The sequence below is a fragment of the Streptomyces sp. NPDC052301 genome, from assembly GCF_044593395.1.
Lineage (GTDB): Bacteria > Actinomycetota > Actinomycetes > Streptomycetales > Streptomycetaceae > Streptomyces.
The window spans coordinates 230687-285968 of record NZ_JBIUBE010000003.1 but is presented as its reverse complement, the minus strand read 5'-3'; the positions used below and the strand labels follow the sequence as shown (position 1 = coordinate 285968).

52 protein-coding genes (2 of these 52 cut by a window edge) are annotated in these 55282 nt (G+C 73.8%); 25 read left to right on the top strand and 27 right to left on the bottom strand.

The window, feature by feature from the left end; translation table 11 throughout:
* Nucleotides 1-357: the 5' portion of an FHA domain-containing protein gene (locus tag ACIHEJ_RS08555; protein ID WP_400133268.1), read on the bottom strand. It extends 195 nt beyond the left edge of the window; only the first 357 of its 552 coding nucleotides appear in the window; the start codon lies at nucleotides 355-357; its stop codon lies off the left edge, out of view.
* A 176-nt stretch (nucleotides 358-533) separates the two neighbouring features.
* Between ACIHEJ_RS08555 and treZ the strand changes: the two genes are divergently transcribed.
* Nucleotides 534-2279, top strand: a complete 1746-nt coding sequence (gene treZ, locus ACIHEJ_RS08550; RefSeq protein ID WP_400133266.1) for a malto-oligosyltrehalose trehalohydrolase — start codon at nucleotides 534-536, stop codon at nucleotides 2277-2279.
* 94 nt (nucleotides 2280-2373) lie between these two features.
* Here the strand turns inward: treZ and ACIHEJ_RS08545 are convergent, their stop codons facing one another.
* The 4 genes from ACIHEJ_RS08545 to ACIHEJ_RS08530 all read right to left on the bottom strand — a co-directional run bounded on the left by ACIHEJ_RS08545 (nucleotide 2374) and on the right by ACIHEJ_RS08530 (nucleotide 6642).
* Entirely contained in the window at nucleotides 2374-3309 is a 936-nt protein-coding gene (locus tag ACIHEJ_RS08545) for an aminoglycoside phosphotransferase family protein (RefSeq protein WP_400133264.1), read from the bottom strand.
* A gap of 65 nt (nucleotides 3310-3374) precedes the next feature.
* Nucleotides 3375-4502: an aminopeptidase P family protein gene (locus tag ACIHEJ_RS08540; RefSeq protein WP_400133263.1), complete on the bottom strand. Its 1128-nt coding sequence runs from the start codon at nucleotides 4500-4502 to the stop codon at nucleotides 3375-3377.
* A gap of 547 nt (nucleotides 4503-5049) precedes the next feature.
* Nucleotides 5050-5613, bottom strand: a complete 564-nt coding sequence (locus tag ACIHEJ_RS08535) for a PDZ domain-containing protein (RefSeq protein ID WP_400133261.1) — start codon at nucleotides 5611-5613, stop codon at nucleotides 5050-5052.
* A gap of 156 nt (nucleotides 5614-5769) precedes the next feature.
* The gene (locus ACIHEJ_RS08530) at nucleotides 5770-6642 is read right to left on the bottom strand and encodes a LysR family transcriptional regulator (protein ID WP_400133259.1); all 873 of its coding nucleotides are present in this window, start codon (nucleotides 6640-6642) and stop codon (nucleotides 5770-5772) included.
* Nucleotides 6643-6736: 94 nt separating this feature from the next.
* On the opposite strand from ACIHEJ_RS08530, the gene ACIHEJ_RS08525 reads away from it, so the two are divergent.
* Nucleotides 6737-7459: a hypothetical protein gene (locus ACIHEJ_RS08525; RefSeq protein ID WP_400133257.1), complete on the top strand. Its 723-nt coding sequence runs from the start codon at nucleotides 6737-6739 to the stop codon at nucleotides 7457-7459.
* A gap of 37 nt (nucleotides 7460-7496) precedes the next feature.
* Here ACIHEJ_RS08525 and phsA read toward each other — a convergent pair whose 3' ends face one another.
* Together phsA and cyc2 are read right to left on the bottom strand one after the other, a co-directional pair.
* Nucleotides 7497-9371: an O-aminophenol oxidase PhsA gene (gene phsA, locus ACIHEJ_RS08520; protein WP_400133255.1), complete on the bottom strand. Its 1875-nt coding sequence runs from the start codon at nucleotides 9369-9371 to the stop codon at nucleotides 7497-7499.
* Between the two features lie 114 nt (nucleotides 9372-9485).
* Nucleotides 9486-11660, bottom strand: a complete 2175-nt coding sequence (gene cyc2 / locus ACIHEJ_RS08515) for a germacradienol/geosmin synthase Cyc2 (protein WP_400133253.1) — start codon at nucleotides 11658-11660, stop codon at nucleotides 9486-9488.
* Between the two features lie 163 nt (nucleotides 11661-11823).
* On the opposite strand from cyc2, the gene ACIHEJ_RS08510 reads away from it, so the two are divergent.
* Both ACIHEJ_RS08510 and ACIHEJ_RS08505 read left to right on the top strand, forming a co-directional pair.
* Nucleotides 11824-12663 carry an alpha/beta fold hydrolase gene (locus ACIHEJ_RS08510; protein ID WP_400133251.1) on the top strand — a complete coding sequence of 280 codons (840 nt, stop codon included), beginning with the start codon at nucleotides 11824-11826 and terminating at the stop codon, nucleotides 12661-12663.
* Nucleotides 12660-13922 (top strand): cytochrome P450, encoded by a 1263-nt coding sequence (locus ACIHEJ_RS08505; RefSeq protein ID WP_400133249.1) that lies wholly within the window; start codon nucleotides 12660-12662, stop codon nucleotides 13920-13922. The genes ACIHEJ_RS08510 and ACIHEJ_RS08505 overlap by 4 nt, the downstream gene beginning before the upstream one ends.
* Here the strand turns inward: ACIHEJ_RS08505 and ACIHEJ_RS08500 are convergent.
* Both ACIHEJ_RS08500 and ACIHEJ_RS08495 read right to left on the bottom strand, forming a co-directional pair.
* Nucleotides 13899-15098, bottom strand: coding sequence for a damage-control phosphatase ARMT1 family protein (locus tag ACIHEJ_RS08500; protein WP_400133247.1), 1200 nt, complete (start codon nucleotides 15096-15098; stop codon nucleotides 13899-13901). The two genes, ACIHEJ_RS08505 and ACIHEJ_RS08500, sit on opposite strands and share 24 nt — an antisense overlap.
* A gap of 22 nt (nucleotides 15099-15120) precedes the next feature.
* Complete coding sequence (locus ACIHEJ_RS08495; RefSeq protein WP_400133245.1) at nucleotides 15121-15768, bottom strand: ScbR family autoregulator-binding transcription factor; 648 nt, start codon at nucleotides 15766-15768, stop codon at nucleotides 15121-15123.
* 428 nt (nucleotides 15769-16196) lie between these two features.
* Between ACIHEJ_RS08495 and ACIHEJ_RS08490 the strand changes: the two genes are divergently transcribed.
* Complete coding sequence (locus tag ACIHEJ_RS08490) at nucleotides 16197-17030, top strand: lytic polysaccharide monooxygenase (RefSeq protein WP_400133243.1); 834 nt, start codon at nucleotides 16197-16199, stop codon at nucleotides 17028-17030.
* A gap of 18 nt (nucleotides 17031-17048) precedes the next feature.
* Here ACIHEJ_RS08490 and ACIHEJ_RS08485 read toward each other — a convergent pair whose 3' ends face one another.
* The gene (locus tag ACIHEJ_RS08485; protein WP_400133241.1) at nucleotides 17049-17702 is read right to left on the bottom strand and encodes a Tat pathway signal sequence domain protein; all 654 of its coding nucleotides are present in this window, start codon (nucleotides 17700-17702) and stop codon (nucleotides 17049-17051) included.
* Nucleotides 17703-18410: 708 nt separating this feature from the next.
* Here ACIHEJ_RS08485 and ACIHEJ_RS08480 point away from each other — a divergent pair.
* Nucleotides 18411-19109, top strand: coding sequence for a DUF6230 family protein (locus tag ACIHEJ_RS08480; protein WP_400133239.1), 699 nt, complete (start codon nucleotides 18411-18413; stop codon nucleotides 19107-19109).
* A gap of 5 nt (nucleotides 19110-19114) precedes the next feature.
* On the top strand, nucleotides 19115-19588 hold the full coding sequence (locus ACIHEJ_RS08475; RefSeq protein ID WP_400133237.1) for a DUF6114 domain-containing protein: 474 nt from the start codon (nucleotides 19115-19117) through the stop codon (nucleotides 19586-19588).
* A gap of 55 nt (nucleotides 19589-19643) precedes the next feature.
* On the opposite strand, the gene tatA is transcribed toward ACIHEJ_RS08475, so the two are convergent.
* The 3 genes from tatA to ACIHEJ_RS08460 form a co-directional block, all read right to left on the bottom strand.
* On the bottom strand, nucleotides 19644-19916 hold the full coding sequence (gene tatA, locus ACIHEJ_RS08470; RefSeq protein ID WP_400133235.1) for a Sec-independent protein translocase subunit TatA: 273 nt from the start codon (nucleotides 19914-19916) through the stop codon (nucleotides 19644-19646).
* Nucleotides 19917-20109: 193 nt separating this feature from the next.
* Nucleotides 20110-22617 carry a cation-translocating P-type ATPase gene (locus ACIHEJ_RS08465; RefSeq protein WP_400133233.1) on the bottom strand — a complete coding sequence of 836 codons (2508 nt, stop codon included), beginning with the start codon at nucleotides 22615-22617 and terminating at the stop codon, nucleotides 20110-20112.
* Nucleotides 22607-22975 carry an ArsR/SmtB family transcription factor gene (locus tag ACIHEJ_RS08460; RefSeq protein ID WP_400133232.1) on the bottom strand — a complete coding sequence of 123 codons (369 nt, stop codon included), beginning with the start codon at nucleotides 22973-22975 and terminating at the stop codon, nucleotides 22607-22609. Before ACIHEJ_RS08460 ends, ACIHEJ_RS08465 begins: the two co-directional genes overlap by 11 nt.
* Before the next feature lie 161 nt (nucleotides 22976-23136).
* On the opposite strand from ACIHEJ_RS08460, the gene ACIHEJ_RS08455 reads away from it, so the two are divergent.
* Both ACIHEJ_RS08455 and ACIHEJ_RS08450 read left to right on the top strand, forming a co-directional pair.
* Nucleotides 23137-23592 (top strand): tellurite resistance TerB family protein, encoded by a 456-nt coding sequence (locus ACIHEJ_RS08455; RefSeq protein WP_400133230.1) that lies wholly within the window; start codon nucleotides 23137-23139, stop codon nucleotides 23590-23592.
* Between the two features lie 28 nt (nucleotides 23593-23620).
* A complete protein-coding gene (locus tag ACIHEJ_RS08450) occupies nucleotides 23621-24610 on the top strand; it encodes an Lrp/AsnC family transcriptional regulator (RefSeq protein WP_400133228.1) in 990 nt (329 codons plus the stop codon).
* Between the two features lie 29 nt (nucleotides 24611-24639).
* Here ACIHEJ_RS08450 and ACIHEJ_RS08445 read toward each other — a convergent pair whose 3' ends face one another.
* The 10 genes from ACIHEJ_RS08445 to ACIHEJ_RS08400 form a co-directional block, all read right to left on the bottom strand.
* Nucleotides 24640-26043: an MFS transporter gene (locus tag ACIHEJ_RS08445; protein ID WP_400133226.1), complete on the bottom strand. Its 1404-nt coding sequence runs from the start codon at nucleotides 26041-26043 to the stop codon at nucleotides 24640-24642.
* A 223-nt stretch (nucleotides 26044-26266) separates the two neighbouring features.
* Nucleotides 26267-27223: an ABC transporter substrate-binding protein gene (locus tag ACIHEJ_RS08440; protein WP_400133224.1), complete on the bottom strand. Its 957-nt coding sequence runs from the start codon at nucleotides 27221-27223 to the stop codon at nucleotides 26267-26269.
* A gap of 99 nt (nucleotides 27224-27322) precedes the next feature.
* A complete protein-coding gene (locus ACIHEJ_RS08435; RefSeq protein ID WP_400133222.1) occupies nucleotides 27323-27991 on the bottom strand; it encodes an ABC transporter permease in 669 nt (222 codons plus the stop codon).
* Nucleotides 27988-28641, bottom strand: coding sequence for an ABC transporter permease (locus ACIHEJ_RS08430; RefSeq protein WP_400133220.1), 654 nt, complete (start codon nucleotides 28639-28641; stop codon nucleotides 27988-27990). The genes ACIHEJ_RS08435 and ACIHEJ_RS08430 overlap by 4 nt, the downstream gene beginning before the upstream one ends.
* Nucleotides 28638-29762, bottom strand: coding sequence for an ABC transporter ATP-binding protein (locus ACIHEJ_RS08425; RefSeq protein ID WP_400133218.1), 1125 nt, complete (start codon nucleotides 29760-29762; stop codon nucleotides 28638-28640). Before ACIHEJ_RS08425 ends, ACIHEJ_RS08430 begins: the two co-directional genes overlap by 4 nt.
* 157 nt (nucleotides 29763-29919) lie before the next feature.
* On the bottom strand, nucleotides 29920-31215 hold the full coding sequence (locus ACIHEJ_RS08420; RefSeq protein WP_400133216.1) for a PP2C family protein-serine/threonine phosphatase: 1296 nt from the start codon (nucleotides 31213-31215) through the stop codon (nucleotides 29920-29922).
* Between the two features lie 76 nt (nucleotides 31216-31291).
* Nucleotides 31292-31699, bottom strand: a complete 408-nt coding sequence (gene msrB, locus ACIHEJ_RS08415) for a peptide-methionine (R)-S-oxide reductase MsrB (RefSeq protein ID WP_400133214.1) — start codon at nucleotides 31697-31699, stop codon at nucleotides 31292-31294.
* Between the two features lie 14 nt (nucleotides 31700-31713).
* Entirely contained in the window at nucleotides 31714-33102 is a 1389-nt protein-coding gene (murC, locus tag ACIHEJ_RS08410) for a UDP-N-acetylmuramate--L-alanine ligase (protein ID WP_400133212.1), read from the bottom strand.
* Nucleotides 33103-33309: 207 nt separating this feature from the next.
* Nucleotides 33310-33783, bottom strand: a complete 474-nt coding sequence (locus tag ACIHEJ_RS08405; RefSeq protein WP_400133210.1) for an indole-3-glycerol phosphate synthase — start codon at nucleotides 33781-33783, stop codon at nucleotides 33310-33312.
* A 129-nt stretch (nucleotides 33784-33912) separates the two neighbouring features.
* Nucleotides 33913-34728: a pyrimidine reductase family protein gene (locus ACIHEJ_RS08400; protein WP_400133208.1), complete on the bottom strand. Its 816-nt coding sequence runs from the start codon at nucleotides 34726-34728 to the stop codon at nucleotides 33913-33915.
* Nucleotides 34729-34765: 37 nt separating this feature from the next.
* Between ACIHEJ_RS08400 and zapE the strand changes: the two genes are divergently transcribed.
* The 9 genes from zapE (at nucleotide 34766) to ACIHEJ_RS08355 (ending at nucleotide 43586) form a co-directional block, all read left to right on the top strand.
* On the top strand, nucleotides 34766-35869 hold the full coding sequence (gene zapE / locus ACIHEJ_RS08395; RefSeq protein WP_400133206.1) for a cell division protein ZapE: 1104 nt from the start codon (nucleotides 34766-34768) through the stop codon (nucleotides 35867-35869).
* Nucleotides 35870-36034: 165 nt separating this feature from the next.
* On the top strand, nucleotides 36035-36430 hold the full coding sequence (locus ACIHEJ_RS08390; RefSeq protein ID WP_400133204.1) for a hypothetical protein: 396 nt from the start codon (nucleotides 36035-36037) through the stop codon (nucleotides 36428-36430).
* 75 nt (nucleotides 36431-36505) lie between these two features.
* A complete protein-coding gene (locus tag ACIHEJ_RS08385; protein ID WP_400133202.1) occupies nucleotides 36506-37084 on the top strand; it encodes a carbonic anhydrase in 579 nt (192 codons plus the stop codon).
* An 8-nt stretch (nucleotides 37085-37092) separates the two neighbouring features.
* Nucleotides 37093-38604 (top strand): SulP family inorganic anion transporter, encoded by a 1512-nt coding sequence (locus ACIHEJ_RS08380; RefSeq protein ID WP_400133200.1) that lies wholly within the window; start codon nucleotides 37093-37095, stop codon nucleotides 38602-38604.
* Nucleotides 38605-38771: 167 nt separating this feature from the next.
* A complete protein-coding gene (locus ACIHEJ_RS08375) occupies nucleotides 38772-39575 on the top strand; it encodes a slipin family protein (RefSeq protein ID WP_400133198.1) in 804 nt (267 codons plus the stop codon).
* 10 nt (nucleotides 39576-39585) lie between these two features.
* Entirely contained in the window at nucleotides 39586-40161 is a 576-nt protein-coding gene (locus ACIHEJ_RS08370; RefSeq protein ID WP_400133196.1) for a YbhB/YbcL family Raf kinase inhibitor-like protein, read from the top strand.
* A gap of 40 nt (nucleotides 40162-40201) precedes the next feature.
* Nucleotides 40202-41059: a PPK2 family polyphosphate kinase gene (locus tag ACIHEJ_RS08365; RefSeq protein WP_400133194.1), complete on the top strand. Its 858-nt coding sequence runs from the start codon at nucleotides 40202-40204 to the stop codon at nucleotides 41057-41059.
* Between the two features lie 18 nt (nucleotides 41060-41077).
* Nucleotides 41078-42610: an FAD-dependent oxidoreductase gene (locus ACIHEJ_RS08360; RefSeq protein WP_400133192.1), complete on the top strand. Its 1533-nt coding sequence runs from the start codon at nucleotides 41078-41080 to the stop codon at nucleotides 42608-42610.
* A 118-nt stretch (nucleotides 42611-42728) separates the two neighbouring features.
* Nucleotides 42729-43586 (top strand): polysaccharide deacetylase family protein, encoded by an 858-nt coding sequence (locus ACIHEJ_RS08355; protein WP_400133190.1) that lies wholly within the window; start codon nucleotides 42729-42731, stop codon nucleotides 43584-43586.
* Between the two features lie 49 nt (nucleotides 43587-43635).
* Here ACIHEJ_RS08355 and ACIHEJ_RS08350 read toward each other — a convergent pair whose 3' ends face one another.
* The gene (locus ACIHEJ_RS08350) at nucleotides 43636-44307 is read right to left on the bottom strand and encodes an ABC transporter (RefSeq protein WP_400133189.1); all 672 of its coding nucleotides are present in this window, start codon (nucleotides 44305-44307) and stop codon (nucleotides 43636-43638) included.
* Nucleotides 44304-45167 (bottom strand): ATP-binding cassette domain-containing protein, encoded by an 864-nt coding sequence (locus ACIHEJ_RS08345; protein WP_400133187.1) that lies wholly within the window; start codon nucleotides 45165-45167, stop codon nucleotides 44304-44306. Before ACIHEJ_RS08345 ends, ACIHEJ_RS08350 begins: the two co-directional genes overlap by 4 nt.
* 34 nt (nucleotides 45168-45201) lie before the next feature.
* On the opposite strand from ACIHEJ_RS08345, the gene ACIHEJ_RS08340 reads away from it, so the two are divergent.
* The 5 genes from ACIHEJ_RS08340 to ACIHEJ_RS08320 all read left to right on the top strand — a co-directional run bounded on the left by ACIHEJ_RS08340 (nucleotide 45202) and on the right by ACIHEJ_RS08320 (nucleotide 51143).
* Nucleotides 45202-45870 carry a peptidyl-tRNA hydrolase gene (locus ACIHEJ_RS08340; RefSeq protein WP_400133185.1) on the top strand — a complete coding sequence of 223 codons (669 nt, stop codon included), beginning with the start codon at nucleotides 45202-45204 and terminating at the stop codon, nucleotides 45868-45870.
* A 167-nt stretch (nucleotides 45871-46037) separates the two neighbouring features.
* A complete protein-coding gene (locus ACIHEJ_RS08335) occupies nucleotides 46038-47384 on the top strand; it encodes a DUF692 domain-containing protein (RefSeq protein ID WP_400133184.1) in 1347 nt (448 codons plus the stop codon).
* Between the two features lie 299 nt (nucleotides 47385-47683).
* Nucleotides 47684-48454 carry a DUF4142 domain-containing protein gene (locus ACIHEJ_RS08330; protein WP_400133183.1) on the top strand — a complete coding sequence of 257 codons (771 nt, stop codon included), beginning with the start codon at nucleotides 47684-47686 and terminating at the stop codon, nucleotides 48452-48454.
* Between the two features lie 97 nt (nucleotides 48455-48551).
* Nucleotides 48552-49331, top strand: a complete 780-nt coding sequence (locus ACIHEJ_RS08325; protein ID WP_400133182.1) for a TIGR04222 domain-containing membrane protein — start codon at nucleotides 48552-48554, stop codon at nucleotides 49329-49331.
* A gap of 147 nt (nucleotides 49332-49478) precedes the next feature.
* Nucleotides 49479-51143 carry an alpha/beta hydrolase gene (locus tag ACIHEJ_RS08320; RefSeq protein ID WP_400133181.1) on the top strand — a complete coding sequence of 555 codons (1665 nt, stop codon included), beginning with the start codon at nucleotides 49479-49481 and terminating at the stop codon, nucleotides 51141-51143.
* Nucleotides 51144-51158: 15 nt separating this feature from the next.
* Here ACIHEJ_RS08320 and hemQ read toward each other — a convergent pair whose 3' ends face one another.
* Nucleotides 51159-51890 (bottom strand): hydrogen peroxide-dependent heme synthase, encoded by a 732-nt coding sequence (gene hemQ, locus ACIHEJ_RS08315; protein WP_400133180.1) that lies wholly within the window; start codon nucleotides 51888-51890, stop codon nucleotides 51159-51161.
* Between the two features lie 5 nt (nucleotides 51891-51895).
* Nucleotides 51896-53350, bottom strand: a complete 1455-nt coding sequence (gene hemG, locus ACIHEJ_RS08310) for a protoporphyrinogen oxidase (RefSeq protein WP_400133178.1) — start codon at nucleotides 53348-53350, stop codon at nucleotides 51896-51898.
* Between the two features lie 160 nt (nucleotides 53351-53510).
* Here hemG and ACIHEJ_RS08305 point away from each other — a divergent pair, with 160 nt between their 5' ends.
* Together ACIHEJ_RS08305 and ACIHEJ_RS08300 are read left to right on the top strand one after the other, a co-directional pair.
* The gene (locus ACIHEJ_RS08305; protein WP_400133177.1) at nucleotides 53511-54494 is read left to right on the top strand and encodes a DUF4349 domain-containing protein; all 984 of its coding nucleotides are present in this window, start codon (nucleotides 53511-53513) and stop codon (nucleotides 54492-54494) included.
* Between the two features lie 28 nt (nucleotides 54495-54522).
* Nucleotides 54523-55282 carry the 5' portion of an FAD-dependent oxidoreductase gene (locus ACIHEJ_RS08300; RefSeq protein ID WP_400133175.1) on the top strand. The gene runs 644 nt beyond the window's last position, so only the first 760 of its 1404 coding nucleotides appear in the window; its start codon is at nucleotides 54523-54525; its stop codon lies beyond the right edge, outside the window.

Genomic DNA, 55282 nt, shown 5'->3' with positions numbered 1-55282 from the left:
CCCGCTCGCCGGGTCGCGGCCTATGCGCAGCGGGTGGGTGCGATCGGGGTGCGGCAGCAGCAGCTTGGGCAGCCGCTCGGCCTGCCAGGCGCGGCGCAGCCGTACGGTGAACCCGGAGACGGCCTCGACGGTGCCGAGGACCGCGCGCGAGAGACGGTTCTCCCGGGGAAGGTCGGCGACGAGAACGGCGAGTTCGTCGGCGCGGCGGGCGGCGAGCGCCAGCTCCATACGGCGCAGGAACGTGTCGTGCGACAGCCGGCCCATGGCGACGCCGTCACGCAACACCTGCAGCGCCTTGTCGCGCTCCGCGTCCGACAGCCGCGCGGGGTACGTGGAGAACTCGAAAGACGACGTCACCCTGGTGATTGTCGGGCAGTTGACCCCGGGTGTCCAGAATCCGCGGAAGCGGTGCGATCCACGTGCTCGGTCGCGACACCCGCCGGGAAAGCGACGAATTCGAAAGCGGATTGATCGTCCGGGCGGCACGATGGGGACGCGGGACATCACGGTGAGCAGACGAAGGGGGACCGTCCGTGCAGTTCGAGGTGTGGGCACCGCAGGCAGACCGAGTGACGCTCCATTGCGAGAACACCACGCGCGCGTTGACGCGCGATCCCGAGCGCCCGGGCTGGTGGAAGGGCGAGGCGGAGGCGCGGGACGGCAGCCGGTACGGCTTCGCGCTGGACGGCGGCCCCGTCCTGCCCGATCCGCGCTCCCGCCGCCAGCCGGACGGCCCGGACGGGCTGAGCGCGGTGGTGGACCACGGGCGGTACGCCTGGCGTGCGCAGGGTGCGGGGCGCGGTCTGCCGGGCGCGGTGCTCTACGAGCTGCACGTCGGCACGTACACCTCCGAGGGCACCCTGGACGCGGCGGCCGGCCGGCTGGAGCACCTGGTGGAACTGGGCGTCACGCACGTGGAGTTGATGCCGGTGTGCCCGTTCCCGGGGCGGCACGGCTGGGGGTACGAGGGGGTGTCGCTGTGGGCGGTGCACGAGCCGTACGGCGGGCCCGAGGCACTGAAGCGGTTCGTGGACCGGGCGCACGAACTCGGCCTGGGCGTCGTCCTGGACGTCGTGCACAACCACTTGGGGCCGTCGGGCAACCACCTGCCTCGGTTCGGGCCGTACTTCACGGACACGCACACCACACCCTGGGGTTCGGCGGTGAACCTGGACGCGCCCGGGTCGGACGAGGTGCGGGCCTTCCTCACGGGCAGCGCGCTGGCCTGGCTGCGGGACTACCGGATCGACGGGCTGCGCCTGGACGCGGTGCACGCGCTGTACGACACCCGCGCGTGCCACTTCCTGGAGGAGTTGTCGGCGGCCGTGGACACACTCGCCGAGGAGCTCGGCCGGCCTCTGTTCCTGATCGCCGAGTCCGACCTGAACAATCCGCGGTTCATCACCGCGCGCGCGGAGAACGGCCTCGGGCTGCACGCACAGTGGAACGACGACTTCCACCACGCCCTGCACACCGCGCTGACCGGTGAGTCGCAGGGCTACTACGGGGACTTCGCGCGCGCCCCGTTCGCCGCGCTCGCCAAGACGCTCACCGGGGGCTACTTCCACGACGGCAGCTACTCCAGCTTCCGGGGCCGGCACCACGGCCGGCCGCTGGACCGCGCGCGGGTGGCCGGGCACCGGCTGCTCGGCTACAGCCAGACCCACGACCAGGTCGGCAACCGCGCCCAGGGCGACCGGCTCGCCGCCCGCCTCTCCCCCGGGCTGCTGGCCTGCGCGGCGACGCTCACGCTGACCGCGCCCTTCACCCCGATGCTGTTCATGGGCGAGGAGTGGGCGGCCGGCACACCCTGGCAGTTCTTCACCGACCACACCGATCCCGACCTGGCCGAGGCGGTACGGCGGGGCAGGCGGCGGGAGTTCGCGGCACACGGCTGGGCCGAGGAGGACGTACCGGATCCGCAGGACCCGGCGACCCGGAAGCGGTCCTGCCTGGACTGGTCGGAGCCGGAGCGTGAGCCCCACGCGCGCGTGCTGGCCTGGTACCGGCGGCTGATCGCGCTGCGCGGCGAACAGCCCGACCTCACCGATCCCGACCTGGCCGACATCAAGGTGGCGTACGACGAGGGCGCCCGCTGGCTCGCCTTCCGGCGCGGGGACGTACGGGTGGCGGTGAACCTCGGCAAGGAGCCGGCGGCGATCCCCCTGGGCACCGGCCGGGTGGAGATCCTCGCGGCGTGGGACCCGGCCGAAGCACCGGGCCCGGACGGGCTGCTGCAGGTACCCGGGGAGTCGTGCGTGGTGCTGGCACAGCCCTGAGGCTGTGTCGCCGGGGCCGCGGACCGGGCGGCCCGGGTCCGGGCGCCGGCGAGCCACGGCTCGGAGCAGCGGGCCACGGCTGAGGAACAGCGGGCTAGGGCTCGGTGTCGTCTTCCTTGAAGTCCGTCACCCGCTCCAGCAGGATCGGCTCCCAGGCGCGTCGCAGACGGGTCCGCAGCAGGGTCGGGGAGTCACCCCCGCGGCCCTCGACGTGGTCGGTGAGGCGCATGACGGTGTCGCAGCGGGCGAGCCACAGGCCGCGCAGGCAGGGGCGGGCGCCGTAGCCGGCCAGGGTGGCGGCGCGGACGGCCGCCGGGGAGCCGACGGCGACGGCGAGTCCGGCGATGTCCTCGGCGGGGTCGCCGAGGCTGGCCTCGGTCCAGTCCAGGATTCCGCGCACCCGCCCGTCGGCGCTGACCAGCACGTGCTCACCGATGAGGCCGTGATGGGTGAGCACGGCGGTGCCGGGCTGTGCGGCGAGCTGCGCCGCGCCCGGCGCGGTGAGCTGGTGCAGCCGGGCCGCGTCGAACTCGTCGGCGGCGGCGAGCCGTTCGGCCGCGTGGACGGCCATCCGGCGCAGCGCCTCCAGGGAGCGCGGGGCCGTGCGCGGGACGCCGATCGCCTCGGCCTGCCGCGCGGGCACCGCGCGCAGCCCGGTGAGCAGCCCGGCGAGGTCGGCCTCGCCGACGGCCGAGACGTCGTGCTCGTCGGCCGTGCCGCCCGGCACCTTGGTGTCCAGCGTGTAGGCGAGACCGGGCGCCCAGTCGCCGTGCGCCACGCTGGTCGGGACGGCGACGGGCACGTGCGGCCGGACCACGTCGCGCAGGCGCAGCTCCCGGCGGCGGCGCGCGGAGGACTCACGGTCGGGCGCGAGGCGCAGCACATGGCGGGTGCCGACCCACCAGGTGTGTTCGCGGCCCTCCGTCACGGGCCGCACCTCGGGTCCCGCACTGCCCTCGGTGCCCTCCTTGAGCAGCGAACGGACCAGTCTGCGGACCGTGTCCGCGGTGGGGGTCGGTGCCTGGGTCATGGGTCGCGCGTCGCCGTTCCGGGTCGTCGTCGAACGTGTCTCTCCTGGTCCGTCTCCTGGACCTCTCAGTCCACTATGACCATTTCACGGGTGGTGTCGTTGAAACGGCGGCCGCCGTCCTCCGTGACGGTGACGATGTCCTCGATGCGCACCCCGAAGCGGCCGGGCAGATAGATGCCGGGCTCCACGGAGAAGCACATGCCGGGCACGAGGGGCTGTTCCTCGCCCTCGATCATGTACGGCGGCTCGTGCGTGGTGACCCCGATGCCGTGCCCGGTGCGGTGGATGAAGTACTCGCCGTACCCGGCGTCACCGATCACCGCGCGGGCGGCACGGTCGACCTCCTGGCAGGCCACGCCCGGCCGCACGGCCCGGAAGCCGGCCTCCTGGGCGGCGCGCACGATGTCGTGGACCCGGCGCTCCTCCTCGGTCGGCTCACCGACGTGGACCGTGCGGGTGGTGTCGGAACCGTAGCCGTCCTTCAGGCCGCCGAAGTCCAGGACGACCATGTCGCCCCGCTGGATGACGCGGTCGCCGACCTCGTGGTGCGGGTTGGCGCCGTTGGGGCCGGAGCCGACGATGGTGAAGTCGACCTGGGAGTGGCCGAAGCGACGCAGCAGCTCGGCGAGGTCGTGGCCGACGTCGGACTCGCGGCGGCCGGCGAAGGGAACCTTCCGGATCTCCTCGAACGTTGCGTCGGCAGCCGCTCCGGCGGCTGCGAGGAGTTCCAGCTCGGCCGCGTCCTTCACGGCGCGCAGCATGGGCAGGGCGTCGGTGAGGGAGGCGTAGGAGGTGCCGGGGAGGGCCCGCTGGAGGCCCAGCAGGTGCATGGCCCAGGTGTTGTCACTGATGCCGAACCGGCCGTGGTCGTCGAGGAGGGCGGCGGTGACGGCGTAGGGGTCCTTGCCGTCGGTCCAGTCGCGCAGGGTGAGCGCGGTGGCGCCGGCCGCGTGCTCTGCGTCCGGGGCCTCCAGGGTCGGCACGACGAGCACGGGGTCGTGGCCGGGGGCGAGGACCAGGACGGTGAGCCGCTCGGTGACGGCGGTGGGCGTGTAGCCGGTCAGCCAGACCATGTCCGGGCCGGGCGCCACGAGCAGCCCCGCGAGCCCGGCGTCGGCGGCGGAGCGCGCTGCACGCTCCATCCGGGCCCTGTAGTCGGCGGCGGTGAAGGGCGGGGGCGTACTACCGGTCATCCGGGCCTCCGAGCACGGGTCGGGAACGGGGCGATGACGTCTCGGGCAGCATCCTGCCCGGTCGGACAGGGCCACGCGAGCCGGTCACGGAGACCGATGGCCCGGGATCCACGGAGATGAGGCGCGGCATGGGGCCATCATCGCGTGCGGGGCGGAGGGGGACCAGCGGGTTTCCCGGGGCCGCGGTTGCCGGGGTCGCCGGTCGGCGGGGCGGCGGGCTCGCCAGGCCGGGGCCGCGGGCCACCGAGGGCCTCAGGACACGCGGGCCACCGGGAGCCGCAGGTCACCGAGGGCCTCAGGACACGCGGGCCACCGGGAGCCGCAGGTCACCGAGGGCCTCAGGACACGCGGGCCACCGGGAGCCGCGGGTCACCGAGGGCCTCAGGTCACGCGGGCCACCGGGAGCCGCGGGCCACCGAGGGCCTCAGGTCACGCGGGCCACCGGGAGCCGCGGGCCACCGAGGGCCTCAGGACACGCGGGCCACCCGGGGCCGCGGGTCGTCGGGCCGGGGCTTGCCGGTCGCCGGGGTCGCGGGTCCGCACCCCGTCAGGTCACCACACCCGGAGTCACCGTCAACTGCTGGTACCCCCCGCTGCGGTGGCGCACCGTGAGGACGACCGCTTGTCCGGGACGCGCGCGGGCGACGGCTCGGGCCAGGTCGGCGGCGGTGTCGACGCGGGCGCTGCCGAGCTGCAGCAGGACGTCCCCGCGGACCAGCCCCGCCGCGTAACCGGGACCGGGCACATGCACACCGACGACCACCGCACCCACCTTCTCGGCGTCGACGGCCTCCACCCCGAGGGTCGCCCCCTGGACCGTGGCAGCGGGTCCGGGGGCGGTGGCGGGCGTGGGCGCGCCCGGGCGGGCGGGCGGCGGGGCCTGGTGCTGCAGCTCGGCGAGCCTGCTCAGGCCGATCACCGTGGCGCCGACCGTACCGAGGCCGATGCCGCAGAGCACCAGCAGGACGCCGGTGACCAGGCCGAACAGCACGGTCCGCAGCCGGCGCCCGCGCCGCGGTGCGGCGTGCGGGCGGTGGGCGGGGCCGGGGTCGTCCGGCTCCCGCCGGTCCTGACCGGGCATCGGCTTGGGACGCAACGCAGTCTGTTCCATGGTTCGCTCGCCTCCGGCTGGTGCTCTACCCGTGCCGCAGGGCCGCGACGAGACACGAAGGAGTGAGACTGGCCGGAGGGTGGCGGAGGGTAGTCATGGCGAGTCGGGCCGTTTCGTCGACCGCGATAAGCCCCGGTCAGCCCTCGACAGCCTCCGTCAGTCCCCGTCGGCCCCCGTCAGCCTCCGCACGACCTCCGTCGCCGCTCCTCCGGGGCTGCCGCCGTGGAGGAGTTCGGTGCGGTGGATGACCCGTGGGGCGGTGAGCGGGACGGCGACCGCGCCGGGTACGTCCCTGGCCGCCGAACCGGGCAGCAGGGTGAGGCCGTGTCCGGCCGCCGCGAGGGCGGTGAGGGTGCGCACGTCGGTGCCGTCGTAGCGCAGGGCGGCGCGGAAGGCACCGCCGCCGGTCGCGGCGCGCAGCTGCGCGAGCGGGAGGGCCGCGTCGGGCGCGTCGAGCCAGCGGGCGTCCCGGAGGTCGTCCAGCCGCAGGCCGGGGCGGCCCGCGAGCGGGTGCCCGGTGGGCAGCAGGACGCTCACGGGCTCCTCCGCGACGCCGTGCGTGGTCAGCGGTGCCACGTCGGGCAGCCGCAGCGGATCGCTGGGCGCGGCCAGCCCGTCGACGAGACCGAGGTCGGCGGTACCGGCGGCGACGGCGGCCGGAACCTCCTCGCGGGTGAGCACCCGCAGGGTGACGCCGGCCGGCGGGAGCGCGCCGAGGACGGCCGGGCCGAGCGCCGTCGGGGTGGTGGCGAGGGTGAGGCCCTGCCGGGGTGCGGCGGCCAGGCGGACGACGTCGGCACGGGCGGCGTCGAGGCGCAGCAGCAGTGGGCCCGCATGCTCCAGCAGCCGCTCGCCCGCCGCTGTGGGTGCGACGGGCCGCCTGGTCAGCAGGGGCGCGCCCAGGTCCTGTTCAAGGGCGGCGATGTGCTGGGAGACGGCGGACTGGGTGTAGCCCAGCTCGCGCGCGGCCTCCGAGAACGAGGCGAGGCGCGCCACGGTGACATAGGTGCGCAGCAGATGCGGGTCCATGCGGGCAAGGATGCCACCGACATCAGAGACACTGATGGAGAGTGCAGTGATCATCGTTGGACGTGAACGAGCATCCGCGTCGAGGATGAGGCACATGACGAACACCGCCACCATCGCCCTCGTCGGCGACCGCTCGCCCAACGTCGTCTCGCACACCCGCATCCCGCTGCTGCTGGAGGCCCTGGCCGCGCACGACCGGCTGGTCCTGGACGCGTACTGGATCCCGTCGAAGGACGCCGAGGCCGAGGGCGCCGTCCGCGGGTTCGACGCCGTGTGGGTGCTGCCGGGCAGCCCGTACCGCAGCGAGGCGGGCGTCCTCGCGGCCGTGCGCACCGCGCGCGAGGAGGGCGTCCCGTTCCTGGGCACGTGCGGCGGGTTCCAGCACGCGCTGCTGGAGTTCGCCCGCACCGTGTGCGGGCTGACCGGGGTCGCGCACGCGGAGAACGACCCCGACGCCGAGGACCCGCTGATCGAGCCGCTGGCCTGCTCGCTGCTGGGCCATGAGGCCGCCGTCACCATCGAGCCGGACTCGCTGGCATCTTCGGTGATCGGCTCCGCCCGCACGGTCGAGCGGTACTTCTGCGCCTACGGCCCCTCCCGCCACCTCGACACGCTCCGCGCCCACGGTCTGCGGTTCTCCGGGCACGACGAGGACGGACACGTCCGGGTCGTCGAACTGCCCGGGCACCCCTTCTTCCTGGCGTCGCTGTTCCAGCCGGAACTGGCCGGCGACGGCTCCCGCCCGCACCCGATGGTGCGGGCCCTGGCCCGGGCCGCGGTGGAGCACGCCGCGTCGCGGCCCACCGCGTCCGCCTGACTCCCGCCGGGCGCCGCGCGGTGCGGCACGGACCGTCTCAGCCCGTGTGGCCCTCGCCGTGCCCGCCGTGCGCCCCGCCGTGGTCGAACTTCATCGCCTCGGGCGGCATGACGACGAACGGCCGCATCATGCCCATGTCCTCGTGCTCCAGCAGATGGCAGTGGTACATGAACCGGCCGTACGCCCCGTCGAAGCGGCCCATGACCCGCAGCAGCTGGTTGCCCGGCACCCGGAAGACGTCCTTGTTGCCCCGCTCGTTGGGGGCGAGCGGGATCGCCCGGCCGGCGTCGTACCGCAGCGGCGTACGGGTGCCGCCGACGGCCGGGTCGAAGCCCGAGACGTCGTAGGCGTCCCGGCCGAGCAGCTGGAAGTCGGCCAGGTGGATGTGCATGGGGTGGACGATGGGCGCGAGGTTGAGGAAGCTCCACTGCTCGTAGCCGCCCTCGGCGACGGTGAATCCGAGGGCGTCGTTGAACGTCCGGGAGGTGCGCCGGTACGTCTTCGTCGTGCCGTCGGGACCGGTCACCTGCACGATGCCGTCGGACGGGAACGCGAGGCCGCCCGGGTCCGCGACCTCGGTCATCTCCCAGATCTCCGGGTGGCCGCCGGCACCCTTGGTGGCGGGCGGAGTGAGCAGGACCAGGCGGTGGCCGTGCGGAAGGTCGTGGGAGAGCCTGCGGAAGGAGCCGGAGAGCACCTCGGGCAGTTCGAAGGTGTCCTCCTCGCACGTCTCGCGGACCCTGAACTCCAGGACGTGCGGATGGCGCACGTCACCCGCCGGGTCGGGCACGCCCGCCGGCTGGTTGCGGCCCTTGTTCACCAGGCGCAGGGTGCGGCCCGCGAGCGCGCGGAAGTCGACCAGCAGGTCGAAGCGCTCGGCCGGCGCGGCGGTCAGCGTGGGCAGGTCCGCGTCGAAGTCGATGGGCACGGGGCGCGGCAGCAGCCCGCCGTCGCTGCCGATCTGGTGCACGACGCCCGGCACCGCAGTGCCGTCCTCGTCGGTCAGGACGAGCTCGAAGATGCGCGCGTTCGAGGCGTTGACCAGCCGGAAGCGGTACCAGGCGGCGTCCACCTCGGCGTACGGCCAGATGCGGCCGTTGACCGTGGTGTACGGGCCGGTGAACGGGATGGAGACCGGCTTGCCCGTCTCGGGGTTGCTCTGCTGGACGATCACCGTCTTGTGCAGCAGCCGGCCGTTGAGCCGGCCGTCCTCGTCGGTGTCGATGTTGCGGTCGGCGAGCAGCAGCGGGATCTCCCGCTTCCCGGAGGGCAGCCGCAGGGCGTCCTCCTCGTCGTCACGCAGCAGGTAGGTGCCGTACAGGCCCGTCATCACGTTCCACCGGGTGATGTTCATGGCGTGGTCGTGGTACCACCACTGCACCGCCTGGTGGTCGTTGGGGTACTCCGACAGCTGTGCGTCGCCGTACCCGACGGCGTTGTCCGCCCAGCCGTCGTTGCCGCCGCCGGTCTGGGCGCCGTGCAGATGGGTCACGGCCCAGGCGGGCAGGGCGGCGACGTCCTTGTCGGGCTCGACGCCCTCGCGGCCGGGCTCGGTGGTGGCGGGCGGGGTTCCGGGCGCGCGGACGGGTACCTCGACGGAGGTGACCGGGTACTCGCTGTCCTTCGGTATGCGGTTGGTCCAGGCTATGCGGACGCGCTGCCCGCGCCGCACCTCGATGGTCGGGCCCGGCACATGGCCGTCGTACCCCCACATCAGGGTCGGCGGCAGCTGCGGGTGGAGGCGCACCCAGGTCGGGCGCAGGGCGATCTCGGTCTCGCGCAGGACGTCCGCGGAGGCCGGGCGCAGGACGGGCGGGACGGTCAACGGCGCCAGGTACGGCGTCAGTTCGCCCGCCGCCGGGGCCCCGTCCCCCGCGGTCTCCTCGGTGATCCTGTCGATGGTCTCGGTCACGGTCGAACACCCCCGTGTGTTCGTGGTCTGTTGTTCCCCTTACTCCACAAGACTCCCGAGGACTCACCGAAGTTCCCAGAATGCCCGGTTCCGCACGCGAAGATTCCGCGCCCGTCAGCGGAACGACAGGACAGGCACGGAAGGCGCGCGGCGGGGGGCGGCGTCGGGCCGGAAACCGTGCGCACGGCGGCCCAGCCACTCTGCCCTGTAGCGGTCCACCTCCCGGTGCCAGTGGAGGATGCCGGCCAGCCAGTTCTGCAGGTCGAGGAGGTAGCCGTCCATGGCGGCGCGGGCTTGCGGGGACAGCGTCAGGTCGTCGTACAGCACGGGCAGTTCGTGTGCGACGACGTGCTCGAACTGCTGCATCCGCTGGGTCGTCAGGTCGTGGACGACCCCGAGGGCGGTCGGGTGGTCGATGCCGAAGAAGTTCTGGACGACCAGGACGGCGTTGTGGATCTCGCCCTCGTACTCGATCTCCTTCTGGTACGAGAAGATGTCGTTGACGAGGCAGGCGTAGTCGACGGCCGCGTTCTCCAGCGAGCGCACCGGGCCGCTGCGGTACACCTCCGGCGGGATCGCGGGGCCGTGCCCCATCCTGCACAGGCTCAGGGTGAGGTCGGAGCCGAAGGTGGCGCGCCGCATCTCCAGGTAGTCGACCGGGTCGGGGATGCGGTTCTGCAGCTGGTTGGACAGCTCCCACACCCAGCTCTCGGTCATCGTGTCCACGGCGTTCCTGAGGGTGCGGCGCTGCGCGGTGGTCATCCCCGCAGTCGTCCGCGCCCACAGGTCGGCCAGTCCCCGTTCCATGGCGTCGGCCGGAACGAGGGCGGGCTCGCCGTCGACGGGCATGCACCGGGAGAGCCGGTCCGTGGTCAGCCGGGCGGCGGCCAGGTCCCGGCGGTGGCCGAAGACGAGCGGGTAGTAGTCGTCGCCGTAGGTGCCCCAGGCGAGCCACTGGGCGCCGAGGTCGAGGGCCTCGGGGGTGGCGTCCGGGTCCAGGCCGGCGGCGCACAGCGCGAGGTCGTACGCGGCGAGCTTGTCCTCGTCCCAGACGCCCTCCCGGAGGATGCCCGTGCGGTGCGTCCACGCCACCAGGTTCCGGCGGGCGCCGTCCAGGTGCGGGCACAGCCGAAGCTCGTACGGCATGTGGAAGTCGGGCAGCGGCGACGGGCCGACCTTCTGGAACGGCACATGGGAGTAGGCCCGCAGGCGTTCGGCCGCGGCGGAGGCGAGCAGGGCGCCGACGTCGGCGGCGGAGGCGCCGGGGCCGCCCGGGGTCTGCCACGGCATGCGGGAGCGCGCGCCCTGGTTCATGTAGCGGCTGGAGCGCAGGTGCCACTCGTGGCCGCCGGACTGCCAGTCCTGGAGCCCCTTGGTGTAGGCGGCGACCGCGGCGGCCTGGTCCGGGGTGAGGCCCTTCTCCACGGCGACGGCGGGGACCTCGGTGAGGGCGGTGTGCTCGAACTGGTGCAGGCGGGAGGTGAGGATGTCGTTGACGGTGTCGGCGGCCTCCTGGGTGGTGCAGCCGAAGAACGTCTCCAGGACGAGCACCCCGTTGCTGTTCTCGCCCTCGTCCTCGACCTCGCGCTGGTAGGAGAACAGGTCGTTGCGCAGGTGTACGGCGTCGGAGAAGGTCTCCATGAGGACGCGCAGCGGCCGGGTGCCGGCGACGGCGGCGGGCACCTCGGCGGTCGCGTACTCCACGAGCCCGGCCGACCAGGGAGCGCCGCCCACCTTGCGGCGCATCTCGATGTACTCGACCGGGTTGGCGATCCGCCCCTCGTTGATGTTGGACAGCTCCCACATCGACTCGTTCAGCAGGTGCTCGGTGGCGACGGAGAAGCGGCGGCGCCAGTCCACGGACATCGACGGCACCGTACGCGCCCACAGGTCCTTCAGCCCCGCCTCGACCGGGTTCTCCGGTTCGGGCACGGGTGTGGCGAGGTCGAGCGGCATGAACAGGGGCAGGCGGTCCAGGTGGGCCTTGCCCGCGGCGCGGTCCTGGGTGCGCTTGAACATGTCCAGGAAGTGGTCGTCGAAGAAGAACACCCACACGTACCAGTCGGTGATCAGGCAGAGGGCGGGACCGTCGCAGTCGGGGTGGGTGTAGGCGCACAGGAGCCCGTAGTCGTGCGCCTCCAGGTCGGCCTGGTCCCAGATCCCGGAGCCTTCCAGCATGCCCGTCTCGCGCGCCCACCGCGCCGAGTGGGCGCGTGCCTCGTCGAGGTGCGGGTTGAGCCGCGCGGGATACGGCATGTAGAAGTGCGGGAGTTCGAACGGCTGCGTCATGGCCGGGCCCTACCCGTGGCCCCGGGCGCCCATCCGCCGGGCGGTACATGATCACACCATCGCGTGAACCGGCCGAGAAACCCTGAACTCCCGCCGCCCGTAGGGTCGATCGGGCGCCGTCCGCCCCCTTGCCGTGCCCCTGCCCGCGGGCCACGGTGGGCGCATGACCTCCTTCGTGCTGCCCCATGAGGTGCACGGCGACGGCGCCCACAAGGTGTTCGCCGTGCACGGCTGGTTCGCCGACCGGTCCGCCTACGCGGCCGTCCTGCCGGACCTGGACCGCACCGCTCTCACGTACGCGCTGGTCGACCTGCGCGGGTACGGCGAGGCCCGGGACGCGGCCGGCTCGTACACGACGGCCGAGGCGGCCGGGGACCTGCTGGAGCTGGCCGACCGGCTCGGCTGGGAACGGTTCTCGGTGGTCGGGCACTCCATGGGCGGCGCGGTGGCGCAGCGGTTGCTGAGCCTGGCCCCGCACCGGCTGCGCCGGATCGTCGGCGTCTCCCCGGTGCCCGCCTCGGGAATGCCGCTGCCGGGCGAGCAGGGCGCGCTGTTCACGGACGCGGCGCACAGGCCGGAGAACCGGCGCGCGATCATCGACTTCACCACCGGCAGCCGCCGCCCCGCCGCCTGGCTCGACCGGATGGTCGCCCGGTCGCTGGAACGCAGTGACGCCAAGGCGTTCCGGGCCTGGCTGGACTCGTGGGCGGGTGACGACTTCCACGCCGACGTCGAGGGCAGTCAGGTGCCCGCCCTGGCGGTGGCCGGCGAACTCGACCCGGCCCTGTCGCCCGCGGTGCTGCGGGAGACGTGGACGGCCTGGTATCCGCGCGCGGAGCTGGTCGCGCTGCCGGGCGCCGGTCACTACGCCATGGACGAGACCCCGCTGGACCTGGTCCGGGTGGTCGAGGACTTCCTGCGCGCCGACTCCGACGGCCCCCCGCCCCTCCCGCATCCGGCGCGGGCCGGGGAGCCGGCCCGGCGGGAGGGGGAGCCGGCGTGAGCGTCCGCGAGGCGCCGCCCGTGCCGGACGTCTTCGATCCGCGCCGGTACGCCGCCGGGGTGCCCCACGATGCCTACCGTCTGCTGCGCGACCACCATCCGGTCGCCTGGCAGGAGGAGCCGGAGGTGCTGGGCTGGCCCGCCGGGCCGGGGTTCTGGGCGGTGACCCGGCACGCGGACGTCGTCCGGGTGCTGAAGGACGCGACGACGTACTCCTCGTACATCGGCGCCACCCAGATCCGGGACCCCGCCCAGGAGGACCTGCCGTTCATCCGCCGCATGATGCTCAATCAGGACCCGCCGCAACACGGGCGGTTGCGGCGGCTGGTGAGCCGCGCCTTCACGCCGGGCCGTGTGGACCGGTTCGCGGCGGTCGCCCGGGAACGGGCGCGCACGCTGCTCGCCGGGGCGGTGCGGGAGGCCCGGGACGGGGACGGCACGGTCGACCTGGTCGCCTCCGTCACCGACGAGTACGCGCTGCTCAACCTGGCGGATCTGCTGGGTGTCCCGGTGAGCGACCGACGGCTGCTGCTGCACTGGACGCAGCGGGTCATCGGCTACCAGGACCCGGACGAGGCCGGTCCCCCCGTGCTGGACGACCGGGGCCGGCCGGTCGATCCGCGTTCCCCGGCGATGCTGCAGGACATGTTCGGCTACGCGCGGCAACTGGCATCCTTCAAGCGGCGTTTCCCGGACGACGACGTGATGACGACGCTCGCGCACGACGCCGAACTCGCCTCCGCCGAACTGGAGATGTTCTTCTTCCTGCTCACGGTCGCGGGCAACGACACGGTACGCAGCGCCGCCCCGGGCGGTCTGCTGGCGCTGGCCGGACACCCGGAGGCCTACGAGCTGCTGCGCACCGGCAGGGCGGAAGTGCCGTCGGCCGTCGAGGAGTTGCTGCGCTGGCATCCGCCGGTGCTGACCTTCCGTCGTACGGCCGCGCGCGACACCGAACTGGCGGGGCGGCGGATCCGGGCGGGCGACAAGGTCGTGGTGTTCCACGCGTCGGCCAACCGGGACGAGCGCGTCTTCACCGACCCCGGCCGGCTCGATCTCACCCGCTCCCCCAACCCGCACGTGTCCTTCGGGGACGGCCCGCACGTGTGCCTGGGGGCCCACTTCGCCCGGCTGCAGCTGCGGCTGCTCCACGAGGAGGTGCTGCGCGTCCTGCCCGCGCCACGCCTCGCGGCACCGGCCGGGCGGCTGGTGTCGAACTTCATCAACGGCATCAAGTCACTGCCGGTCCGCCTCATGTGACGGGTCGGCCTGGATCAGCGCGTGGGTGCCGCCGGTGCGCCAGCGCCCGCCCTCCGCCGCCACCAGGGACGCCTCGGTGGCGGCGGACACACCGGTGACGACATCGGACTTCAGGGTGCGCAGCGCGGCCACGGGCCCCGGGAAGTACGCGGTCGTCTCCGCGAAGGGGGTGGTCGGCGGCCACAGCCGGTCGCCCACCAGACGGCGGTAGTTGAGGTCGCCCTTGACGACGGTCAGGGTGGCGGCGGCGAACTCGCCGCGCAGGTCGTCCGGCATCTCGGCGTACCCCAGCGGGGCGCAGGAGAAGGGGTGGGCGCGCACGGTGAGGCGGCCGTCGGCCATGGCCGACCAGAGCACGCGCCCGTACTCGGCGGCGGCGCCCGGGGCCGCGCTCAGCCGCCGCAGGGCGTCGACCACGTCGGCGGTCGTGGCGTCGGAGACGTAGTACGGGTACGGCTTGACGTGCAGCACCGCGCGTGCCGTGCGGCCCTCGCACAGGAGATGGGCGATCAGGAGCAGATCGGGGACGAGTTCACGGCCCGCGTTGTCCGCGACCAGGACGAGGGTGCCGGTGCCGGTGGGCGGCAGCAGGGACCACAGGGTCTCGCTGTCGTCGGCGACCAGTGCGGGGGCCGGTTCGTGGGCCTCGGCGCCCTCGGCGGAGAGCCGGAAACCGAGGTCGGCGCGGTTGCCCCAGAGCGAGCCGTGCAGGAGGGCGCGGGCCCGCTCCTCCTCGGGACGCTTGGCCAGGTCGTCCAGCGCGGCGAGTTCGTCGTCGGTCTCGGGGGCGTCGAGTTCGGCGCGCTTGAACGGCCGGAACGGGTCGATGCCCTGCCAGGCGCCGGGGACGAAGTAGCCTACGGCGTCGAGGAGTCGGCGGTAGAAGTAGCTCTCGGACCACAGCCACGGCACGTCGTACCAGGACCTCCCGGCCCATCGGGCCAGGCCCCAGTCGTGCCACCGGCCGAGGTCGGGCGCGTCGGCGGGGAGCGGCTCGATCGTCCCGTCGCTGCAGCTCGCCAGCAGCTCGTCCAGCGCCCGGTGCTGCCCGGGACCGTACGGGAAGGCGTCCCGCACCTGCTCGATGATCGCGGGGTGCCGCTCGGCCAGCACGCTGTGGGGGAACGAGCCGGGTTCGTTGCCGAGGATCACGGGTGCGAAGGGGGTGTCGGGCATGTCCGTCACCGTACCGCGCGGCTCAGGCGGTTCTGATCTCCCGCTCCAGCTGCGTGGCGAGGGTGACGTAGCGGGGGCGGCGGTGCACCGGGACCAGGCCGCGGATCATGAGGTGCCACATCTCGGCGACTCTGCGCGGAAGCCGTCCTACCGGTTCGAGCGAGCGGCCGGCGACCCGGGTGCCGACGAAGAAACAGACGAGGGAGTGCGCCACGGCACCGATGTCGAGGTCACCGTGCACGTCGGCCTCCCTGACGGCGCCGGTGAACTTGCGGGTGGCGAACTCCAGCCACTCGGTGAAGGGATGCCGCAGCGGCGGCCGTACGGCGATGTCTGCCGTGGCGAGGCGGAGTCCGGCGCGCGGCACCGGGTCCTCCACCGCGAGCCGGGCGACTCCGAACGTGGTGCGCATCAGGGACTCGAGCGAGGAGAAGCCGCGGCCCTCCACCTCGGCGACGAGCTGCTGGGCGGCCCGCGCCTGGATCTGCAGGATGGCGTGCGCGAGGTCCTCCTTGGCGGCGAAGTGGAAGTACAGCGCGCCCTTGGTGACCTTCGCGTGTGCGACGATGTCGCTCAGACTGGTCGATTCGTAGCCGTGCCGGTCGAACAGATCGGCGGCGGCCGTGATGATCGTTGCCCGGGTCTGCTCGGCACGTAACTGCCTCGCCATCGTGTGACCCCTCCTCGCGACTCGAACGAACGGGACATGCGGTTTGTTTTTTACCCCTTGCATACGATAACTCACGGAATGACAACGGAAGTCCGCACGTCGGCCGACGGTTCGACACGTGTCACCCTCGCGTGCGGCGTCGGTCCGGCGCTCCGGGGTCCGTGAACGCGACCAGATCGGTCCCCCCTTCCCCAGCCCGGCTGTTCCCGCAGCCGCGGGGCGACGGGTGCCGCACCCATGATCGCCACGATACGAGGCCGACGGCCGGCTCCTCAACGGGGGAGCGCGGGAAGCGCGGAACAGCCGAACCGGTCGGTGCTTTCGCGCCCCCGGGCGACTGCCGCGCACGACCGGCTGAACGCGCCGGGCGCCCGCGCCGTACTGACACGGCAGAACCCGTTCCCGCGCCCGTCGAGGAGACGTCCCGGATGACCCGGATGACCGCCCGCCTGAGCGTCACGGCGGCCGCCCTGGCGGCCCCGGTCCTGCTCGTGCCCTGGGCGGCGGGGCCCGCCCAGGCGCACGGAGCCCCCACCGACCCGGTCAGCCGGGTCTACGCCTGCTCCCCCGCGGGCGGTACCGCGCGTACGGCGGCCTGCCGGGCCGCGATCGCCGCGAACGGCGGGCCGTTCACCGCGTGGGACAACCTGCGCGTGGCGGGGGTGGGCGGCCGGAACCGGCAGGTGATTCCCGACGGCAGGCTGTGCAGCGGCGGTCTGCCCGCATACCGGGGCCTGGACCTGGCCCGGCGGGACTGGCCGGCGACACGGCTGACGCCCGGCGGCCGGCTGACGGTGACGTACGCCTCGACGATCGCGCACGAGGGCACGTTCAAGCTGTACCTGACGAAGCCGGGGTACGACCCGGGCAGGCCGCTCGCGTGGTCCGATCTGCCCGAGCGGCCCTTCGCCGAGGTCACGGACCCGCCGCTGAAGAACGGGGCGTACCACATCGGCGCGACGCTGCCGAAGGACCGGACGGGGCGTCAGGTGCTGTACACGATCTGGCAGAACAGCAGCACGCCGGACACCTACTACTCGTGTTCCGACGTGGTCTTTCAGACGCGAGGGACCGGTGGTTCGGCCTCCGCCGCGCCGACGGGCGGTGCACGGACCGAGGATGCCGCCCGCGCCGGCACCCCGGTGGCGGAGGCGACGCGCGGCGGCTCGGGGCCCTCGGCCGCGCTGCTGGCCGGCGGTGCCGCCGCGGTGCTGGTGCTCACCGGAGGCGCCGCCCTGGCCGTGCGGCTACGTCGCCGGTGAACCGGGCTTCTGCGACGCTCAGTTGACGTAGACCCTGGCGCCCGCGTCGGTGACGGGCGCGTACTTGGCCGTGAACCAGCCGCTGGAGAAGCACAGCGACGAACCGGAGGTCTTGCTGAACTGCTGGTTGGTGAAGGCGATGCTGCTGTCGGCGTTGTCGGCCTTCCCGGTCAGGCTGGGCGCCTGGTAGACGCAGGTGACGGTGCCCAGCAGGGTGCGCAGCTTGACCGTGGTCTGGATGGTGGAGCCACTGGCGGGCAGCACGGTGAGGGTGCCGTCGGAGGCGACCGTCGCGCTGTAGGGCAGGTGCTCGACGGTGATGCCGCTGACCCCGAGGACACCGGTGACGTTGCTGGTGCAGCTGCTGCTGTCGAAGGTGTGCGCGGTGACGGACTCGGTGGCCGTGCCGGGGGCGGTCGGGTTGCCCGTGACCGTGGCGGTGAACTGGGAGGACGTGCAGGACACGCCGCTGGTGCCGGTCGCACTGGAGTAGAACGTGGCCGCGGTGCCGGAGGCCAGCGGCGCGGTGAGGGTGTCGCCGGCCGCGGCGGCGGTGCCGCCGGTGCCGCCCGTGGTGAGGACGGCGCTGCCGTCGGCGGAGGCGGGGCCTGCCACGGCGAGGGTGAGCGCGGTGGCGGTGCCGGCCAGGGCCAGGAGGGATCGCGTACGCATGGGGGTGCCTCTCTTCCGGGGTGGGGGACGGATGGAGTGAGGTGTGGTGGGGGCGTGGGGGTGCGTGCGCGCTGCGCGCGAAGGGCGGCGCGTGCGGACGCGTGCGGGTGACGCGGGGGGTGCCGCCGGCGCAGGGCCGTTGCGCCTTCTCCGTACGCGACGGACCGGCGACGGCGGCGGGCCGGAAGCCGGCCGGGGGCTTCGACGGAAGACTTCGGCCGGACCGGGCGGAGGGGCGGCCGGGCACGGGAAGGGACCGTACCGCAGCCGCGCCCGCACAAGTGGTGCGGCGGTTGCGTGAACCGGGTGTGAGCGATTGCGGTGCGTGCGAGGTGAGCGATTGCCGTGCAGCGACGTGAGCGGTTGCCGTCGGGGCCGGGAACGCGGCCGTGCCGCTCTGCGGATCCGACGCCACGGATCCGGGAAACAGGGGAATTTGTAGACCTGATGAACCATCAACGTCAAGCATTTACAAGGGAGTTGTTGGGCCCGGTTGCGGCCCGCGCACATCCGACACCCTTTTTTCACAACTCCCTTGACCCTTCAAAGTAACCGGCGGTAACTTCCTCGCAGGCTACTGCCGCGTAGCGAGAAAGCCCTTGCATCCGCCGGGAGTGCGAGGAGCCGGACGCGGCGGTCGCAGTCCGCGCCAGGACACCGCGCCACGGAAGCCCGACCGCATCGTGATCCATGCCCATGGGAGCAGACATGGCCTCGTCCCCGGACGTCCCGTCCGTCGGCAACACCCCCGAGAACCCGGGAAGCGGTTCAGCGTCCGAAGCACCGAGCGCCGCCGGGACCGCCAGCGGCGGCGTGAGACGGGGGCGGGTCCGGGCACGCCGGGCCGCGGTGATGGCGGTCCCCGCCACCCTCGTCGCCGCCGGTCTCGCGGTCCTCACCGCGCAGGGGGCGCTAGGTGTGCAGTTCGCGATCTCCGGCATGCCGTTCACGGTCACCGCGACGGAACTGAACGGAACCGGTTTCGAGCAGTTCGGCGGCCTCGACAACATGGCGGACGGCAGCCCGAACGCCGGCGACACCGGCGGGCAGGTGCTCATCGTCACTTCCGCCATCAAGAACGCCACGCTCGACCATCTCTGCCAGAGCGTGGACCTCGGCGGCACCAACCTGCTCATCACGGCGGGCAGCGGCGCGACGAAGGTGAAGGCGAGCGATCTCACGACCGACTCCACGGAGCTGTCCGGCGACGCGGCGTTCGACAACATCGAGATCGGCAACGACGCCAGCACCCTGGACAAGGCGGGCGTGAAGGGCCCGATCGGCGTCTTCAGCCAGCAGGCCGACACCGTGCACATCGGCAATCTGCGGCAGACCAACTACGCGACGACGGCAGGTGTGTTCAAGCTTCCGGGCCTCAAGCTCCGGTTCAGCGACTCGGGTTGCTGATCGCCGTGGCCGACCGTCCACGCCGGGGAGCGCGGGCCGCCTTCCGCGGATGGCGGGCCCGCCGGCCGTTCTGGGGCGGGCTGCTGCTCGCCCTGGGCGGGGGCGAGATCCTGCTCACCGAGAAGGCCTCGCTGAAGGTCGTGATGCACATCGGGATGCAGGGCCTGGCCGGCTACCTGCTGCCCGGCCTGATGGTGCTGCTGGGCCTGCTGATCCTCTTCAACCCCGCCCAGCGGCTCTTCTACTCCATCACCGGCGTCCTGCTCGCCCTGGGCACGTGGCTCACGTCCAATCTGGGCGGCTTCTTCCTCGGCCTCCTGCTCGGTGTCACCGGCAGCTGCCTCGCCTTCGGCTGGCTGCCGGACCAGGAGCCCCGCGTCAGCCGCCGCAAGCGGCGGAGGCAGGCGCGGGCGGCTACGGAACGGGCCACGCAGGAGGAGGAGTTGCCTGAGGAAGAGGTGACACAGGGCGCGGTCTGAAGGCGGCCGACCGGCTCCCGGCCTGCGAACTGCCCCCGGCGACCCGCCGGCTCGCTCAGCCCGCAGCGGTCGGCGACTGCGAGCCGACCCCCGCCTCGGTCGCCGTGCCCTCGCTCGCCGTCCGGACCGCCGTCGGCTCCACGACCGGTCCGGCCGCAGCGCCCGGCGCGGCGGACTCGTCCTTCATCGCCTTCGCCTCGCTCTTCAGGATGCGCATGGACTTGCCCAGCGCGCGAGCGGTGTCCGGGAGCTTCCTGGAACCGAACAGCACGATGAAGACGACCGCGACGATCAGCAGGTGCCAGGGCTCCAGTCCGTTGCGCAGCATGAGCGCCCCTCCCTTTCTCACGTTGTCCCGAAGACCGAGGGCTCCTGCGCCGACGGCCGCTCAGCAATGGTTGCTACATTGCGCAACTGTACAACCTGGGGCGGGACACCGGTGGGCGCCGACGCGAACGGCCGGCGGCCGGGGTGTGGCCCCTGCACCGCCACCGGCTTCCGCACCACCACCGGCCTCCGCGCTACCGCCGGTCCCGGTCGAGCCAGGCCTTCACCGTCGCGAGGGCGAGGGCGTACACGCCGAGCACGGCCGTGAGCAGCAGGTGGTAGCCGGTGGACAGCGGGGTCAGGCCCAGCGCCGCGCCCAGCGGACCGGCCGGGACGGCCAGGCCGATGGCGGTGAGGAGGGCGGCCGCCCAGCCGACCGGGCCGAGCCGCCCGCCCTCCGTCAGCCGCCGCCCGCTGCGCAGGAGCAGCATGACCAGCGCCTGGGTGAGCAGGTTCTCGGTGAACCAGGCGGAGTGGAAGACGGCCTCGTCGTCGAGGGCGTCGGGGCCGTGCAGGGCGAGGGCGAGCACCCCGAAGGTGGCGAGGTCGGCGACGGCGTTGAGGACGCCGAAACCGGTGATGAAGCGCAGGAAGGCGGGAGGCCGCAGCACGGTGGGCCGGCGCAGCGCACGCGCGCCGGGGCGGTCGTGGGCGAAGGCGAGCTGAGCGGCGTCGAAGCACAGGTTCTGCACGAGCACCTGGGCCGGGAGCATCGGCAGGAAGGGCAGCAGCAGTCCGGCGGCGAGCATGGCGAGGACGTTGCCGAGATTGGAGGAGAGCGTCACACGCAGGTAGGAGGCGATGTTGGCGCTGCTGTACCGGCCGGCGACGACGGCGTGCCCGATGGCGGTGAGGTCCTTCTCGCCGAGCACGAAGTCGGCACTCTCGCGGGCGACGGCCACGGCACCACGGGGCGCGACGCCGACGTCGGCGGCGAGCAGGGCGGGTACGTCGTTGACGCCGTCGCCCAGGAAGCCGACGGTGTGCCCGGCGGCGCGCAGCCCGGCGACGACACGGGCCTTGTCGCCGGGGGTGCAGCGGGCGACCACGGCGGTGGACCCGGCCGGGGCCGGGCCGCCGCCGTCGGCGGCGAGCCGCACCTCGGCCGGTTCCAGGCCCAGGTCGCGGCAGACGCGGGCGGCGGTGCCGGGGTGGTCGCCGGTGAGGACGTGCACGGTGACGCCGAGGCCCGCGAGGGTGCGCAGGGACTCGGCGGCGCCCGGGGCGAGTTCGTCGCGGAAGGTGACCAGCCCGAGGCAGGTGAGGCCGTGCTCGTCGGCCGGGGTGCGGGGGCGGGTGCGGGCGGCCCGGGTGGCGGTGGCAACGGCGAGCACGCGTCGGCCGGCCGCCGCCTCGCGCGCGGCGAGCGCGAGCAGCCGTTCGCGTTCGTCGGCCGGCAGCGCGCAGCGGTCCAGGACGTCCTCTGCGGCGCCCTTGGTGATCAGCCGGTGGCGGCCGAGGCCGTCGGCGACGACGGCGGTGGCGTGACGCCGGCCGGCCTCCACGGGCAGGGCGGCGAGACCGTCGTACTCCTCGCCGGCCGGGCCCGCGGCCTCGAGCAGGGCCTCGTCCAGGGCGTCGGGGGCGGGGAGTTCGGCGAGCTGGAGCGTCCACCAGGCGGCGACGGCGGCCCAATGCAGCACCTCCGGGTCGTCCCGGCCGTCCGGTCCCAGTGAGCGGGCGACGACGGGCCGGTCCTGGGTGAGGGTGCCGGTCTTGTCCACGCACAGCACGTCGATCGCGCCGAGGTCGTGCAGCGCGGGCAGCCGCCGGACGACGACCCGGTGGGTGCGGGCCAGCAGGGCGGCGCCCCGGGCCAGGCAGGTGGTGACGATCACCGGGAGCATCTCGGGTGTGAGCCCGACCGCCACCGCCACCGCGAACGGCAGCGTCTCCAGGCCCCAGCCCCGCAGTGCGGCACCCGCCATGAGGACCAGCGGCGGGGTGAGCAGCATGAAGCGGACCAGCACCCACGCGATGCCGTGCACGGACCGGTCGAAGGCGCTGGGCTCGCGGCGGTCCGGGGTCCGCTGGGCGGCGGCGAACCGGGTGCCGGGGCCCGTCGCCACGACCACGGCGGTGGCGCTGCCCGCAGCGACCGCGCTGCCCTGGAAGCACAGGTGGGCCTCCGCGTCCGGACCGGCCCTGTCGGCGGCGGTCTTGGGCACGGGCGCGGACTCGCCGGTGAACGCGGCCTGGTGCACGCTCAGTCCGCGGGCGCGCAGCACCCGTACGTCGGCGGGCACGAGGTCGCCGGGGCCGAGCCGTACGACGTCGCCGGGCACCAGGTCGGCGACCGGGACCTCGCGGGCGCGGGGCACGGCGGTGTCGTCGGCCCTGCGCAGCACGGTGGCCGTGCCGGCGATCAGGTCTCGCAGCGCGGCCAGGGAGCGGTCGGCGCGCCGTTCGCCGGACGCGCGCAGCACGCAGCTGACGGCGACGAGCGAGAGGATCACCCCGGCCGTGCCCCAGGAGGCGACGAAGGCCGAGACGAGACCGAGGGTGAGCAGGACGGCGGTGAAGGGCTCGCGCAGGCCGCGCAGACAGCGCAGGGGCCAGGACGGGGTGTGCGGGCGGGGCGGGGTGTTCTCGCCGACGGCCGCGAGCCGGGCACCGGCCTCGGCGTCGGTGAGCCCGCGCGGGCCGCTGTCCAGGCGGCGCAGCACCTGCAGGGCGGTGCCGGTCGACGGGTCAGACGCCATGGAGGCGGCGGGCCCGGGCCGGGTCGGGCGCGTCCCGTTCGGCGAGCCGGCCGACGAGGAGCCGTACGACGTCGACGACGGCGGCCTGTCCGGCGGCGTCGACGAAGTACACCTGGCGCCGGCCCTCGCGGCGGGAGCGGACGAGTCCGGCCAGCTTGAGCTTGGTCAGGTGCTGGCTGACGGCGGGCAGCGCGCCGCCGACCCGCTCGGCGAGCCCGGTGACGTCGCTCTCGCCCTGGGCCAGCGCCCACACGATGTGCAGCCGGGCGGGCGAGGCGAGGAGCCCGAACGCGGCGGCCGCCTCGGCGAGCACCTCGGCGGAGGGGTCCTGAGGGCCGGTGCCGGGCGCTGTCGCCACTGTCGTCTTCCTCCCGCTGCGTCGTCGCCGTGTTCCGTCGGTGCGGGGACTCAGTCTAGGTGCGCGGGAACTTCCCGGGCGCCCGGTCAGTTTCTACGGTGCTGTAGAAGTTGCCGGCGGTGTGCTGTGGCAGCACCCGGCCGCGGATTCGAGGAGTGCGCATGGCCCTGTGGGACCGCTTCAAGGAGTCGGCGTCGCAGATGCAGACCCAGTTGGTGGCGAAGAAGAACGACCTGAAGAGCGGCGCGTTCCGCGACGCGAGCATGGCGATGTGCGCGCTGGTGGCGGCGGCCGACGGGACCGTCGACCCCTCGGAGCGGCAGCGGGTGGCCCAGCTGATCGCCACGAACGAGGTGTTGCAGAACTTCCCGGCGGACGACCTGAGGCGCCGCTTCGAGGAGAACCTGAACAAGCTGACGACCGACTTCGCCTTCGGCAAGGTGAGCGTGCTGCAGGAGGTCGCCAAGGCGAAGAAGAAGCCGGCCGAGGCGCGGGCGGTCGTCCAGATCGGCATCGTCATCGGCGGCGCGGACGGCGACTTCGACAAGACCGAGCAGGCGGTCGTGCGCGAGGCGTGCTTCACGCTGGAGCTGCCGCCGCACGAGTTCGACCTCTGAGCCACCGGCGACCGGCGAGGATGAGGGCATGCTCGACGACCTCGACCGTGCCCTCATCCACGCGCTGCACGTGGACGGCCGGGCGCCGTTCAGCCGGATCGCCGAGGTGCTCGGGGTCTCGGCGCAGACCGTGGCCCGCCGCTACCGCCGGCTGCGCGCGGAGGCCGGGCTGCGGGTGGTGGGGCTGGCCGATCCGCACCGGGCCGGCCGTACGCAGTGGCTGGTCCGGCTGACGGCCACCGCACGCTCCGCGCAGGACGTCGCCGAAGCGCTGGTACGGCGGCCGGACACGTCGTGGGTGAAGCTGACGTCGGGGGGCACGGAGATCACGGCGGTGATCCACGCGCCGGCCGAGGACACCTCCCCCGGCCCCCTCCTGCTGCGCGACGTCCCGCGTACCGGAGGCATCACCGCCGTCTCCGCGCACTGCCTGCTCCACACCTATCTGGGCGGCCCCACCAACTGGCGGCGCAGCGCCCAGGCCCTCGACGAGCAGCAGCAGACGGCTCTGGCGTACCCGGAGCCGGTGGAGGGGGTACGTCAACCGGGCCCGCAGGACGCGGAGTTGCTGGCCGCGCTGGAGCGGGACGGACGGGCCGGGCAGGGGGAGCTGGCGCGGGCGACGGGCTGGTCGGCGACCACCGTGGCCCGGCGGCTGGCCGAACTGCGCGCGGCGGGTGCGCTGTTCTTCGACGTGGAGGTGGACGCCGGGCTGTTCGGCGTGCGCACCCGGGCGCTGCTGTGGCTGTCGGTGCGCCCTGCGGACCAGGAGAAGGTCGCGCAGGCGCTGGCCGGCCATGACGAACTGGCCTTCGTGGCGGCGACGACCGGCCGCACCAACCTGGTCGCCCAGGCCCTGTGCCGCGACCCGGCCGACCTGCACCGCTACCTCACCCGGCGGCTCGGCTCGCTCCGGGAGATCGACGCGCTGGAGACCAGCCCGGTGCTGCGCACGCTGAAGGCGGCCAGTCCCGCGATGGCTCCGCCGAGGGGGCGGGGCGGGCGTCGTGCCGGGTGAGGTCGTGTGCGGGTGCGGCCGGCTGCAGTTCAACGCTCCGCCGAAGCCCCCTCCCCCTTCCCGACCCGTCCGCTCGCCACCCATGCCACGGCCAGCAGTCCCACCGCCACCCAGCACGCGCCACGGGCCGCGGTGAGACCCCGCCCCGCCAGGTAGACGCTGCCGAGCACCGCCACCCCCAGCGTGGCGCCCAGTTGCTGCACGGCGTTGAGCAGTCCGGCCGCCGAGCCGACCTCGTGCGGGCGCAGGGGGTGCAGGGCGAGGGTGAAGAAGGCGGGCGTGAACAGGCCGGCGCCGAGACCGATGAGGGCGAGGGCGGGCAGCAGCGTGGCCGGGTAGTGCCCCGGTGCGGTCGTGCCGTAGGCGGCGACGGCGGCCAGCACGCCCGCGAGCAGCACGCCGAGCCCGTAGGGCATGACACGGCGCCCGTGGCGTCGTACCAGCCGGGAGCCGGCCGGCCAGGAGGCGACGGCGAGCCCGGCGGACCACGGCAGCAGACTCAGACCGGCCGCCAGCACCCCGGCTCCGGCGTCGAGTTGCAGCTGGAGGACGACCACCGTCGTCAGGCCGTTGGTCACCGCGAAGAAGGCCGTGGAGGCGACCAGGGCGGCCGGGAAGCCGCGGTGGGTGAACAGGCTCGGCTCCACCAGCGGGCGGGCCGACCGCCGCTGGTGCACGCCGAAGCCGGCCAGCACGAGCAGTCCGGCGGCCGGCAGCGCCCACGTGCGGAGGGGAAGCCGACCGAGGTCGCCGCCGATCAGCGGGTACACGACGAGGCCGGTGCCGAGCGCGGCCAGGGCGGTGCCCGGCCAGTCGAGGGCGGGGCGGTGCGGGGCGCGGTTCTCCGGCAGGTACGCCGAGAGGGCCAGTACCACGGCCGCCACCGGCACGTTCACCAGGAACACGGCCCGCCAGGACGAGCCGAACAGGTCGGCGTGGGTCAGCACACCGCCGACGACGGGCCCGCAGACGGCGGCGAGGCCCATCACGGGACCGATGCCGCCCAGCGCCTTCGCCGTCTCCGCACCCGAGAACATCGCCTTGATGAGCCCGATGGTCTGCGGGATGATCAGGGCCGCCGCGGCGCCCTGCACCACGCGGAAGGCGATCAGCAGGGCCGCGGAGGGCGCGAGCGCACAGGCCAGGGACGCCGCCGTGAACACCGCGACGCCGAGGACGAACACCCGGCGCCGGCCGGCGATGTCACCGAGCCGGCCGCCGGTGATCAGCAGCACGGCGAACGGCAGGGTGTAGGCGGTGCCGAACCACTGGACGTCGGAGACCGGCCCTTCGAGGTCGGCGTGGACGGCGGGCGCGGCCACCTGGACGACGGTCGCGTCCAGCAGGTTCATCGCCTCACCGAGCAGCAGGGCCACGAGGGCGGCCCACCGCCGCGGGTGCGGGGGCGCGGCGGCCGTCTGTTGGGTGATCATGGGGTTTCCTCTCACGCTCCGGGACCGGAACCGGTCTCGGGTCAGCGTGGGAGGAGGCGCGAGGCACACTCCACCTGGCGGGGGAAGGCTGCGGATATCTTCCATCGTCGGCGCGGCCTGTGCGGAAACCCAACGCCCGTGCGGGGGGGGCCGACACGCGGCGACGCGGGCGCCCCCGGTGTCCGGGGCCGCCCGCGTCCGTGCGTACCGTCGTGCCGGTGACTCAGCCGAGACCGGCGGACTTCAGCCAGGCCTTGGCGACGTCCAGCGGGTCCTTGTGCTGCGACTGCACCTGGGTGGCCAGCTCCAGCAGGGTCGCGGTGTCGAGCTTCGCCGAGACCGCGTCGAGCGCGGCGACGCCCTTCTTGGACAGCGCGTTCTTCTGGACGAGCGGCTGGACGTTCTCGAAGCCGAAGAGGTTCTTCGGGTCCTGCAGGACGACGAACTTCTCCTTGGAGATGGTCGGGTTCGTGCTGAACAGGTCGGCGACCTGCACGGCGTTCTTCTTCAGCGCCGCCTCGGTGAGCGGGCCGCCCGCGTCCAGCGCCCTGAAGGACTTGAACTGCAGCCCGTAGACGGACTTGAGGCCCACCAGACCCTGCTGACGGGCCTGGAACTCCGGCGAGGCGCCGATGACCAGGTCCTTGGCGACGTCCTTCAGGTCGGCGATGGAGGACTTCCCGGTGAGGTGGTACTTGTCCGCGGTGGCCGCGTTGACCGTCACCGAGTCCTTGTCCTGCGCGGGAGACGGCTGCAGCAGGGTCAGCTTGGAGTCCAGCTTGGCCTCGATGGCCGAGGTGGTCTCTTCCACGGTCTTCGGCGCCGCCTTGGAGTCCAGGTAGGCGAGCAGCGCGCCGTTGTACTCGGGCAGCACCGATATGGAGCCGTTCTTCAGCAGACCGTAGGTGGTCTCGCGGCTGCCGATGTTCGGCTTGTAGGTGACCTTGATTCCCTTGGCCTTGAGCGCCTCGCCGTAGATGTCGGCGAGCAGCGTGCTCTCGGCGAAGTTGTTGGAGCCGACGACGACGCTGTCGCCGCTCGCCTTGCCGCCCGACAGGGGGTCGTCGGACGTGCCGGTGGAGGAACAGCCCGCCAGCAGAGCCGTCGCCGCCGCGAGGGCGACCACCGCCGCGCCTCGGTTCCTCCGGATGGACCTGCTGATGTGGGTCGTGTAAGTCACTCGCTGATCCAATCCAGGGCCTTCTCGTTCAGTCAAGGCCATCGGATCACCGATCGGCCTCGATCTGCGGTCAGTTGGGTCGATGACCTCGTCGTCACGTCAGCCACTCCTGCGCACGCCGGGTGAGACCGCGACCCGCGACACCGACCAGAACACCGCGAGGGTGACCAGGGCGAGCCCCGCGACCAGGCCGGCCCCGCCGACGACCTTCGCGTAGTCGCGCTGGTAGAGGCCGTCGATGATGTACCGGCCGAGGCCGCCGAGGCTGACGTAGGCCGCGATGGTGGCGGTGGACACGATCTGGACGGCCGCCGTGCGCAGCCCGCTGAGCAGCAGCGGGAGCGCGACCGGCACCTCGACCCGGAACAGGACGCTCGCCTCGGACATGCCGAGGCCTCGTGCGGCGTCCACGGGTGAGGGGTCGACGGATCGGATCGCCTCGTAGGTGGTGACCAGGATCGGCGGTACGGCGAGCACGACGAGCGGGATCATCACCGGCACGAGACCGAATCCGATCCAGATGAACATCAGCACCAGCAGACCGAAACTGGGCAGCGCCCGGCCGGCGGTGGCGATCAGCGCCAGCGCGTTGCCGCCCCGGCCGTAGTGGCCGGTGACCAGGCCGACGGGCAGTCCGATCACGGCGGCGATCAGGAGGGCTTCCAGCGAGTACTTCACGTGTTCGGCGAGCCGGGTGGGGATGCCGTCGTAGCCGTGCCAGTGGGCGCTGTCACCGAAGAAGGCGTGGGCGAAGTTCAGGACGTTCACCGGGCGGCACCCTTCCTCGGCATCCAGGGGGTGAGCAGGACGCGGACGAGGACCAGCACGGCGTCGGCGAGCATGCCGAGCACCCCGATGGTCAGGACCGCGTTCACGGCCAGGGCGGGCCGGTGGTAGGTGTTGGCGTCGTAGAGCATGTTGCCGAGGGCACCCTGGTTGCCGATCAGCATGCCGACGCTGACCAGGGAGATGCTCGACACGGTCGCCACCCGCAGGCCGGCGATGATCGCGGGTACGGCGATGGGCAGTTGGACCTGGAGGTAACGGCGCACCGGTCCCAGGCCCATGGCCTGGGCGGCGGCCAGGGTCTCCTGCGGCACCGAGCGGACACCGTCCACGATCGACGGGACCAGCACCACCAGGCTGTAGACGGCGAGCGGGATCATCACCGTGGTCTCGCTCTGCCCGAAGTAGTCGATGAGGACGACGAAGAAGGCCAGCGACGGGATGGCGTACAGCACCGTGGTGATGCCGAGGACGGGCGGGTAGATCCAGCGGAACCGCACGCACAGCTGGGCCACCGGCAGGGAGACGAGCAGTCCGGCCAGCACCGGCAGCAACGCCTCGCGCAGATGCAGCCCGACGAGACCGAGGTAGGTGTGCTGCAGGTCGCTCGGGAGGTCGAAGAAGCCGTTCATCGCGCGGCCTTCGCGTCCTGCAGGACCTCGGTGTGGGCGGCGCGGATCGCCTCGCCGATGACCTGCTGGGAGACGACACCGACGGCGTGTCCCTCACCGTCCACGGCCACGGCCCAGCCGGTCGGCGAGAGCACGGCCCCGTCGAGCGCCGTGCGCAGGGAGTCCTTGCCGGGCACGAACGGCCGTCCGCACGGCAGCAGTTGACCGGGGTCGATCGCGCCCGCGGTGAGCCGGTCCGGCTCGGCCCAGCCGAGCGGTCGGCCGTCGGCGTCGGTGACGAGGAGATAGGGCGCGTCGGCCCGGGAGGCGAACTGCTCGGCGTCCGCGTCGATCCCGACGACCGGCGCGGTCTGCAACTCCAGCCCCTCGGACGGGAAGAAGGACAGCCGGCGGATGCCCCGGTCGGCGCCGAGGAAGTCCTCCACGAAGGCGTCGGCGGGCGCGCTGAGCAGTTCGGCGGGCGGGGCGAACTGGGCGAGCCGGCCGCCGGTGCGCAGCACGGCGACCATCGTGCCGAGCTTGATCGCCTCGTCGATGTCGTGCGTGACGAAGACGATGGTCTTGCCCAGCTCGTCCTGGATGCGCAGCAGTTCGTCCTGGAGTCCCTTGCGGACCACCGGGTCGACGGCGGAGAACGGCTCGTCCATCAGCAGCACCGGCGGGTCGGCGGCGAGCGCGCGGGCCACGCCGACGCGCTGCTGCTGACCGCCGGAGAGCTGGTACGGGTACCGCTTGGCGAGCGTGGTGTCGAGCCCGACGCGCTCCATCAGCTCCGCGGCCCGGGCGCGCGCCTTCTGCTTGCTCCAGCCGAGCAGGCGGGGCACGGTGGCGATGTTGTCGAGGATGGTGCGGTGCTGGAAGAGTCCGGCGTTCTGGATGACGTAACCCATGGACCGCCGCAGGGTGTTCACCGGCTGCTGCCGGACGTCCGTGCCGTCGAGGAGGATGCTGCCCTCGGTGGGCTCCACCATCCGGTTGATCATCCGCAGGGTCGTCGTCTTGCCGCAGCCGGAGGGCCCGACGAGGACGGTGATCGCGCGGTCCGGTATCTCCAGGGACAGCCGGTCGACCGCGACCGTGCCGTCCGGATACCGCTTCGTGACTGAATCTATCCGTATCAAAACGCCGAATGCCCTTCGGATTTGGCAGCTCGCTGCCCGCTTTCGGCCACGGTCTTCGATGCGCAGGCCGTTGCGGGCAGAGTCTAGACCGCGAGTGTTTCAGCACTTCGGCGGCCGGGCACCGCGGTTCCCGGCTCCGTCCGTCTCCCGGCCCGGGTCAGTGGGCCGCCGTGGTGTCGCCGACGGCCGGGGCGGCCTGCCGGGCGTACGGCCGGGCCGCGAGGACGGCGACGTCGTCCTCCGCGTGGCGTGCGTCGAGGCGGGTGAGGATGGTGTCCAGGACGTGGTCGACGCCGTCGCCGGTGGGGAAGCGGAGGTCGGACAGCCGGGCCAGGGAGCTGTCGATGTCCTCGCCGCGGCGTTCCACCAGGCCGTCGGTGAAGAGCACCAGGGTCTGCTCGGGGGCCAGCCGGTGGGTGGCGGACTCGTAGCCGCCGAAGCCGGTGCCGAGCGGCGGTCCGACGGGGACGGGCAGCGGGGTGGTCCAGCCTTCCTGGTCGATGAGCACGGGCGGCAGATGCCCGGCGCTGGACAGCGTGACCTGCCCCCGGCCGGGGTCGACCCGCGCGAGCAGACAGGTGGCCGGCCTGCGCTCGCCCTCCGTCGAGGCGATGTCGTCCATCTGCCGAAGGACGCGGTGCGGAGGCAGGTCGGAGGAGGCGATGTAGCGCAGCGAGGAGCGGTAGGCGCTCATGTCGACGGCGGCCTCCAGGCCGTGGCCCATCACGTCGCCGACGACCAGCAGGGTGCGGCCGAAGTGGAGGCGTACGGTCTCGCACCAGTCGCCGCCGACCAGCACGCGGCTGCTGCCGGCCGGGAGGTAGCGGATGGCGACGGTCAGGTTCGGGTGCGGCCGGCCGGGCTCCGCGAGCAGGGCTCGTTGCAGGTCACCGGCGGTGCGGCTGACCTGGTCGTAGGAGCGTGCGTGCCGGATGTGGGAGGCCGCGCGTTCGGCGAGGAGGGCGAGCTGCTCGGCCTCCGCCCGGGTGAACGCCGTTCCGTGCCGTGCCGCGACCAGGACGCCGTACTGGTCGGTGCCGCTGGTCAGGGGGACGCAGAGGGCGGGCCGGCCGCGGCGGCCGGGCGGGTGCTCGGTCCACGGCGCGGGGGGACGGTCGACCGCGGGGAAGCCCGCCTCGCGGGCCACGGCCGTGGCCCAGCGGTCGTCGGGCAGCACGGCCGCGGTGCCGGTGACCGCCTCGTACCCCGAGATGGCCTTGCCGGTCCGGCGCATGACGGCGGCCGCGCCGCCGGCCAGCCGGACGGCGGCCCGGGTCAGCTCGGCGTAGGTCGTGTCCTCGTCGAGCGTGGTGCCGACACCGCCCGCCAGGGTTCGGAGCACCCCCAGCCGCGTCGCGTCGCTCTCCGGCTCGCCGGCCCCCTCCTCCCGGCGTTCGCCGTCGGGCGGCAGCGACCTGCGACGGGCCTGGATCCAGCGCGCCACACCGCTCACCCTCACAGAATCTCAAACGGGAGTGAGCCCGGCACCGGTCACCACCGCTCCGGGCGCCCCGCCGGCCCCGGAGGTGTCAGGCCTCGTCGGGGGCCAGCCGCAGCGAGATGCTGTTGATGCAGTACCGCTGGTCGGTCGGGGTCGGATAGCCCTCGCCCGCGAAGACGTGCCCGAGGTGGGAGCCGCACCGGGCGCACTTCACCTCGGTGCGGACCATGCCGTGGGACCGGTCCTCGACCAGCTCGACGGCGTCGGTGTCCTTCGGGTCGTAGAAGGACGGCCAGCCGCAGTGCGACTCGAACTTGGTGGCGGACGTGAACAGTTCGGCGCCGCAGGCCCGGCAGGAGTAGACGCCCTTGGTCCTGGTGTCCGTGTACTCACCGGTGAAGGCCGGCTCGGTGGCGGCCTGGCGCAGCACGGCGTACTCGGCCGGGTTCAGCTCCGCCCTCCACTGCTCGTCCGGCTTCTCGACGTCGTACGACATGAGCCTCAGCCCTTTCACTGCGACAGGCGGTCCAGGATCAGCGGGCCCAGGTCGGTCACGTCGCCCGCGCCCATGGTGAGAACGAGATCACCGGGCTTCGCCATTCCCGCGACCACGGCCGGGATCTCCGCCTTGTCGGGGACGGCGGTCACGTCGGCGCCCGCCGCGCGCGCTGCCTCGATGATCAGCTCGCTGGTGACGCCCGGGAGCGGGTCCTCACGGGCCGGGTAGATGTCGAGGACGGCGGAGGCGTCGGCGAGGGCGAGGGCCTGGCCCATCTCCTTGCCCAGCTCCTGGGTGCGGGAGAACAGGTGCGGCTGGAAGACGACGAGGATGCGGGAGTCGCCGGCGGCGGCGCGCATGGCCTCCAGGTCGGCGGTCATCTCGGTCGGGTGGTGGGCGTAGGAGTCGATGACCTGGACCCCGGCGGCCTCGCCCTTGAGCTGCAGGCGCCGCTTGACACCGGTGTAGGCGGCGAGCGCGGGCGCCAGCTCGGCGGCCGGGACGCCGAGGGCGGCACCGGCGGTGAGCGCGGCGACGGCGTTGAGGGCGTAGTGCCGGCCGGGCACGGAGACCGTGAAGGTCAGCTCCTGCCCGTCGAACAGCACGGTGACCCGGCTCTTCAGCCCCTGCGGGACGACGGCGGTCACCCGTACGTCGGCGTCCTCGGCCTCGCCGTACGTCACGGTCTTCACCGAGCCCGCGAGCCGGCGGGTCAGCTCCCGCGCGCCCTCGTGGTCGGCGGAGATCACCAGGGTGCCGCCGGGGACGATCTTCCCGGCGAAGGTCTCGAAGGACTCGTAGATCTCGTCCATCGAGGCGTAGTTGGCGTGGTGGTCCAGCTCGACGTTGAGGACGATGGCGACCTCGGGCGCGTACGTGTGGAAGCTGCGGTCCGACTCGTCGGCCTCGGCGACGAAGATCTCGCCCTCGCCGTGCAGCGCGTTGGAGCCGGGCGCGTCGAGGTCGCCGCCGATGGCGTACGACGGCTTCAGGCCCAGCGCGCCGAGGGAGACCGCCAGCATGGAGGTGGTGGTGGTCTTGCCGTGGGTGCCGGCGACGGCGATGGGGCGCAGCCCCCGCATCAGCGCGGCCAGCGCGTCCGACCGGTGCACGACCGGGACGCCCCGCTCGGCGGCGCGGACCAGCTCGGGGTTGTCCTTGCGGATCGCCGACGAGACGACGACACAGCTCGCGTCGTCGGCAAGGTGCTCCGCGGCGTGCCCGAGGTGCACGGTGACACCGAGCGCCCGCAGCGCCTCGGCGGTCGCCGAGTCCTTGGCGTCGCTGCCGGCGACCTTCGCCCCGCGCTGGGCGAGGATCTTGGCGATGCCCGACATCCCGGCGCCGCCGATGCCGATGAAGTGCGGTCGGTCCATGGCGGCAGGAAGGCCGGGTGCCATGTGGTTCTCCCAAAGTCATGGTGCGAGCTGAAGCAGGCCTAGCCTAAGCGCTGAGCCACCGGGCGCCGTGCAGCGAGGGGAACCGGTCCCGCCCGAGGGGCACGGGGCGGTACCGACGTGCGGCTCCGCCGCGCGGGCCCGAGTGCCCGCGACGCGCCCGCCCCCTGGAACGCACCGCACCCCGGACCGCGCCGGGCGGCGGCGCGCCTACGCCTTGCTGTGCGAGAACAGCTTCAGCACCGGCACCCCGACCTTGTGCCGGGCCCGTGAGGCCCAGTCCCGGTGGAAGAACTCCTCCACGTAGTGCGGATCGGTCAGCACGATCACCTCGTCGGCGTCCACCTCGGCGACGAGCCCCTTCAGCGCGTCCAGCGGGTGATCCTCGACCAGCCGGCCCTCCGCCTGGCTCCCGGCCGCGTGCAGGGCCTGCACGGAGACGTCCAGCGCCTGCTGTCCGACGCTCCGCGCCTCCTCCCCCTCGGGGGTCTCGTGCTCGCGCACCGCCTCGTCGAGTTCGCCGAGCGCGATGTCGTCGATCGCCCGCAGCAGGCGGTCCGCCTGGTCGCCGCGGGGCTGGAGCAGCACGTGGAAGGTGATCGGCTCGTCCCCGTGCAAGGTGGTGACGAACTCCACGTCGGCGGAGGTCAGGGCCTTCTCGATCATCAGAACGCTTGTGAACACCAGGCGCCTCTTCTACTCGGTGGGCCCCGAGAAGGCCCCTGAGGAAACCATCCTTCCCCGCGATCGCACGGGTACTACCGATCTAAGTCTGCCCTCCGCAAGCCACCCGGAACGGGATATTCCGCCGATTCAGGACCGACGGTAACGACCGAACAGGAATCCGTCCTCCTCCAGCAGGGAGGCCAGGGCGAACCGGCGCGGGACGACGACCGACGGGCCGCCCGCGATGCGCTGGGCGTCGCCCGCGGTGAGCATCGGCGAGATCGTCAGGCACAGTTCGTCCAGCACCTCCGCGGCGACGAGCTGCCCGAGCAGCCGGGGGCCGCCCTCGGTGAGCAGCCGGGTGTGGCCGAGCTCGGCGAGGGCGCGGACCGCGCGCGCGGGGTCGACGCCCATGCCGTCACCGGCGACCACCACCCGGGCGCCGGCCTTCTCGGCGGCGGCCACCCGGTCGGGGGCGGCCGCGGCTCCGGTCAGCACCAGGGTGGGCACCACGGGCGAGGTGAACAGCGGAAGCGAGAAGTCCAGCTCCAGGCTCGCGGTGACGACGGCGATGGCCGGGGCCGGGCCCTGGCCGGCGGCCTTGCGGGCCCCGGCGAAGTCCGCGCGCACGCGGGCCGGCCGGTACCCCTCCTGACGTACCGTTTCGGCGCCCACCAGGACGACGTCCGAGAGCGCCCGCAGCGTGCCGAAGATCCGCATGTCGGCGGCGCTGGAGATGGGCTGGGAGCGCCCCTCGTGCTGGGCGGCGCCGTCGAGCGAGGAGACCATGTTGGCGCGCAGCCAGGGCCGGGGGGCGCCCGGCTCGGGGTGCGGGTAGGCGTAGACGGCGGCCAGCTCGGCGAGGCTCCACTCACGACCGCCTCCGTCCGGGGCACCGGCCTCCGGAACCCCCTCCTGGGCGGGGACTGCTGTTTCGTCGGTCACAGGGAACAGGCGTCGCATGTCGTGCAGTGTGACACGGCGCTTAGCATGGATAACCGTGTCGTCCTCCACCACCGCCCCCGGATCCGGCCCCCTGACCGGCGCGGGCCCCCTCTCGCTGTGCGGCCGTGAGCCGCACGTCCCCGCCGACCGGCTGGTCGCCGAGATGGTGCCGCCGCCGCGGTTCGACTCGGTCCGCTTCTCGACGTACATCCCGGACCCGAACCAGCCCAGCCAGACCGAGGCCGTGCGGGTGCTCGAGGGCTTCGCGGCCGGGCTCGGCGGGGCGCACGCCTCCGGCACCGGCCGGCGCGGCTTCTTCGGCTTCGGGAAGGCCAGGGCGCCCAAGGTCCCGGCGGGCCCGCGCGGCGTGTATCTGGACGGCGGCTACGGCGTCGGCAAGACCCACCTGCTCGCCTCCCTGTGGCACGCCACCCCGGCCGAGCCCGCGCTCAAGGCCTTCGGCACCTTCGTGGAGCTGACCAACCTGGTCGGCGCCCTCGGCTTCCAGCAGACGGTGCAGACGCTCAGCGGGCACCGGCTGCTGTGCATCGACGAGTTCGAACTGGACGACCCCGGCGACACGGTGCTGGTGTCGACGCTGCTCGGGAAGCTGGTCGAGGCGGGCGTGGCGCTCGCCGCCACCTCGAACACGCTGCCCGGCAAGCTGGGCGAGGGCCGGTTCGCCGCCGCCGACTTCCTGCGCGAGATACAGGGGCTGTCGGCCCACTTCCGTGCCCTGCGCATCGACGGCGAGGACTACCGTCACCGCGGTCTGCCCGAGGCGCCGGCGCCGTTCACCGACGAACAGGTGACGAAGGCGGCGTACGCCACCGAGGGCGCCTCGCTGGACGACTTCCCGCATCTGCTGGCGCACCTGGCCAAGGTGCACCCGAGTCGGTACGGCGCGCTGACCGACGGCCTGCGGGCCGTGTGCCTGACCGGCGTGGAACCGGTGCCGGACCAGTCGACGGCGCTGCGGCTGGTGGTGCTCGCGGACCGGCTCTACGACCGTGAGGTGCCGGTGCTGGCCTCGGGACTGCCCTTCGACCGGCTGTTCAGCGAGGAGATGCTGAACGGCGGCTACCGGAAGAAATACTTCCGGGCGATATCCCGGCTCACCGCGCTGGCCCGCGACGCCAAGGGGCTCGTCGGCTCGTAGTCAAGAGCCGGATCCCGCCGACCGACCGGCACTTTTCACGCTTCCTCGCGCTCGTGGCGCACAGTTAACCCTGCAAAGGACTTTGCAGGGTTAATGTGTTTCTTGACCGTCCGTTGACCCGGACTTGGTCCGCTCAAGAGGCACGCAGCGGTGGGAGGGGGGCGCATGTTCCGTGGCACGACGGCCCGGGCCCGCCTCGCCCTGCTCGCCGGGCTCCTGCTCGCGTTCCAGCTGTTCGCTTCCGCCGGATCCTTCGCATCCGCGCACACACCCAGTCAGGCTCAGGCCAAAGCCGAGCCCGGAATCACCTCCCCCGCCGAGCCGGTGCGCGACGGGGTGGGCTCACTGCGCGCCCCGGGGTGCACGGGTGACCCGACGGACGTCCCCCGCCTGCGCGACCGACAGCGCCGCTCGTCCGCCTGCTGCGCACGGGAACACCCCCTCATAGCCGGCCGGGTCGCCGGTGCCGGCGCACCGGACACCCCCGGCGCCGTGACCCAGCGCGCCGCCAGATCTTCCCGGGCCCCCGCCCCGGCAGCGCTCCAGGTCTTCCGCTGCTGACGGGCGCCCGCCCTCCCCCCACCACCGTCGTTCGAGCCCGACGCGCCGGTCAGGCGCGCCAGGAGGACCCCACCCATGCAGCCCCTCATCGACAACGCCCGTTCGTTCGGACAGCGCCCTGAGGAGTTCGCCGAACTCGCCGAAGGCCAGTCCCCTCAGGTGCTCTTCATCACCTGCTCCGATTCCCGGGTCGTCCCGGCCCTGATCACGGGCGCCCGCCCCGGCGAGCTGTTCGAGCTGCGCACCGCCGGCAACATCGTGCCGCCCCACGCCTGCGCGCACCCCACCAGCGAGGCGGCCACCATCGAGTACGCCGTGGAGGTGCTCGGCGTCCGTGACATCGTCGTCTGCGGCCATTCGCACTGCGGTGCCGTCGGCGCGCTGGTGCGCGGCGACGACCTGACCGCCGTACCCGCCGTGCGCGACTGGCTGGCGCACGCCACCCCGCGTCCGGCCGGCGCGGCCGAGGACCCGGAGGTCGCCGAGGGCGTGCAGAGCCATGTCCTGACCCAGCTGCTGCGGCTGCGCTCGTACCCGTGCGTCGCGCGGAGGCTGGCGGAGGGTCGGCTGGCCCTGCACGCCTGGTACTACGAGGTGCACACCGGCGCCGTACGGGCGCACCGCCCGCAGTCCGACACCTTCGAGTCCCTGTGAGCGCGCCGATGCCGAGGACCCCCGCCCTCATATCCCGTTTCCCGCACCTGAGGCGGGACTTCGCCGCCTCGCTCGTCGTCTTCCTGGTCGCGCTGCCGCTGTGCGTGGGCGTGGCCGTCGCCTCCGGAGTACCGGCCGAACTGGGCCTGGTCACCGGGATCGTCGGCGGCCTCGTCACCGGGCTGATGCGTGGCAGCAGCCTTCAGGTGTCGGGCCCGGCGGCCGGCATGACCGTGCTCGTCCTCGAGGCGGTCAAGGAGTTTGGGCTGCCGACGCTCGGCGCGATCGTGCTCGCCACCGGGCTGCTCCAGGTCGGCATGGGCCTGCTGCGGCTGGGTCGGTACTTCCGTGCCATCTCGGTCTCCGTCGTGGAGGGCATGCTGGCCGGAATCGGTCTGGTGCTCGTCGCCGGGCAGCTCTACCCGGCACTGGCGGCGAAGGCGCCCGGCTCCGGTCCGGGGAAGATCGCCGGGCTGCCCGGGGCGTTCCTGGACGTCTTCGGCGACGGTGCGGCACTGGCCTCGCTCGCCGTGTGCGCCGGCACGATCGCCGTGCTGTTCCTGTGGAAGCACGCCCCGGCCTGGCTGCGCACCGTGCCCGGCCCGCTGGCCGCGGTCGGGCTCGCCACCCTGGCCGCGTTCGCGCTGAGCCTGCCCGTGGCCACGGTCGAGGTGCACGGCCTGCTGGACTCCGTCCAGCCGCCGCCGGCGAGCGCCTTCGGCGAGCTGGCCGGCCTCGGGGTTCTCGGCACGGTCGTCGCGTTCACGCTGATCGCCTCCGCCGAGTCGCTGTTCAGCGCGGCGGCCGTGGACCGGTTGCACTCCGGGCCGCGCACCGCGTACGACCGTGAGCTGGTCGCCCAGGGCGCCGGCAACGCGGTGTGCGGGGTGCTGGGCGCACTGCCCATGACCGCGGTGATCGTGCGCAGCGCGGCCAATGTCCAGGCGGGCGCCCGCACGAAGGCCTCCCGGGTGCTGCACGGCGTGTGGCTGCTGCTGTTCGCCGCGCTGCTGCCGGGCGTGCTCGCCCACATCCCGATCCCGGCGCTCGCGGGCATCCTGATCCACTCGGGTGCCAAGCTGGTGCCGGTCCGGGCGCTGGCCGGGCTGTGGCGCGAGCAGCGGGGCGAGGCGCTGATCCTGTCCGTCACGGCTCTCTCGATCGTGGCGGTCAGCATGTTCGAGGGCGTGCTGATCGGCCTGGCGCTGGCGGTCGTGAAGACGGCCTGGGAGGCGTCGCACATCCGGCTGGAGATCGTCGACAGGGGCGCGGGCCCGGTCGACGCGTATCTGTCGGGCAACGCCACCTTCCTGCGGCTGCCGAGGATCCTGGACGGCCTGGAGGCGCTGCCCCAGGACCGCCCGGTCCGGCTGGACCTGTCCGGCCTGCACCACCTGGACCACGCCTGCCGCACGGCCCTGGAGAACTGGGCCGAGCGGCACAGCGCGGCGGGCACGGAGCCGGTGAGGGTCACCGCCCCGGCGACGCCGGCCCCGGCGGCGAGGGCGACGGCGGTGTAGCGGCCGCGCCGTCCCCGGGCCGGGGTGCCGACACCTCTCGGTGCCCCGGCCCGGACCGGGCAGGACCCGGCCGGGCAGACCCTCCCCCCGGCCCATGGATTCCACCCCCACCCCGGCATATCGTTACAGAAGCAGACGAAACCGGACCTCTGTACGAGGAGGTCATCATGGTCCAGGAGCTGCTGGGGGCTTTTGCCGCGGCGGGATGCGTCGGGCTGGTGTACCTGGCGATGGCGGCCCGTGTGGTCAAGCAGTACGAACGCGGCGTACTCTTCCGGCTCGGCCGCGTGGCGGGTGACGTGCGCCCGCCGGGCCTGACGCTGATCATCCCGGTCGTGGACCGGCTGCAGAAGATCAACATGCAGATCGTGACGCTGCCCATCCCCGCCCAGGAGGGCATCACCCGGGACAACGTCACCGTCCGGGTGGACGCCGTCGTCTACTTCCGGGTGGTCGACGCGGAGAGCGCCCTGGTGAAGGTCGAGGACTACAAGTTCGCCGTCTCCCAGATGGCGCAGACGTCGCTGCGGTCGATCATCGGCAAGAGCGAGCTGGACGATCTGCTCTCCAACCGGGAGAAGCTCAACGAGGGCCTGGAGCTGATGATCGACAGCCCGGCCGTCGGCTGGGGCATCCAGGTCGACCGGGTGGAGATCAAGGACGTGTCGCTGCCGGACACGATGAAGCGCTCCATGGCCCGTCAGGCGGAGGCCGACCGGGAGCGCCGGGCCCGGATCATCAACGCCGACGCCGAACTGCAGGCCTCCAAGAAGCTCGCCGAGGCCGCGCAGCAGATGTCCGACCAGCCGACGGCGCTCCAGCTGCGGCTGCTGCAGACGGTGATGGCGGTGGCAGCCGAGAAGAACTCGACGCTGGTCCTGCCCATCCCCGTGGAGCTGCTGCACTTCCTGGAGAAGGGTCACCAGCAACTGCCCGCGTCGAACAGTGACGGAGGGCAGCGGGCGGGCTAGCGTGCCAGGCATGCGCAAGAGCTGGATGGTCGCCGTGGCCGCGACGGCCGTCGTGTCGGGCTGCGGGAACGGCGACGGAGCGGCCTCCGCCCCCGCCCCGACGTCGTCCGCCCCCGCCTCGACGTCGTCCGTGGTGCACCGGCTGACCGTCGCGAGTCCCGCCTACCCGGACGGCGGCACGATCCCGCGCCGCTACACCTGCGACGGCGAGGACGTCTCACCGCCGCTCGGTGTCACCGCCGTACCCGCGGGCACGGTCTCCCTCGCCCTGCTGCTGCAGGACCCCGACGCCCCGCGGGGGACGTTCACGCACTGGCTGGCCTGGGACATCGCCCCGCACCTCACCCCCCTGGCCGCCGGCGAGCACCCGGCCGGGGCCGCCGAGGGCCGCAACGGCTTCGGCCGCACCGGCTACGGCGGCCCCTGCCCGCCCCGCGGCGACCACCCGCACCGCTACGTCCTCACCGTGTACGCCGCCGACCGCCGCCCGTCCCTCGCCCCGGACGCCACCCCCGCCGATCTGCTCCGCGCCCTGTCCGGCCACACCCTCGCGTCGGGGACGCTGACCGGGCGGTACGGCCGCTGACCGGCCCGCCGCCGAGGAATCCGAGGGGAAGGCGCACGAGGTGACCAGGAAGAGTACCGACAGCCTGCGGGACGCCCTGCGTCTCCCGCTCGGCGAGCCCGTCGGCCTCGCCGGGTACGACGCCAGGGCCACGCCCGGGGCCCCGGGCGGCAAACAGGCCTCTCTCGCGGACACCGCGCACATGGGCAAGCGCCTGGCCGGGCTGCAGGAGCGGCTGTGGGCGGCGGGCACCGCGGGTGACCGGCGCCGGCTGCTGCTGGTGCTGCAGGGCATGGACACCAGCGGCAAGGGCGGCACGGTCAAGCACGTCATCGGTCAGTTCAACCCGTCGGGCTGCCGGATCAAGGCGTTCAAGGCGCCCACCGAGGAGGAGCGGGAACACGACTTCCTGTGGCGGGTGCGGCGCGCGCTGCCCGAGCCGGGCGAGATCGGCATCTTCGACCGCTCGCACTACGAGGACGTGCTCATCGCCCGGGTCCGCCATCTCGCCCCGCCCGCCGCGATCGGCAGCCGCTACGGCCTGATCAACGACTTCGAGCGGTCCCTCGCCGAGGACGGCGTGACCGTCGTCAAGTGCTTCCTGCACCTGTCCTACGAGGAGCAGAAGCGCCGGCTGCTGCGCCGCCTGGACCGCCCCGACAAGCACTGGAAATTCACCCCCGACGACATCGAGGAGCGGGCGCTGTGGCCCGCCTACCAGGAGGCGTACGAGCTGGCGCTGGAGCACTGTGCCGGCCCGCACGCGCCCTGGTACCTGGTCCCGGCGGACCGCAAGTGGTACCGGAACTGGGCCGTCAGCCGACTGCTGCTGGAGCACCTGGAGGCGCTCGACCCCCGCTACCCGAAGGGCGACTTCGACGTGGCCGAGTGCCGCAGGCGACTGCTGAAACAGCCGTAGCCGGGGTACCCGGCGGCCATGCGCGAGCACCGGAACGTCACCGATGTCACCGATTCCTACTGGCTCGAGACCGCTCCCGGCCCCCGGCACCCCGCCCTGAGCGACGACCTGGACGTCGACGTGGCCGTCGTCGGCGGCGGCATCGCCGGGCTCAGCACCGCCCACGAACTGACCCGGGCCGGGCTGCGGGTGGCGGTGCTGGAGGCCGCGCGAGTGGCATCCGGGGTCACCGGCCGCACCACCGCCAAGCTGACCGCCCAGCACACCCTCGTCTACGACCGGCTGCGGCGCACCCGGGGGCCGGAGGGGGCGCGGCTGTACGCCCGCTCCCAGTCGGAGGCGATCGAGCACGCGGCGGCGCTCGTGGCCGAGCTGGGCATCGACTGCGAGTGGGAGGAACGGGACGCGTACACCTACGTGCGGGACGGCTCGCGCGTGGACGAGGTGCGGGCGGAGGCGGAGGCCGCGCGGGAGGCGGGGCTGTCCGCCTCCTTCACCACCGACACCGGGCTGCCGTTCCCGGTGGCGGGCGCGGTCCGGGTGGCCGGGCAGGCGCAGTTCCATCCGGTGAAGTACCTGCGGGCGCTCACCGAGGACCTGGTCGCGCGCGGCGGCCAGGTGTACGAGGAAACGCGGGTCGTCGGCCTGCAGGAGGGTGGCCGGCCCTGTCGCCTGACTACCGAGGGCGGCGCCACGGTGACCGCCGGGGACGTCGTGATCGCCACGCACTACCCGGTGTTCGACCGCGCCCTGCTGTTCGCCCGCCTGTCCCCGCGCCGCGAACTCGTGGTCGCCGGGCCGCTCGGCGACGGGCCGGACCCGGAAGGCATGTACATCACGCCCGAGGAGAACACCCGCTCGGTGCGCACCGCGCCGTACGGGCCGGACGGGCAGCGGCTGCTCGTCGTCACCGGAGAGCACTTCACCCCCGGCACCGGCGATGTGCAGGCCGGCTTCGACCGGCTCGCCGCCTGGGCCGAGGAGCACTTCCCCGGAGTGCACCTGGACCACGCCTGGGCCACCCAGGACAACGACTCCACCGACACCGTCCCGCTGGTCGGCCCCTTCCACCCGGCCGCCCGGCACACCTACGTCGCCACCGGCTTCGGCGGCTGGGGACTGAGCGGCGGCATCATGGCCGGGCTGCTGCTGACCGCGCTGATCACCGGCCGGGACTGCGCCTGGCGCGAGCTGTACGACCCGCGCCGGCTGAAATCGGTGGTGCGCGAGGCGCCGTCGCTGCTGAAGACGCAGGCGGAGGTGGCCCGGCACTTCGTCGGCGACCGGCTGAAGCCCGCCGCCGACGTGGCCGACCTGGCACCCGGTGACGGAGCGGTGGTCCGGGCGGGCGGCGACCGGCTCGCCGTGCACCGCGACACGGACGGCGCGCTGCACGCCGTCTCGGCCCGCTGCACCCACCTCGGCTGCCTGGTCGCCTTCAACCGGGCCGAGCGGGCCTGGGAGTGCCCCTGCCACGGCTCGCGCTTCGCCGTCGACGGCACGGTGCTCCAGGGCCCGGCGGTCCGGCCGCTGGAGCAGCGGGACATCTGAGAGCCGCCGACGCCCCTTCCCCCTGCCGACGTCTTCCTCCCCGCCGCGCGGGTGACCGTGCCGCCGCGCCGCAGGGCATATCACCATACAACCGGACATCCAGTCCTACGTTCATACGGTGATCCCACGAGTACGCCGTATCACCGCCGCCTGCGCCGCGCTCTGTGCCCTGAGCGCGGCCCTCTCCGCCTGCGGCAGCGCGGGCACCGGCCGCCCGGCCCCGGCCACGTCCCCCGCCCCCGCCTCCCCGTCCGCCTCCCGGCCACCCGTCCTCGCGCCGGGCCCGGGCGGACTCACCCCCGTCTTCGAGCACGGCCCGCGCACCCTCGGCAAGACCGTCGCGCTCACCTTCGACGCCGACATGACCGCCGACCAGGGCCCCCGCGCGGCCTCCGGCGAGCACTTCGACAACCCGGAGCTGATCGGCACCCTGCGCGCGCTGAAGGTCCCGGCGACGATCTTCATGACGGGCCGGTGGGCCGACCAGTACCCGACCGAGGCCCGCAGCCTCGGCCACGACCCGCAGTTCGAGGTCGCCAACCACTCCTACAGCCACTACTCCTTCACCGCCGACTGCTACGGCCTGCCGACGGTCGACGCCGACATGATGCAGTCGGAGGTGACACGGGCGTACGCCTCCCTGCGCAAGGCAGGCGTGCCCAGGCCCATGCCGTACTTCCGCTTCCCCGGCGGCTGTTACGACCAGCGGGCGCTGCGCGCGCTGAGCGGGCTCGGGGTGACCGCGGTGCAGTGGGACGTGGTCAGCGGCGACGCGTTCGCCACGGACGCCGACGCGGTGGTGCGCCAGGTGCTGGACGGGGTGAAGCCCGGCTCGGTGGTCGTCATGCACTGCACCCGCAGCGCCGCCCCGACGACCGAGCGGGTCGTCCGCGCGGTCGTACCGGAGCTGCGCAAGCGCGGCTACCGGTTCCTGAAGGTCTCCCAGCTGATCGGCGAGACGGCCGGCCACCGGTGACCGGCGGTGGACCGCCGGGCTCACGGTGACCGGCGGTGCGCCTCTGTGCTCACGGTGACCGGCGGGAGGTGAGCCAGCCGGCGGCGGCGAAGGCCACGGCCGTGAACAGGGCCGCCCCGGCCAGCGGCAGCGGCGCCACCGGCACCCGGCCGGTCTGCGAGCCGAGGACCAGGCCGCTCACCGCCGCCTGCGCCGGAGAACCCGTGAGCACCACCGCCAGCAGGGCACCCAGCAGCATCGCGGGCACCGCGCGACCGGTGGAGCGCAGCAGCGGCCGGTTGGTGAGCGCGCCGACGGCCGCGCCGAGCAGCGCGCAGACCAGGGCGGCCGGCAGCCCGGCGGCGCCCGCCTCGAGCCGGGGCACGGGGATCCGGTGGCCGTTGCTCGCCGGATCGCTGATCAGCGTCACCACGACGGTCGCCGCCACCCCGAGCAGCGCGGACGCGAGCAACGCCGTCAGCAGACAGGCGAGATGCGCCCGGCCGGGACCGCGGGCTGCGGCGACGCAGGCACGGGCCGCGTCCGGCTCACCGGTGACACAGATCCGCACCAGCCAGGCGGCCACCGGGAGCAGACCGGCCGCGGTGTAGCCGAGCGAGTCGAGGACGGGCTGGCCGCTCTGCACCCCGATCGCCAGGAACGCGGCGTACAGGATCACCGGCGGCAGCCAGCGCTGGGAGCGCAGGAGCAGGTCGGCCTGGTAGCGCAACAGGGCGGTCATGGGCGTTCCCCCGGGTCGTTCGGTGGTACGACGCTCACCACGTGCCACGGCGGGCGGGCCGTCAGCAGGGCGCGCAGCAGGACGTCGGAGCGGGAGGCGGGCACGGCGAGGCGGTGGACGCCGGGGCCGGTCTCCTCGGCCGAGGCGACGGCCCGTACCGCGTCGGGCGGCAGCGCCCCGCCGGCCGGTCCCCGCACGGTGACCTGGGTGAGCGGACCGGTGGGCGGACTCCCGCCGTCCCCACGGCGCTCCAGGCCCCCCTCGACGACGGCGTACGTCGCGTCCGGCACCCCGGCCAGCCGCCGCGGGTCGTGGTCGACGAACACCACGGCGCCGCCGGCGGCGGTCCGCTCGGCCACCGCCCGCTCCAGTTCGGCCCGCGCCGCCGCGTCCAGACCCGTCCACGCCTCGTCCAGCACCAGCAGTTCCGGCTCACCGAGCAGGGCCTGCGCCACGGCGACCTTCTGGCTGCTGCCCTTGGACAGCCGCGCCATCGGCGTACCGGCGTACGCGCCCGCGCCGAACCGCTCCAGCCAGACGCCCGCGGCGCGTGCGGCGCTCCCCCGGGAGAGGCCACCGATGGTGCCGAGGTGGGTCAGATAGCCGACGGGGGTGAAGGGCAGGGCCGACGGGAACCTCTCCGGCACGTACGCCGTGCGCGGCCGTCCCGAGACCCGGCCCTCGGTCGGCCTGTCCAGGCGGGCGAGGAGGCGCAGGAGGGTGGACTTCCCGGTGCCGTTCGCGCCTTCTATGCGGGTCAGGGTGCCGGGGGCGACGGTGAGGTCGACACCCCGTAACACCCAGGGGCCACGGAGGCCGTAGCGACGGCCCACGCCGTCCAGCCGGAGATCACACTGCATGAGGTCATTCTGGCGCCCTTTAGGGTGGGCCGTTGTGAGCCAGGTTTCAGAGGCACCTCAGTTCGTGCTCCCCCTCGTCGTCCGCATCGAGCGCAGCGCTCCCCCCGCCCGCACCGACGCGCTGCAGACGGCCGCCCGCGCCGTGCTGCTCCTGCTCGGCGACGAGCGGGCGACGGGCGACGGGGAGTGGGCCGAGGCCGTACGGAACTGGGAGGACGCGCGGATCCGCAAGGTGGTCCGGCGGGCCCGGGGCGCCGAGTGGCGGCGGGCCGAGGCGCTGCCCGGGATCACGGTGAACGGCAAGTCCGCGGAGGTACGGGTCTACCCACCGGTCCCGCTGGACGGCTGGCCCAAGGACCTGGCCAAGCTCCAGGTGTCCGGCACCGAGCTGGACGACCCGGAGCCGCCCGTCCCGGCCGACCCGGGCCTGCCCGTGCTGTGGCTGAACCCGGAGCTGGAGATGTCGGCCGGCAAGACGATGGCCCAGGCGGGCCACGGCGCCCAGCTGGCCTGGTGGGCCCTGTCCGGCGCGGAGCGCACCGCCTGGCGGGAGGAGGGCTTCCCGCTCGCCGTCCGCACCGCGGCTCCCGCCGACTGGGCCCGGCTCACCACCTCGGGGCTGCCGGTGGTGCGGGACGCGGGGTTCACGGAGATCGCCCCGGGCTCCTGCACGGTCGTCGCCGAGCATCCGGCGCTGCGCTAGCGGAGACGACCGGTCCGCCGCCGGGACGGAGACCGCCCCGGGCATGCCCGTGGCCCCGCTGCCCGGCCGCAACCTCAAATGTTGCTCTGAACGCGGCGCGCGGGAGGTTCGGGCCGGGCCGCCGGGGCCATACCCCCCTCACTCGGCGGTCGAGGAGGGGAGGAGCCGTGCGGCGACTGGGCACGGGGATCGGCTGGCGGCCGGAGATCGCGGACGCCGTGGAGCGCATGCCGGGCATCGACTGGGTGGAGGTCGTGGCGGAGAACGTCTGCCCCGGCCATCTCCCTCAGGCGCTGCTGCGGCTGCGCGAGCGCGGGGTCACCGTCGTCCCGCACGGTGTCTCCCTCGGCCTCGGCGGCGCGGACCGCCCCGACGAGGGCCGGCTGAGGGCGCTCGCGGAACGGGCGGAGGCGCTGGGCGCCCCCCTGGTCACCGAGCACATCGCGTTCGTCCGGGCGGGCGGCGCGCTCACCGCGTCCCCTCGGCTGGAGGCCGGTCATCTGCTGCCGGTGCCGCGCACCAGGGACGCGCTGGACGTGCTCTGCGAGAACGTCCGCATCGCGCAGCGGGCGCTGCCGGTGCCGCTGGCCCTGGAGAACATCGCCGCGCTGTTCTCCTGGCCGGGCGAGGAACTGACGGAGGGGCAGTTCCTGTCCGAGCTGGTCGAGCGGACCGGTGTCCACCTGCTGATCGACGTGGCCAACCTGCACACCAACCACGTCAACCGGGGGGAGGAGCCGGCCCAGGCGCTGGCCGCGCTGCCCGTGGAGGCGCTGGCCTACGTGCATGTCGCGGGCGGCTTCGAGCGCGACGGCGTCTGGCACGACAGCCATGCGCATCCCGTGCCGCGCCCGGTCCTGGACATCCTGACCGACCTCGCCGCCCGGGCCGTGCCGCCCGGGGTCCTCCTGGAGCGGGACGAGAACTTCCCGGAGCCGGGCGAGCTGGAGCGGGAGCTGGAGGCGATCGGGGAGGCGGTGCGGGCGGGCCGGCGGCGCGCGGGCGGGGACGCCTCGGGGGACGGCGCGGTGGCGGGGGGTGCCGTGGCCGGGGGCGGGGGCGTCGCCGTGCTCGCCCGGCCGGTGACCGGGGTCCGGGGCCGGGAGGACACCCGGCAGCGGCTCGGCGTCGCCCAGGCGGCCGTGCTGTCGTCGCTGGTCGCGGGAACACCGGTGCCGGAGGGGTTCGACCGGGTGCGGATGGCCGTACAGGCGCGGGCGCTGGCGGCGAAGCGGGCGGGGGTGGTGGCGAAGGTGGCGCCGGAGCTGCCGGAGATCCTCGGGGCCGGGTACCGGCCGGCGTTCCTCGGGTACGCCCGGGAGCGGCCGATGGGCGGGGGGTACCGGCGGGACGCGTTGGACTTCGCCGGGTATCTGCTGGCGGCGGGGCTGCCGCAGGAGGCGGGGGTGAGGAAGGCGCTGCGGGAGTGGTGGCTGGACCGGGCGGGTCCGGCACCGAGGGCGCGCGGGCGGGCGGGGCGGGTGAGGCGGAGGGTGCTGCTGCTGCGGGGCTGAGCGGGCTCCCGGTGCTGTGGCGGGGCGCGCCGGTTCGGTCGCCCAGCCGCGGCGGCCGGGCGCCGCTGCGCCCACCCGTGCCGCCCCGGCGGCACGACTGCCCGCAGCCACCGGGCGCCCTGTCGGGGCGCGGGGCGTGTTCTGCACGCGGCTGTGTGGCGTGGGCGCGACCCGTCCGCCACGCGCCTCGCCCGCCGGCGTCCCGCAGTCCCGGCGGCGCCCATGCGCACCCGGCCCGGGGCCCGCAGGGTTCCGCAGTAATATGCCAACCTCCGTCCCACCCCCGAGCACGAGGCACCATGCGACCGCGACCCCCCGTCAAGGGCCGAGGCATGTTCAGCGGTACCGGGCTGATCATCACCGCCCTCGCTGTGACAGCGGCCGCACTGCTGTACCCGTTGTGCTCCTACGCCGACCGGCAGGACCCGGCCGCCGCGCATGTCCTGAGCGCGCGGACCGTCACCACCCCCTACGGCCCCATGTCCGCGCAGGACCGGGACTTCATCACCAAGGTGCGCCTGGCGGGTCTGTGGGAGCTGCCCGCCGGTGAGCTGGCGGAGCAGAAGGGGACCACCGCGGCCGTACGCACCGCGGGCCGGCACCTCGTCGACGGCCACACCTCCCTCGACGCCCACGTGCGGACCGTGGCCACGCAGCTCGGCGTACCGCTGCCCGACGAACCCAACGCGCAGCAGAAGGAGTGGCTGGCCGCCCTGAGGTCCGCGCAGGGGCAGGACTTCGACCGCCGGTTCGCCGACGTCCTGCGGCTCGCGCACGGCCGGGTCTTCGCCCTGGTCGCCCAGGTCCGGGCCGGCACGCAGAACTCCCTCGTCCGCGACCTCGCCGACGACGCCAACACGACCGTCCTGGACCACATCAGGATCCTGGAGGCCACGGGGTACGTCGACTTCGGCGCGCTGGCCCGGGACCTCGCGGCCTCCCCCACCCCCGTACCGTCCCCGCCCGTGGTGGACCCGGCCGCCGCCGTGCCGGTCACCCCCGCGCCGGACGAGTCGTACGCGCTGCCGCCGGCGACGACCAGCCCGCCCCCGGCGACGAGCACGCCCTGACCTGCACAGGAAACGGAACGTCACAGACCGGCAACACTCGGTCCGGATGCTGAACAGGGCATGGCGTTCTCCCAGGCCTCTGACATAGAAACTTGTCATGTTCTGGGTCCTTCTCCTGCTCCTGGCCTGGGCTTTCGCCGGCACCGCGTGTACCCGGCTGTGCCTGGCGGGCGTCCACTCCGCAGCCGCGGACGCGGATGCCGCCACGGTGGACCGGGAGCACGATCTGACGCTGTACGAGGCGGCCTTCCTGTCCGGCGGACCGGCCCGGGTCGCCGACGTGACCATGGTGTCCATGGCCCGGCAGCGGCGGTTGCTGCTCGCGCACACCGGCTGGGCCACGGTGGTGGACCCGCGGGGCCGGGACGAGATCGAGCAGTCCGTCATAGGGGCCATAGGGCCGGAGGGGCAGTCGCGGATCGCGCCCGTGCGGGCGCGGGCGGCCGGTGCGGAGGCGGTGCGGCGGCTCGCCGACCGGCTGGTGGGTGCCGGGCTCGCCGTGCCCGACGGTGCCGGTGCGACCGTGGGGGCCGCCGTCCGCCAGGTGCGGGCCGCCGCCGCGGCCGTGGCGGTGCTGGGGGCGACCGCACTGCTGCTGCCCGTCCGGACCGGGACGCCACAGCTGCTGGTGGGCCTGTGGTTCGCCCTGCCCCTGACGCTGGCGCTGAGCTGTCTGGCCATCGCCCGGTTCGAGGTGCATCCCTGCTCTCGCTGGGCGTCCCCGGCCGGGCAGCGGCTGCTGGGGGCGCTCACCCGCGAGCCGGCCGGTGACGAGCGGTCGTTCCTCACCTCCGTCGCCGTGCGCGGCATCCGTGCGATCGGCGAGCCGGAGCTGCGGGCGGCCTTCACCCATCGCGACCAGCCCTGGCGGGAGTGAGGGCTCCTTCCGGGGGCGCACAGGGGGCATTGGCGCCGACACCGGCCGGTCGGTGCTTGCCTTCACGGGCGGCCGAACGAAATATCCCTTCTGTTGTCGCCGGTCGTGGCAGCCGAGCCATCGCCGCGGTGCACGAAGGGATTCGCGATGCGAGCTGCCGCCCTGTACTCGGCCGCCGGTTCCTTGCTCCTGAGCACGCTGGCCATCGGCCCGGCGGGCGGCGCTCCCGCCGGGGCCGGGGCGCCCGCCGCCCCCGGTACGGCGGAGCTGCGCGGCACCGCGGTGGCCGCCGCCCGCGCCCGGGCGGCCGGCATCGACTTCGGCACGTGCTCCACCGCCGACGTCCCGCAGGCCCCGGCGGGGGTTCAGTGCGGCACGGTGCGCGTCCCGCTGGACTACGCGCGCCCCGGCGGCCGGCAGATCAGGCTGACCGTCAGCCGGATCCGGGCCACCGGGAAGGACCCGCACAACAGCAAGCGGAAGGTCCCCCGGCAGGGCGTCCTCGTCTACAACCCGGGTGGCCCGGGCGCCTCCGGCATGTACTTCCCGTTGATCGGCATGGTCCCGCAGTGGAAGCGGATCGCCGCCGCCTACGACCTCGTCGGCTACGCCCCGCGCGGGGTGGGCCGCTCGGCGCCGCTGTCCTGCGAGGACCCGAAACGCTTCTTCGAGGGGCCCTCGCTGTCGCCGACGCACCCGACGGAGAGGTACAAGCGGCAGCGCATCACCCGGGCGAAGGCCTACGCGAAGGGCTGCGCCCAGCGGTCCGGGACCAAGCTGCGCTTCTACACCTCGCTGAACAACGCCCGCGACCTGGACGTCCTGCGGGCGGCGCTGCGCGAGGACCGGCTGACGTACATGGGGGCGTCGTACGGCACCTACTTCGGCGCGCTCTACGCGTCGATGTTCCCCTCGCATCTGCGGCGCATGGTGCTGGACTCGGCGGTGAACCCCGACCCGGCGAAGATCTGGTACCGCAGCAACCTGGACCAGTCGGCCGCGTTCGAGGAGCGCTGGGCGGACTTCCGTGACTGGGTCGCCCGGCACGACGACGTGTACGGGCTGGGCGGCACCCCCGAGAAGGTGCAGCGCAGCTACGACACGGCGCGGGAGTGGCTGGCCGGGAAGGCGGCGGGCGGCACGGTCGGTCCGGGTCAGCTGCAGAACGCGTTCCTGACCGCCGGGTACTACGACGACTTCTGGCCGAGCCGGGCCGCCGCCCTCTCCGCGTACCTCAAGGGCGACCCGAAGCCGCTGGTCCGGCTGGCCGCGCCGAGCCGGGACACGGCGGCCGAGGCGGAGAACGCCGGCGCGGTCTACACGGCCGTCGAGTGCAACGACGCGCCCTGGCCGACCGACTGGGCGCGGTGGGACCGGGACAACACGCGGCTCGCCCGGCTGGCGCCGTTCGAGACCTGGGACAACGCGTGGACGAATCTGCCGTGCGCCTACTGGCCGGCGCCCCGGCAGCGGCCGCTGGACGTGCGGACCGGGCCGGGTGAGCTGCCGCCGGTGCTGATCCTGGCGGCCGAGCGCGACGCGGCGGCGCCCTACACGGGGGCGCTGGAGATGAACCGGCGGCTGGCCGGCTCGGTGCTGGTGACCGAGCGGGACGCGGGCACGCACGGGGTCGCGGGCGGCGCCAACGCGTGCGTCAACACGTACTTCGAGGCGTATCTGCTGCAGGGCAGCCTCCCGGTGCGGCGCGCGTCCTGCGCACCGCACCCGGAGCCGAAGCCGGACGCCCCGGCCGGCCGCGCCACGGGCCCGTCCCCCCGGGACTCGCTGAAGGGCAAGGCCGTCCGGCGCTGAGTGCTCCGCCTCCCGTCAGGCCAGGCCGGCGACGAGGTCGGCGATGTCCTTGCGGCGGCCCGTGAAGAACGGGACCTCCTCGCGGACGTGCCTGCGGGCCTCGGAGGCACGCAGGTGGCGCATGAGGTCGACGATGCGGTACAGCTCGTCGGCCTCGAAGGCCAGGACCCACTCGTAGTCGCCGAGGGAGAACGAGGCGACCGTGTTGGCGCGCACGTCCGGGTAGCCGCGGGCCATCTTGCCGTGGTCGGCGAGCATGCGGCGGCGGTCCTCGTCGGGCAGCAGGTACCAGTCGTAGGAGCGCACGAACGGGTAGACGCTCACGTAGTTGCGGGGCGTCTCGTCGGCGAGGAACGCCGGGATGTGCGAGCGGTTGAACTCGGCCGGGCGGTGCAGCGCCATGTTCGACCACACGGGTTCGAGGGCACGGCCCAGCCTGGTGCGGCGGAAGAGGTTGTACGCCTCCTGGAGCTGGTCGCTGGTCTCGGCGTGCCACCAGATCATGAGGTCGGCGTCGGCGCGCAGGCCGGAGACGTCGTAGGTGCCGCGGATCGCCACGTCCTTGGCGGCGAGCTGGTCGAACAGCTCCTGGACCTCGTCTGCGTAACCGGCGCGGTCCTCCGGCAGCACGTCCTTCAGCTTGAAGACCGACCACATGGTGTAGCGGATGACCTCGTTGAGGTCCTTGGCCAGCTTGCCCTTGTTCGGGATCCTGCCGGACTCGGTGGTGGGGGCGTCGTCACTCATGGTCCCTATTCTCCCGCTCCGCCGTGCAGGCTCTGCACCGGGTGGGCCGTGAGTTCCCTGACTCCGTGCAGGTCGCCGTCCAGCTGGTCCACCGCGGCGTAGGCGCTCGCGATGCACGCCGGGACGCCCACGCCGTCGTACGGGGCCCCGCACACCGCGAGGCCCGGCAACTCGGCCACGTGCGCGCGGATGCGGGCCACGCGCGCGTGATGTCCGACCGGGTACTGCGGCAGGCCGTCCGTCCAGCGGGTGACCCGTGTGGCGAGGGGGGTGGCGTCCAGGCCGGTGGCCTCCCGCAGGTCGTGCCGGGACACCTCGACCAGGCCGGCGTCGTCCCGCTGGAGGATCTCCGTCTCGCCGTGACGTCCCACGGAGGTGCGCAGCACGAGCACGTCCGGGTCCTCCTCGGCGATCCAGCCCCACTTGCGGGAGGCGAAGGTGGAGGCCTTGATGGTGCGGCCGTCGACGGGCGGCACCAGGAAGCCGCTGCCTTCGGGCAGGTTCAGGTCGGCGCTGCGGTAGGCGAGCGTGACGAGCGCCATCGACGCGTACTCGACGGCGGCCAGCTCGGCGGCGGCCTGCGGGGACTCGGCGCGCAGCAGCCCGGCGGCGGCCGGGGCGGGTACGGCCACGATCACCGCGTCGGCGTGCAGCGCGCGCTCCCCGGCCGTGACCCGCCAGCCGCCGGCGGCCTCTCTGCGCAGCTCGGTGACGGGCGTCCTGGTCAGGATCTCGCCGCCGCGCGCGCGGACGGATTCGGCGACCGCGAGCGGCAGCGTGCCCACACCGCCCTCGATGCCCATGAAGACCGGGCCGGTCCGCGCCTTCGCCGCCGCTTCGGCCTGGATGTGGCGGACGGCCTCGGTCAGGGAGGTGTGGGTGCGGGCGGCCTGGAAGAGCTGGGGGACGGCCGAGCGCATCGAGATGCGGTACGCGTCGCCCGCGTACACCCCGCCGAGCAGGGGCTCGACCAGGCGGTCGACGACCTCGCGGCCGAGCCGGGCCGCCACGAACTCCCCCACGGCCACGTCGTCGCCGACTTCGGTGCGGGGCAGGCCGGCCTCGCGCTCGATGCGGGCCAGTCCCTCGTCGGACAGCACCCCGGAGAGGGCGGCGGCGGTGCCGGGCACCCCCATCACATGGCCCTTGGGCATGGGCCGCAGGGCACCCCGGGTCCAGATCGAGGCGGTCGCGGTGGCCGGCGGCTGGAGCCGGTCGGCGAGGCCCACCTCGCGCGCGAGGGCCACCGCCTCGGGGCGGCGGGCGAGCATCGACTCGGCGCCCAGGTCGACGCGGACGCCCGCGATCTCGCCGGGCAGCAGCTTGCCGCCGACCCGGTCCGCGGCCTCCAGGACGGTCACCCGCGCGCCGCGGCCCAGCAGCCGGTGGGCGGCGGCCAGCCCGGCGACACCGGCCCCGATGACGACGACATGCCCCGTACGCGTACCCCTTGCGCTCATACCTCCCACTCTCTCAGACCCCACTGACACCCCCGCCCGCGCCCGGTGGCCGGGCCGAGTCCGGACCGTGACCTCATCGGGACCGGGCCCGCCCAACCTTCCCGGCCGCCCCGCCGTCGAAGAACCGTCACAGGCCGACAGCCCTCGGGGGGTACCGCCCATGCGCACGCCACGCTCCGCACACCCTGCACGTTCCGCACGCCCCGCACGCTGCGGACGGGTCCTGGCCGGGGCCCTGCTCGCCGCCTCCGTCGCACTCGCCGGCTGCAGCGCCGCGGACGACTCGGGCGGCGGCTCCTCGGCGAAGGCCGCGGCGGACGACGGCAAGGCCGCCGGACCGCGCGCGGCCGAAGGCGCCGGGCCGGCGCCGAAGACGCCCCGGCTCACCCAGAACGCGATCATCCGGACCGCGTCCCTCACCGTCCGCGTCGAGGACGTGCCCAAGGCCCTGGAGCAGGCCCGGACGACCGCCGAGGAGGCGGGCGGCTACGTCGGCAGGGAGAGCACGGGGCGCGACGCTGACGGCCATGAGCACACCCAGGTCGTGCTGCGGGTGCCCACCGAGAAGTACGACTCGGTCCTCACCCGCCTCCAGGGGACGGGCAAGCTGATCGACCGCACGGCCAAGGCGGTCGACGTCACCGACCAGGTGGTGGACGTCGGCAGCCGGATCAGGTCGCAGCGGGCCAGCGTGGACCGGATCCGCACGCTGATGGACCGCGCGACCAAGCTGAGCGACGTCGTCTCCCTGGAGGGCGAGTTGAGCAGCCGTCAGGCGGATCTGGAGGCGCTGCTGGCCCGGCAGGCGTCCCTGAAGGACCGTACGAACCTGGCCACCATCACCCTGTCCCTGTCCGAGAAGCCCGCGCGGAAGACGGCCCACACGGACGCGCCCGGCTTCCTGGACGCGCTGACGGGCGGCTGGCACGTGTTCGTCACGCTGCTGCGCTGGATCGCCCTCGCCCTCGGTGCCGCCCTGCCGTTCGCGGCCTTCGCGGCCCTGCTCGCGCTGCTGTGGCTGCGGGTCGTACGCCCCCGGCTGCCGCGCCGCGCGCAGCCTGCGCCCGCGCCGGCCGCGCTCGGCCCGCTGCCGTCGGCCCGCCCGGCACCGCAGCCCTCCGCCGAGCGCCCCGACGAGGACTGAACGGCCCGTGCCCCGTAGCGTGTTTCCCATGACCATGAACGGTGGGCGGGACGGCAGCGGCGGCACGGAACGGCTGGTCGTGATCGGCGGTGACGCCGCGGGTATGTCCGCGGCGTCCCAGGCACGCCGGCTGAAGGGGCCCGGGGAGCTGGAGATCGTGGCCTTCGAACGCGGCCACTTCACCTCCTTCTCGGCGTGCGGCATCCCGTACTGGGTGGGCGGCGACGTCGCCGAGCGGGACCGGCTCATCGCCCGCACCCCCGAGGAGCACCGCGCGCGGGGGATCGACCTGCGGCTGCGCACCGAGGTCACCGGGATCGACGTGGCCGGGCAGCGGGTACGCGCGCGGAACGTCGATTCCGGCGCCGAGTCCTGGACGTCGTACGACAAGCTCGTCATCGCCACCGGCGCCCGTCCGCTCCGCCCGGACCTGCCCGGAGCGGACGCGCCCGGGGTGCACGGCGTGCAGACCCTGGACGACGGCCAGGCCCTGCTGGACACCCTCACGCGCACGCGTGGCCGCCGTGCGGTCGTGGTGGGGGCGGGCTACATCGGCGTCGAGATGGCCGAGGCCCTCATCAACCGCGGCTTCGAGGTGACGGTCGTCAACCGCGGCAAGGAACCGATGTCCACCCTGGACCCGGACATGGGCCGGCTGGTGCACCGGGCGATGGAGGGCCTCGGCATCACCATGGTGAACGACGCCGAGGTCACCAAGATCCTCACCGGCGACGACGGCCGGGCCCGCGCGGTGGCCACCGAGGACACCGAGTACCCGGCGGACCTGG

Excerpts from the sequence above, each read along its gene's own strand:
- ACIHEJ_RS08545 (WP_400133264.1), bottom strand. The coding sequence starts at position 3,309 with ATGACCCAGGCACCGACCCCCACCGCGGACACGGTCCGCAGACTGGTC.
- ACIHEJ_RS08540 (WP_400133263.1), bottom strand. The coding sequence starts at position 4,502 with ATGACCGGTAGTACGCCCCCGCCCTTCACCGCCGCCGACTACAGGGCC.
- ACIHEJ_RS08535 (WP_400133261.1), bottom strand. The coding sequence starts at position 5,613 with ATGGAACAGACTGCGTTGCGTCCCAAGCCGATGCCCGGTCAGGACCGG.
- ACIHEJ_RS08530 (WP_400133259.1), bottom strand. The coding sequence starts at position 6,642 with ATGGACCCGCATCTGCTGCGCACCTATGTCACCGTGGCGCGCCTCGCC.
- ACIHEJ_RS08525 (WP_400133257.1), top strand. The coding sequence starts at position 6,737 with ATGACGAACACCGCCACCATCGCCCTCGTCGGCGACCGCTCGCCCAAC.
- cyc2 (WP_400133253.1), bottom strand. The coding sequence starts at position 11,660 with ATGACGCAGCCGTTCGAACTCCCGCACTTCTACATGCCGTATCCCGCG.
- ACIHEJ_RS08510 (WP_400133251.1), top strand. The coding sequence starts at position 11,824 with ATGACCTCCTTCGTGCTGCCCCATGAGGTGCACGGCGACGGCGCCCAC.
- ACIHEJ_RS08500 (WP_400133247.1), bottom strand. The coding sequence starts at position 15,098 with ATGCCCGACACCCCCTTCGCACCCGTGATCCTCGGCAACGAACCCGGC.
- ACIHEJ_RS08495 (WP_400133245.1), bottom strand. The coding sequence starts at position 15,768 with ATGGCGAGGCAGTTACGTGCCGAGCAGACCCGGGCAACGATCATCACG.
- ACIHEJ_RS08490 (WP_400133243.1), top strand. The coding sequence starts at position 16,197 with ATGACCCGGATGACCGCCCGCCTGAGCGTCACGGCGGCCGCCCTGGCG.
- ACIHEJ_RS08485 (WP_400133241.1), bottom strand. The coding sequence starts at position 17,702 with ATGCGTACGCGATCCCTCCTGGCCCTGGCCGGCACCGCCACCGCGCTC.
- ACIHEJ_RS08480 (WP_400133239.1), top strand. The coding sequence starts at position 18,411 with ATGGCCTCGTCCCCGGACGTCCCGTCCGTCGGCAACACCCCCGAGAAC.
- tatA (WP_400133235.1), bottom strand. The coding sequence starts at position 19,916 with ATGCTGCGCAACGGACTGGAGCCCTGGCACCTGCTGATCGTCGCGGTC.
- ACIHEJ_RS08465 (WP_400133233.1), bottom strand. The coding sequence starts at position 22,617 with ATGGCGTCTGACCCGTCGACCGGCACCGCCCTGCAGGTGCTGCGCCGC.
- ACIHEJ_RS08455 (WP_400133230.1), top strand. The coding sequence starts at position 23,137 with ATGGCCCTGTGGGACCGCTTCAAGGAGTCGGCGTCGCAGATGCAGACC.
- ACIHEJ_RS08450 (WP_400133228.1), top strand. The coding sequence starts at position 23,621 with ATGCTCGACGACCTCGACCGTGCCCTCATCCACGCGCTGCACGTGGAC.
- ACIHEJ_RS08445 (WP_400133226.1), bottom strand. The coding sequence starts at position 26,043 with ATGATCACCCAACAGACGGCCGCCGCGCCCCCGCACCCGCGGCGGTGG.
- ACIHEJ_RS08430 (WP_400133220.1), bottom strand. The coding sequence starts at position 28,641 with ATGAACGGCTTCTTCGACCTCCCGAGCGACCTGCAGCACACCTACCTC.
- msrB (WP_400133214.1), bottom strand. The coding sequence starts at position 31,699 with ATGTCGTACGACGTCGAGAAGCCGGACGAGCAGTGGAGGGCGGAGCTG.
- murC (WP_400133212.1), bottom strand. The coding sequence starts at position 33,102 with ATGGCACCCGGCCTTCCTGCCGCCATGGACCGACCGCACTTCATCGGC.
- ACIHEJ_RS08400 (WP_400133208.1), bottom strand. The coding sequence starts at position 34,728 with ATGCGACGCCTGTTCCCTGTGACCGACGAAACAGCAGTCCCCGCCCAG.
- ACIHEJ_RS08390 (WP_400133204.1), top strand. The coding sequence starts at position 36,035 with ATGTTCCGTGGCACGACGGCCCGGGCCCGCCTCGCCCTGCTCGCCGGG.
- ACIHEJ_RS08385 (WP_400133202.1), top strand. The coding sequence starts at position 36,506 with ATGCAGCCCCTCATCGACAACGCCCGTTCGTTCGGACAGCGCCCTGAG.
- ACIHEJ_RS08380 (WP_400133200.1), top strand. The coding sequence starts at position 37,093 with ATGCCGAGGACCCCCGCCCTCATATCCCGTTTCCCGCACCTGAGGCGG.
- ACIHEJ_RS08375 (WP_400133198.1), top strand. The coding sequence starts at position 38,772 with ATGGTCCAGGAGCTGCTGGGGGCTTTTGCCGCGGCGGGATGCGTCGGG.
- ACIHEJ_RS08370 (WP_400133196.1), top strand. The coding sequence starts at position 39,586 with ATGCGCAAGAGCTGGATGGTCGCCGTGGCCGCGACGGCCGTCGTGTCG.
- ACIHEJ_RS08360 (WP_400133192.1), top strand. The coding sequence starts at position 41,078 with ATGCGCGAGCACCGGAACGTCACCGATGTCACCGATTCCTACTGGCTC.
- ACIHEJ_RS08350 (WP_400133189.1), bottom strand. The coding sequence starts at position 44,307 with ATGACCGCCCTGTTGCGCTACCAGGCCGACCTGCTCCTGCGCTCCCAG.
- ACIHEJ_RS08345 (WP_400133187.1), bottom strand. The coding sequence starts at position 45,167 with ATGCAGTGTGATCTCCGGCTGGACGGCGTGGGCCGTCGCTACGGCCTC.
- ACIHEJ_RS08330 (WP_400133183.1), top strand. The coding sequence starts at position 47,684 with ATGCGACCGCGACCCCCCGTCAAGGGCCGAGGCATGTTCAGCGGTACC.
- ACIHEJ_RS08325 (WP_400133182.1), top strand. The coding sequence starts at position 48,552 with ATGTTCTGGGTCCTTCTCCTGCTCCTGGCCTGGGCTTTCGCCGGCACC.
- ACIHEJ_RS08320 (WP_400133181.1), top strand. The coding sequence starts at position 49,479 with ATGCGAGCTGCCGCCCTGTACTCGGCCGCCGGTTCCTTGCTCCTGAGC.
- hemQ (WP_400133180.1), bottom strand. The coding sequence starts at position 51,890 with ATGAGTGACGACGCCCCCACCACCGAGTCCGGCAGGATCCCGAACAAG.
- hemG (WP_400133178.1), bottom strand. The coding sequence starts at position 53,350 with ATGAGCGCAAGGGGTACGCGTACGGGGCATGTCGTCGTCATCGGGGCC.
- ACIHEJ_RS08305 (WP_400133177.1), top strand. The coding sequence starts at position 53,511 with ATGCGCACGCCACGCTCCGCACACCCTGCACGTTCCGCACGCCCCGCA.